Origin of the sequence: Paenibacillus puldeungensis, from assembly GCF_042678945.1 — a bacterium.
GTDB lineage: Bacteria > Bacillota > Bacilli > Paenibacillales > Paenibacillaceae > Fontibacillus > Fontibacillus puldeungensis.
In genome coordinates this window covers 57,300-114,970 of the sequence record NZ_JBHTLM010000002.1, presented here as the reverse complement: position 1 = coordinate 114,970, position 57,671 = coordinate 57,300, and the positions used below count along the sequence as shown (strand labels likewise).

Annotated in this window: 45 protein-coding genes and 1 other RNA gene (2 of these 46 cut by a window edge); 12 read left to right on the top strand and 34 right to left on the bottom strand. The window is 46.5% G+C overall.

Annotated elements, in window-relative coordinates; translation table 11 throughout:
* Positions 1-269, top strand: the end of a protein-coding gene (locus ACFQ3W_RS03315; RefSeq protein ID WP_379316592.1) for a response regulator. Its footprint begins 1,330 nt before the window's first position; 269 of the gene's 1,599 nt are visible here — the last part of the coding sequence; its start codon lies beyond the left edge, outside the window; its stop codon occupies positions 267-269.
* Positions 270-329: 60 nt separating this feature from the next.
* Here ACFQ3W_RS03315 and ACFQ3W_RS03310 read toward each other — a convergent pair whose 3' ends face one another.
* The 9 genes from ACFQ3W_RS03310 to ACFQ3W_RS03270 all read right to left on the bottom strand — a co-directional run bounded on the left by ACFQ3W_RS03310 (position 330) and on the right by ACFQ3W_RS03270 (position 7,567).
* Positions 330-488 (bottom strand): hypothetical protein, encoded by a 159-nt coding sequence (locus ACFQ3W_RS03310; RefSeq protein ID WP_379316590.1) that lies wholly within the window; start codon positions 486-488, stop codon positions 330-332.
* Between the two features lie 176 nt (positions 489-664).
* Positions 665-1,405, bottom strand: coding sequence for a YheC/YheD family protein (locus tag ACFQ3W_RS03305; protein ID WP_379316588.1), 741 nt, complete (start codon positions 1,403-1,405; stop codon positions 665-667).
* Between the two features lie 25 nt (positions 1,406-1,430).
* Positions 1,431-2,531, bottom strand: coding sequence for a 2-aminoethylphosphonate aminotransferase (locus ACFQ3W_RS03300; RefSeq protein WP_379316586.1), 1,101 nt, complete (start codon positions 2,529-2,531; stop codon positions 1,431-1,433).
* Positions 2,528-3,688, bottom strand: coding sequence for a phosphonopyruvate decarboxylase (aepY, locus tag ACFQ3W_RS03295; RefSeq protein WP_379316584.1), 1,161 nt, complete (start codon positions 3,686-3,688; stop codon positions 2,528-2,530). The genes ACFQ3W_RS03300 and aepY overlap by 4 nt, the downstream gene beginning before the upstream one ends.
* On the bottom strand, positions 3,688-4,587 hold the full coding sequence (gene aepX, locus ACFQ3W_RS03290; protein WP_379316582.1) for a phosphoenolpyruvate mutase: 900 nt from the start codon (positions 4,585-4,587) through the stop codon (positions 3,688-3,690). Before aepX ends, aepY begins: the two co-directional genes overlap by 1 nt.
* Before the next feature lie 40 nt (positions 4,588-4,627).
* Entirely contained in the window at positions 4,628-5,356 is a 729-nt protein-coding gene (locus ACFQ3W_RS03285; protein WP_379316580.1) for a YheC/YheD family protein, read from the bottom strand.
* 251 nt (positions 5,357-5,607) lie between these two features.
* Positions 5,608-5,730, bottom strand: a complete 123-nt coding sequence (locus ACFQ3W_RS03280) for a hypothetical protein (protein ID WP_379317197.1) — start codon at positions 5,728-5,730, stop codon at positions 5,608-5,610.
* 18 nt (positions 5,731-5,748) lie between these two features.
* Complete coding sequence (locus ACFQ3W_RS03275) at positions 5,749-7,356, bottom strand: family 43 glycosylhydrolase (protein WP_379316578.1); 1,608 nt, start codon at positions 7,354-7,356, stop codon at positions 5,749-5,751.
* Positions 7,325-7,567, bottom strand: coding sequence for a hypothetical protein (locus tag ACFQ3W_RS03270; protein WP_379316576.1), 243 nt, complete (start codon positions 7,565-7,567; stop codon positions 7,325-7,327). The genes ACFQ3W_RS03275 and ACFQ3W_RS03270 overlap by 32 nt, the downstream gene beginning before the upstream one ends.
* A 101-nt stretch (positions 7,568-7,668) precedes the next feature.
* Between ACFQ3W_RS03270 and ACFQ3W_RS03265 the strand changes: the two genes are divergently transcribed.
* The gene (locus ACFQ3W_RS03265) at positions 7,669-8,481 is read left to right on the top strand and encodes a helix-turn-helix transcriptional regulator (RefSeq protein ID WP_379316574.1); all 813 of its coding nucleotides are present in this window, start codon (positions 7,669-7,671) and stop codon (positions 8,479-8,481) included.
* A gap of 31 nt (positions 8,482-8,512) precedes the next feature.
* Here ACFQ3W_RS03265 and ACFQ3W_RS03260 read toward each other — a convergent pair whose 3' ends face one another.
* From ACFQ3W_RS03260 to ACFQ3W_RS03210, 11 genes are all read right to left on the bottom strand, one after another.
* Entirely contained in the window at positions 8,513-9,295 is a 783-nt protein-coding gene (locus ACFQ3W_RS03260; protein WP_379316572.1) for a carbohydrate ABC transporter permease, read from the bottom strand.
* A 90-nt stretch (positions 9,296-9,385) separates the two neighbouring features.
* Entirely contained in the window at positions 9,386-10,282 is an 897-nt protein-coding gene (locus ACFQ3W_RS03255; protein WP_379316570.1) for a carbohydrate ABC transporter permease, read from the bottom strand.
* 21 nt (positions 10,283-10,303) lie between these two features.
* A complete protein-coding gene (locus tag ACFQ3W_RS03250; RefSeq protein WP_379316568.1) occupies positions 10,304-11,623 on the bottom strand; it encodes an ABC transporter substrate-binding protein in 1,320 nt (439 codons plus the stop codon).
* A gap of 230 nt (positions 11,624-11,853) precedes the next feature.
* On the bottom strand, positions 11,854-13,692 hold the full coding sequence (locus tag ACFQ3W_RS03245; protein ID WP_379316566.1) for a sugar-binding protein: 1,839 nt from the start codon (positions 13,690-13,692) through the stop codon (positions 11,854-11,856).
* Between the two features lie 322 nt (positions 13,693-14,014).
* The gene (locus ACFQ3W_RS03240) at positions 14,015-14,380 is read right to left on the bottom strand and encodes a response regulator (protein WP_379317195.1); all 366 of its coding nucleotides are present in this window, start codon (positions 14,378-14,380) and stop codon (positions 14,015-14,017) included.
* Between the two features lie 116 nt (positions 14,381-14,496).
* A complete protein-coding gene (locus ACFQ3W_RS03235; protein WP_379316564.1) occupies positions 14,497-20,061 on the bottom strand; it encodes an RCC1 domain-containing protein in 5,565 nt (1,854 codons plus the stop codon).
* A gap of 242 nt (positions 20,062-20,303) precedes the next feature.
* Positions 20,304-21,440, bottom strand: coding sequence for a response regulator (locus tag ACFQ3W_RS03230; protein ID WP_379316562.1), 1,137 nt, complete (start codon positions 21,438-21,440; stop codon positions 20,304-20,306).
* Positions 21,434-24,382, bottom strand: a complete 2,949-nt coding sequence (locus ACFQ3W_RS03225; RefSeq protein ID WP_379316560.1) for a hybrid sensor histidine kinase/response regulator — start codon at positions 24,380-24,382, stop codon at positions 21,434-21,436. The genes ACFQ3W_RS03230 and ACFQ3W_RS03225 overlap by 7 nt, the downstream gene beginning before the upstream one ends.
* A 563-nt stretch (positions 24,383-24,945) precedes the next feature.
* Complete coding sequence (locus ACFQ3W_RS03220) at positions 24,946-25,242, bottom strand: Fic family protein (protein WP_379316558.1); 297 nt, start codon at positions 25,240-25,242, stop codon at positions 24,946-24,948.
* A gap of 104 nt (positions 25,243-25,346) precedes the next feature.
* Positions 25,347-25,769, bottom strand: a complete 423-nt coding sequence (locus ACFQ3W_RS03215; RefSeq protein WP_379316556.1) for an HNH endonuclease — start codon at positions 25,767-25,769, stop codon at positions 25,347-25,349.
* A 214-nt stretch (positions 25,770-25,983) separates the two neighbouring features.
* The gene (locus ACFQ3W_RS03210) at positions 25,984-26,421 is read right to left on the bottom strand and encodes a hypothetical protein (protein WP_379316554.1); all 438 of its coding nucleotides are present in this window, start codon (positions 26,419-26,421) and stop codon (positions 25,984-25,986) included.
* Between the two features lie 245 nt (positions 26,422-26,666).
* On the opposite strand from ACFQ3W_RS03210, the gene ACFQ3W_RS03205 reads away from it, so the two are divergent.
* Together ACFQ3W_RS03205 and ACFQ3W_RS03200 are read left to right on the top strand one after the other, a co-directional pair.
* Positions 26,667-26,978, top strand: coding sequence for a hypothetical protein (locus ACFQ3W_RS03205; protein ID WP_379316552.1), 312 nt, complete (start codon positions 26,667-26,669; stop codon positions 26,976-26,978).
* Positions 26,979-27,316: 338 nt separating this feature from the next.
* On the top strand, positions 27,317-28,237 hold the full coding sequence (locus ACFQ3W_RS03200) for an AraC family transcriptional regulator (RefSeq protein WP_379316550.1): 921 nt from the start codon (positions 27,317-27,319) through the stop codon (positions 28,235-28,237).
* Between the two features lie 153 nt (positions 28,238-28,390).
* Here ACFQ3W_RS03200 and ACFQ3W_RS03195 read toward each other — a convergent pair whose 3' ends face one another.
* From ACFQ3W_RS03195 to rnr, 5 genes are all read right to left on the bottom strand, one after another.
* Entirely contained in the window at positions 28,391-28,783 is a 393-nt protein-coding gene (locus ACFQ3W_RS03195) for a type II toxin-antitoxin system death-on-curing family toxin (RefSeq protein ID WP_379316548.1), read from the bottom strand.
* Between the two features lies 1 nt (position 28,784).
* Complete coding sequence (locus ACFQ3W_RS03190; RefSeq protein ID WP_379316546.1) at positions 28,785-29,078, bottom strand: AbrB/MazE/SpoVT family DNA-binding domain-containing protein; 294 nt, start codon at positions 29,076-29,078, stop codon at positions 28,785-28,787.
* A gap of 212 nt (positions 29,079-29,290) precedes the next feature.
* Positions 29,291-29,654: a transfer-messenger RNA gene (gene ssrA, locus ACFQ3W_RS03185) on the bottom strand.
* Positions 29,655-29,897: 243 nt separating this feature from the next.
* Positions 29,898-30,377 (bottom strand): SsrA-binding protein SmpB, encoded by a 480-nt coding sequence (gene smpB / locus ACFQ3W_RS03180; RefSeq protein WP_379316544.1) that lies wholly within the window; start codon positions 30,375-30,377, stop codon positions 29,898-29,900.
* A gap of 1,052 nt (positions 30,378-31,429) precedes the next feature.
* On the bottom strand, positions 31,430-34,165 hold the full coding sequence (gene rnr, locus ACFQ3W_RS03175) for a ribonuclease R (RefSeq protein WP_379316542.1): 2,736 nt from the start codon (positions 34,163-34,165) through the stop codon (positions 31,430-31,432).
* A 301-nt stretch (positions 34,166-34,466) separates the two neighbouring features.
* Between rnr and ACFQ3W_RS03170 the strand changes: the two genes are divergently transcribed.
* Complete coding sequence (locus ACFQ3W_RS03170; protein WP_379316540.1) at positions 34,467-36,008, top strand: methyl-accepting chemotaxis protein; 1,542 nt, start codon at positions 34,467-34,469, stop codon at positions 36,006-36,008.
* 118 nt (positions 36,009-36,126) lie between these two features.
* On the opposite strand, the gene ACFQ3W_RS03165 is transcribed toward ACFQ3W_RS03170, so the two are convergent.
* Both ACFQ3W_RS03165 and secG read right to left on the bottom strand, forming a co-directional pair.
* Positions 36,127-36,693 (bottom strand): hypothetical protein, encoded by a 567-nt coding sequence (locus ACFQ3W_RS03165; RefSeq protein WP_379316538.1) that lies wholly within the window; start codon positions 36,691-36,693, stop codon positions 36,127-36,129.
* A gap of 254 nt (positions 36,694-36,947) precedes the next feature.
* The gene (secG, locus tag ACFQ3W_RS03160; protein WP_379316536.1) at positions 36,948-37,178 is read right to left on the bottom strand and encodes a preprotein translocase subunit SecG; all 231 of its coding nucleotides are present in this window, start codon (positions 37,176-37,178) and stop codon (positions 36,948-36,950) included.
* A 303-nt stretch (positions 37,179-37,481) separates the two neighbouring features.
* On the opposite strand from secG, the gene ACFQ3W_RS03155 reads away from it, so the two are divergent.
* The 7 genes from ACFQ3W_RS03155 (at position 37,482) to ACFQ3W_RS03125 (ending at position 48,546) form a co-directional block, all read left to right on the top strand.
* A complete protein-coding gene (locus ACFQ3W_RS03155; RefSeq protein WP_379316534.1) occupies positions 37,482-39,494 on the top strand; it encodes a methyl-accepting chemotaxis protein in 2,013 nt (670 codons plus the stop codon).
* A gap of 307 nt (positions 39,495-39,801) precedes the next feature.
* Positions 39,802-41,577, top strand: coding sequence for a sensor histidine kinase (locus tag ACFQ3W_RS03150; protein ID WP_379316532.1), 1,776 nt, complete (start codon positions 39,802-39,804; stop codon positions 41,575-41,577).
* Positions 41,552-43,183, top strand: a complete 1,632-nt coding sequence (locus tag ACFQ3W_RS03145) for a response regulator transcription factor (RefSeq protein ID WP_379316531.1) — start codon at positions 41,552-41,554, stop codon at positions 43,181-43,183. Before ACFQ3W_RS03150 ends, ACFQ3W_RS03145 begins: the two co-directional genes overlap by 26 nt.
* A gap of 74 nt (positions 43,184-43,257) precedes the next feature.
* A complete protein-coding gene (locus ACFQ3W_RS03140) occupies positions 43,258-44,220 on the top strand; it encodes an ABC transporter permease (RefSeq protein WP_379317193.1) in 963 nt (320 codons plus the stop codon).
* Between the two features lie 9 nt (positions 44,221-44,229).
* Entirely contained in the window at positions 44,230-45,111 is an 882-nt protein-coding gene (locus ACFQ3W_RS03135; RefSeq protein ID WP_379316529.1) for a carbohydrate ABC transporter permease, read from the top strand.
* Between the two features lie 59 nt (positions 45,112-45,170).
* On the top strand, positions 45,171-46,739 hold the full coding sequence (locus ACFQ3W_RS03130; protein ID WP_379316527.1) for an ABC transporter substrate-binding protein: 1,569 nt from the start codon (positions 45,171-45,173) through the stop codon (positions 46,737-46,739).
* An 88-nt stretch (positions 46,740-46,827) separates the two neighbouring features.
* Entirely contained in the window at positions 46,828-48,546 is a 1,719-nt protein-coding gene (locus tag ACFQ3W_RS03125) for a glycoside hydrolase family 66 protein (RefSeq protein ID WP_379316525.1), read from the top strand.
* Positions 48,547-48,633: 87 nt separating this feature from the next.
* Here the strand turns inward: ACFQ3W_RS03125 and ACFQ3W_RS03120 are convergent, their stop codons facing one another.
* From ACFQ3W_RS03120 to gap, 7 genes are all read right to left on the bottom strand, one after another.
* On the bottom strand, positions 48,634-50,328 hold the full coding sequence (locus ACFQ3W_RS03120) for a glycoside hydrolase family 13 protein (protein ID WP_379316523.1): 1,695 nt from the start codon (positions 50,326-50,328) through the stop codon (positions 48,634-48,636).
* A gap of 130 nt (positions 50,329-50,458) precedes the next feature.
* Positions 50,459-51,463 (bottom strand): LacI family DNA-binding transcriptional regulator, encoded by a 1,005-nt coding sequence (locus ACFQ3W_RS03115; RefSeq protein ID WP_379316521.1) that lies wholly within the window; start codon positions 51,461-51,463, stop codon positions 50,459-50,461.
* Between the two features lie 510 nt (positions 51,464-51,973).
* Complete coding sequence (gene eno / locus ACFQ3W_RS03110) at positions 51,974-53,260, bottom strand: phosphopyruvate hydratase (protein WP_379316519.1); 1,287 nt, start codon at positions 53,258-53,260, stop codon at positions 51,974-51,976.
* 56 nt (positions 53,261-53,316) lie between these two features.
* Positions 53,317-54,867 (bottom strand): 2,3-bisphosphoglycerate-independent phosphoglycerate mutase, encoded by a 1,551-nt coding sequence (gpmI, locus tag ACFQ3W_RS03105; protein ID WP_379316517.1) that lies wholly within the window; start codon positions 54,865-54,867, stop codon positions 53,317-53,319.
* Positions 54,868-55,620 carry a triose-phosphate isomerase gene (tpiA, locus tag ACFQ3W_RS03100; RefSeq protein WP_379316516.1) on the bottom strand — a complete coding sequence of 251 codons (753 nt, stop codon included), beginning with the start codon at positions 55,618-55,620 and terminating at the stop codon, positions 54,868-54,870.
* A gap of 48 nt (positions 55,621-55,668) precedes the next feature.
* Positions 55,669-56,850: a phosphoglycerate kinase gene (locus ACFQ3W_RS03095; RefSeq protein WP_379316514.1), complete on the bottom strand. Its 1,182-nt coding sequence runs from the start codon at positions 56,848-56,850 to the stop codon at positions 55,669-55,671.
* A 217-nt stretch (positions 56,851-57,067) separates the two neighbouring features.
* A protein-coding gene (gene gap / locus ACFQ3W_RS03090; RefSeq protein WP_379316512.1) for a type I glyceraldehyde-3-phosphate dehydrogenase crosses the window boundary here: on the bottom strand, positions 57,068-57,671 show its 3' portion. The gene runs 407 nt beyond the window's last position; only the last 604 of its 1,011 coding nucleotides appear in the window; its start codon lies beyond the right edge, outside the window; the stop codon is at positions 57,068-57,070.

Genomic DNA, 57,671 nt, shown 5'->3' with positions numbered 1-57,671 from the left:
TATCCCTCAATTATTCCTATTTCAGCGAAGCGTTCAAGGCTTATACTGGTGAGAGCTTCGTAACCTACCTGAAAAAAGTGAGAATTCGCAAGGCAAAGGAATTGATCGGAAAAGGAACGCTCAAATTGTCGGAAATTAGCGCCGCGGTCGGATTTGAGAATACCCGTCATTTTTCCCGGGTGTTCAAAGAGCTGGAAGGCGTGTCTCCGCAGGAGTATCGAGATAAGCTGTTTGCTGGTAGCAGACGGTCTGCAGGCTCCGATAATTAGACTTAATTATTAAGAAAGGAATAGACCGTCCTTGATAATAAAGGTAACGGTCTATTCCGTTTATAAAAGGAAGATGGCTTCAAATCTAGCTTCCTCGCGAAGTGTCGACATGATGAAGCTAAGTTGAGATAGATTCCCGAGAAGCACCCGCTCCAAATATGGTACTCTTCCGAAACGCCATTCTTCTACCAACTTAGGAGTGATTTTTCCAAACGTCAAGAATACACTATCGGACTGACAAAACCTTCTCAAATGGAACTCATCAAAAATAAATTCTATCACAACAACGCCATCCCACGCTGGTAAACGACTCCGTCGGTCTCGAGGGGAGTCGAACCCCTGTCCGAAGGCAAAACTAGATAGCGTATCCCACTGTACTTGAGGCCCTCCCGGCATCAACCTCTCTTATATGAAAGTATTCGCTGATACATCGCACTATCCTTCAGCTTAAGGAAATGGGACATTGCCGGATAAAGGTTGGCTTCAATAATGGAGACATGCCCTTGCTGATCTGTTGCAATGTCCAGGCCATAAATACGGTGCTCGGGAAAAAAAGCCATTAATCTCTTAGCCGAAAGAATTGAAACTCGATTAATTTTGGATTCCAAAGCGGAAACAGACAGGTGCTTAATGGATGACCTCTGAATACCCGACTCAAACCTAAGCAATTGACCCTTACTTCGGGTATTATTGGAAACGATGTAACCCTTGCCCGCAACCTTGACCACCTTTCCCGTGACTACCCACCCGGCTGATTTTCTTTTCCGCTGAACGATGACTCTCATATCAAAGGGACATTCGTTTATGGTCGGGCGCGTAATTCTCCGTTGAACCATATAATCGGCAGACCCGATTTTGTTTCTAATATAACGATAGATATTCTTTCTGCCCCGTATCACTGTTTTTACGTTCTCGTAGTGTATGGCATACTTGTCACTATCCAAATGTGAGACTTGAATGACACCCCGGCCGCGGCTCCCCCACACCGGTTTAACAATGACATGCCGGTATTTTCTCAAAAGAGTCCAGAAGGCTTGCGGGCTCATCCTCTGCGTTTCAGGTAAGTAAGGAGCTAGAGGAGCATATTTTTTCAAAAATAAATATTTTAACCATTTATTTTTTGTCACCGATCCCATGGGACTCCGCCTTTCTCATGTTCACTTAAATGCTGCTCAGATAGTTTTCAAGCAATTCCAAAAACACCTCGATATCCTTGGACGTGATGTCCCCGATATTGGCAATCCGGAACGTCTTTAGCCCCTCCAGTTTGCCAGGATAAATCATAATGCCTTTGCTGTAGAAATAATCATGCATGGATTGGAAATCATAACCACCATGGGGTTCATGAATGGAAGTAATGATCTTGGAGTGATGCTCTTCGGGGACGAGATAGGTTAATCCCAGCCTTTTTAGACCGCTGATCAAAGTTTTCCAGGATGCCTTGTATCTTTCGTAACGTTGTGCCATACCTTCCTGCTTTAATTCCTGGATGGCTTGCCTAAGCGCGTACAAAGTCTGTACTGGCGGTGTAAACCGCATTTGCGCATTTTCAGCAAAATACTGATATTGGGCGTACAAATTCAAATAATAATTCCTTGGTTTCTTGTCCTTCAAATGGTCCAATTTGCTTTTTTCTGCGATCACGAACGAAACCCCAGGCATTCCCTGCAAATTCTTATTGGAACTCGATGCCAGAAACGAAATGTTCATTTCTTTCATTTGAACCGGAATGGCGGCAAATGAACTCATCGCATCCACCATCATGTCGATATGATATTTTTTGCATAATAAGCCAATATCCTTCACCCTGTTCAGAAGACCGGTTGTTGTCTCATGATGTACCACAGCAAGATGAGAAATCATACGGTCGGAGGATTGGATGCACTTCTCTAACGCATCCATATTAATAGCATCATCAAGGGGACTCCTGAATTCCAAATAATCGATTCCGTAAACCTCGGCGATCTCGCACATCCGTTTTCCATAAGCGCCATTATTGACAATGATCATGGCTTCGTTGCCCGGGACGGAACTAATCATGGATTCAACGGCTGCAGTGCCAGATCCGCCAAACAATACGGTCTGATAATGGTCCGGTTCCGCAACCAATCGGGTGAGCTCCGTGGAAATATGCTCCATGATTTCGCCAAACTCGGCTTCGCGGGGGCATATATCCGGAACGACCTGGGACCATTTCACACTTTCTGTAGTCGTTACCGGACCTGGAGTCAGCAAAATGTTTCTCTTTACGGCAGAACTCATGAGCCATCCACTTCCTTGATCTTTATAGGACCGTTCTGGATAAACCGCTTTAGACGTTCTTTTACTTCGTGAGGTTTTATGCGCGGGCGGGCGAGCTGCGCCTTGGACTGCTTGGATATTTTTATATACAGGAAAGTAAGCCCTTTAGTCTCTTTCCATTCATGCAAACAGGCTCTCAGTTCTTCGAGGTTGTGGACATGGATCGACTTCGTATAACCACAGGAAGCGGCGATGTTCACGAAATCAACATTATGGGATACCGTGCTTTGTCCGCCTGTCGATTCGTGAGCGTTATTATCGAGAAGAATATGAATCATATTGCCCGGACTGTAATATCCATTTGTCGCCAGGCTTCCCATGCGCATCAATAAAGAACCGTCTCCGTCGATCACGACAATATTCTTGCCAGGCTGACTCAAGGCGAGCCCAAGCCCGAAAGAACCGATGCACCCCATAGAGCCAACCATATACAGATTGTTGCTGGCATCTTCAATTTCATATAATTCCCGTCCTGTTTTGCCTGTGGTGGCAAGCTGTACCGTATCCCTGTCTTTCACCGAATTGATTACAGCTAATGCCTCATACCGCGTAGGTGTCTGATTGTTTTTATGGGCATGCCGTATGGTCTGGTTTGAATGAATGGAGTTTTGTTGCTTTTTCAAAGGCTCCGTGTCAAAGGTCCCTTTCTTGACAACAAAGAAGAATGGTCGATTCCGGGCAATTTGCTCATTGGCCTGAATCAGTTGCACTTTGGCCTCCTCCAAATCTTTGGAGAGATACTGCCACTCCACGTCCATCAATTCCAGCAGCTGCGTCGTGACCTTGCCCATAAGCTCATGTTGAGGCTCGTCAGGAACACCCGGCTCTCCGCGAAGGCTGACAAATCCAAGCAGCGGAATACGAAAGGGGTAGATAAGGGATGATAGCGGCGAAACAGCGTTGGTTAGCCCTGAATTTTGCATAAGTACAACCGATTTCCGCCCTCCTATATAAGCAGCGGAGGCGATAGCAACCGCATCCCCTTCGTTGGCCGCGGCAACGTAATCGTATTCGTTGATGGCATAATTGATTAAATTTTTCAGGTAGGAGCACGGTACACCGCTGAAAAAGGTAAATCCTAATTTCCGGAGCTCTTCTCCGAACATCCTCGTGTCCATTATATCCCCTGATTCGTGCCGGAGTGCGACGCCGGAAGATATTGTTGTTCCGCAGCTTCCAGCTCTTCTGCCCCTTGGAGCCTGAAAACTTCTTCCATTGTTGCAACATTCTTTTCGATATGGATAAGGCTCTCCTCCTGATAAATTCTGCGGGATACTTGTTTCATGACTTCAATGGATGATCTCAAGTTATGGTTGGCCCAAATCACAAGGCTAACCCCCAACTCCCGAAACTTGACGGTTGGAGTCAAATAATACTTCGTCGGCACGATGACTACGGGCAATCTTCCCGCCCATTCCTTCATGAAAGCCTCAATCTCCATAATATCCGGCCGTTTGCTGTGTATGAGCACCGCATCGGCACCTGCCTTCCGGTATGCCTCCGCCCGCCGTAGCGCCTCGTCGAGCCCTCTCCCCGTAATAAATGCCTCTACTCTGGCTACAATCAAAAAATCATCGTCGGTTTGCGTATCTTTCATCGCCTTGATTTTGCCGCAAAATTCTTCGATATCAGCCATCGGCTGTAATTGGCCGTTTATGAAAGAGTTCATTTTCGGAAATTGCTTATCCTCAATACATACCCCTGCAATATCCCGCTGCTCCAGCTTTTTGACCAGGCGTCTTGCATTATTGAAGTTGCCGTATCCTGTATCCCCATCCAGCAGAATCGGGATGGACGTTGCGTCGCTCATGAATTCCAGGACATCCAGGACCTGGGTCCATGAGGCTTCGTTACTATCCCTTACTCCCATCGCTGCAGAGATCGATAACCCGCTGGCCCAAATCCCCTTAAAACCTGCCTCCTCAACAATTTTGGCAGACAGTCCATTATGGGCTTCCATAATAAACCCAAGCTTTTCGGAGTTGATGAGGTTTCTAAGCTCCTTTGTTTTTTTCATTGAAACTCTCTCCTTCCCATTAAAATAATCAATATGGAGCTTATATCCCAATGGATCGTTTGTTTGCCATAATGGTCCTGATCATTGTGCGATCGGAGAGTTGAGTAAACAACATATGACCCGGATGTGAATTCGCTTCAATGATCCAAATATGGCCGTCCTTGCCTATGGCAAGATCAACCCCTAATTCATGAATCGAATGCCAGTGATTAACCGTTTTGGCGATGTTAATGGATAATTTTTCTATCTTTTGATAATAGGCGTTCACTTTGGCTTGGTTGTTCTGGAAAAGACTTAAGAGGACCCTTCGCAAAGGTTCTGCATGCCCCCCTTTATGATAATTGGTCACAAACTTATGAGGTGCGGCAACACGGGCGGCCATACCCGCAATCATCCAATCATTTTTTGGCTTCTGCAGGTATACACGTATATCAAAGATCACCCCATGATACTTCTCTAATTGCAGGCCTTTCTGCACCAAATAGCGATGCTTTGATTTCCGGTATGAATGAATCGCTTTTAGGACTGAAGCAGGTCCAGCAGTTTTCCGACTTGAGCCGCACTGAACCTCATATCCCCTTCTTAGTCTCCTGACACGGATGATTCCATTACCACCGCTCCCATGATTAGGTTTTATAAAGAGGGACGAATGGGTTTTCAGCATCCTTAAGGTCCTTGAATTCGTCATCCAGTGAGTTTCAGGCAAATGTGGGCGTAAGACAGGGTTCTGCAACATTTCCTCGTACTTTTTCATTTTCCCAATTGTCATTGATATCTCCCTCTCCCGCTGGGTTTCAGATATACAGAGCATATTCACCAAACTTCCTTGCGGTATAGACTAAATACCAATGAACGAAAAATTAAAATGAGTGCTGGCAGAGGTGAACACTATCTCAATCACATATACGCATTTGAGGAATTGGCCGAAATGATTACGGAACATTGCGTACCTATTTGATCATCTGAAGATGCAAAAAAGCGACCAGTCACGGTCGCTTTGAACAGACAGTACTGCATCACCTATTTGATTGGAATATATATATCCAGCCCACTGGTGGAATGGCCCATTTTAAACTCGTAGCTCTCAATGGAATCCAGTTCAGCGACCTCATAGCCTGATTCAGGCAACCAAACTCCATATATATATTGATAGATGTCTTTTTAGCTTATCATAACCTGGGTCGTGACTTTCGCTAAATTCGGGTTCAGATCCTTGTCCTCCGTCAAATCCAGTCGGGGATATCCGTCGATATCGAAATGGACCCGCCGAAATCCTGAAGAGCGGGAGCCTTCCAAGCCCGGTCTTGCATGATAGGCGTTCCAAATCAAACTGTCATCGTCGATCACATAGGAATTGTGTCCGGGGCCGAATTCACCCGGCACGCTGCGGGAAGTTAATAGCGGATAGTTCAATTTATTCCAGTTAGCTGGATTCAACAAATCCGCGCCTCGTTCCGCCGTGAGCAATCCCACCACATACGTGGCGTCGATCAAGGCACTGGCGAAGGTTAAGTACAGCTTGTCGTCCCGTATCAGGGCATATGGCCCTTCATCCACGAAGGTATGGTTATTGGCCCATCCATATTCCGGCTTGGAGATCACGACCGGATCCGTAACCAGCCTCCAGGGCTCCATAGGATCGATCTTGGCGATGTAAAGCCAGGCACCCAGATCCTCAGGCAGAAACTCCCGTTGCGACCAAACCGCATAGTAGACTCCATCGTCCCACTCGATTACTGTCATGTCGAGCGAAATGGTTTTTCCTGCTTCGCATAAATCCGAGCCGTCTTTTTTTACGACGCGCATGGGTTCTGACCAATCGGCCGCTGCCATGGGATTCCCGCCTTCCCGCAGTTTCATGACATGGGATTCTTCATAGTAAAACTCACTGGATGTCGCTCCATGAAACAGATAGAGAGAGCCTTCAATAACGTGAAATTCCGGGGCCCACAGTAATCCCTTGATATGGACATATGTATCCGAATCCAGGATCAAGGCTTCCTCCGCATCAACCAAGGCGGGGATGTTGTCCGCTTCCCTCATGTACAAGGTATGATTGTTATCCGCATCATTTGTAGCGATAAAATAATATTTTCCGCTCCACTTCGTCACACAAGGATCCGCGCGGTGGATCGCAATCGGGAACGCATAATGGTTTTGGCGAACGGTACCGTCGATGGGATAGGTACCCGGTTTGTTCCAGTTGACCCCCTCCGTATCCCAATCCACCGGCTTTAAAACCGTTGTCCCATCGCTGTACACCGCCGTGGCTTTAACCGACCTCAGATCGTCTACCGATGCGGCACGGATCTGGGCAGGAACTTTATTTTCAACGTTGACGGGCACCGTGAGCTTGAGGATCAGCCGACGCGCCACATTTGGCGTCAAGCGAATGATATTCCGCGGTACGATTCCTTCGATGTCCGCACTAACCGGCTCCAGCATGAACGGCTCCGATTTCTCGGGCACCGGAGTCCCGGCTGGGTGGAATAGATCCACGACCCGATTTTGATAATAGCTTCCTTCCTCGTCGCACCAGACGATGACATAAGCTTGCTCCTGCTCGTCATACCGGCACATAACGTCGTCTACATACGCATCAGGGTTAAGTTTAATAAGCCCGATTTCCTTATAATCCAATAGATCGGATGAGACAAACAGCAGAACGCAACCTTTGCTTTGTTCGTCCCGACTGCCGTCATGTTCGGTTCGTATCGCAACAACCCCGAAGGTGCCATCAGCCAAAGCGAAAAGAAACGGATTTTTCAAGCTCTGCGTTCAACGACCCACTATCGTTTTCAGTCGCCTTTGCGAACAGGACGCCCGAATTATGATTTAGTTCCTGAAAATGGTCCTCGTCATTCCGATAGGCTAGATGCATGCTATAAGCCAGTTTCGGGGCATAAATCAGTTCATCCTGCGGCAATCGTGTATAGCATAGAATATCTATCTCTTCTTTGTGCTCTTTGAACAAACTCACCGTATCCACTCCTCAAAAAAGTTCTATTGATCCATTTCATAAATTGATTTATTCTTCGAATGAATTGATTGATCTATCCCATATAAATAGGGGGCGGAAACATGACGAATATTTTCTATGTCGAATATGATGCGGCGCACAACGGAAACTTTATATTTGATATCCCCGAAGGCCATGATTGTTGGCTCTTGGTCATTACACAGACTCCCGCGCAATTCTGGGTCGACGGGGAACTGAAAGAATACCCGGCTCACAGCGCCGTGTTATATCATCCGCATCAAAAAATTTATTATCGGGCTTGCGGCGAACGATATATCAATGATTGGATCCGTTTTGAAACCGACGAATCCTACGTAACCGAAACCTCGCTTCCATTCGGCGTTCCTTTCTCTTTGGATGACCCGGATTACTGCTATAAGTTATTTCAACTGCTTGTCATAGAGAACTCATTCAATAACGACTACAGGGAGTCTTCCGTTGATTGCCTGCTTAGAACGTTGTTCAACAAACTTCTGGAATCTTACTTCCATGCCGAAATTACGCCCCAACACTATAACCTGTTAAAACTACGGGCAGCCATTCACAACGCCCCCGGCAACCCTTGGACCGTCCCCGGGATGGCGGAAATTGTCCGCATCAGCCCGGGCTATCTGCAGATGATCTACAAAAAAGCGTTCGGCATTTCCTGTATGGACGATGTCATCAACAGTCGAATTCACCTCGCCAAGGAATATCTGATTCATGGGACTCACACCGTTGCGGAAATCGCTTTTCGATGCGGATATCGCAATGTAGAGCATTTCTGCCGACAGTTCAAACAAGTGACAGGTTTTACGCCAAGGACATTTCACAAACATACCGGCAGTTCATTCGACAGTTCAGCCCCAAAACGGCAAGAGGCAAGCAATCGATAGATGAACGTTAGGCAGCGTTAGATTGTGGATCTCATCCCTTGATCCCCGTCATGGTAATTCCCTGAACAAAATATTTTTGCCCCACGAAGAAAAGCAGGAGTACGGGAATCACCGTGATCAAGGAAACGGCCATCAACATCTGAATTTGCGATGAGCCAAAGGAATTTTGAAAAAACTGCAAGCCGATGGCCAGGGTAAAGTTCTGGTCGCTGTTCAGATAGATTAACGGCGACATATAGTCGTTCCAATGAAACGTGACGGACATGAGGGCAACGGTGATCAAAGCGGGTTTGATGGCAGGCAGCAAGATTTTGTAATAGATCTGAAAAGCATTCGCCCCATCCATATATGCGGCCTCATCCAAATCCTTCGGAATCGTTCTGAAGAATTGCCGCAGCAGAAAAATGTTAAACGCACCGCCGCCAAAAAACGAAGGAACAATAAGCGGTTTCAGCGTATCCAGCCAACTCAGCTTTGTAAACAAAAGATATGTGGGAATTAGGGTGACTTGACTCGGAAGCATCATCGTAGCGAGCACGACGGTAAACAACAGGTTATTGTATCGCGACTTGAATCTGGCAAAGCCATACGCTACAAACGATGCGGAAAGTACCGTTCCCAGTGTGGCGAGCAGCGTTACGGTTAACGTATTCCATGTATACTGCGTAAAATCCGCATACTGCCACCCTTGAGTGAAGTTATCCAACGTGTATGTCTTCGGTAGCAGCTTCGGAGGCAAGGTGTAAGCCTCGGACGGGATTTTAAAAGCGGTGGAAAGCATCCATAAAAATGGGAAAACAAAGATGAAGGCCATAATACTCAATATGACATAACTCAGGCCGTGCCTGATCAAATCACCGGTTTGTTTACTCTTATAGTATGTGTTAATGGTTACACCCCCCAATTAATTGTCGTAATAAACCCAGAATTTGGAGGTGCGATTAATCATTTGGGTGATCAGCATGATGACAATGAATAATAACCAGGCCAATGTCGAGGCAAAGCCCATCTCATTGTACTTAAATCCACTGTTATAAATATGCATCATGTACGTGTACGTGGCGTAGTTCGGTCCGCCCTCCGTCAGGATGTAAGGCTGCATAAAGATTTGAAAACCACCAATGATCCCCATTACCAAATTGAAATAAAGCGTAGGCGTTACCAAAGGTAGGGTAATGCGCGTAACCTGAACCAAGCGGCTCGCTCCATCGATCTCAGCACTTTCATATAATTGCGCCGGGATGTCCTGCAGCCCGGCAAGCGTAATGATAATGGAATTACCGATCGTCCAGATTCCCATGATAATGATCGCAGGCATCGCCCATTTCATGTCGCTTAACCAATTCGGCCCCGAAATGCCGAACAGAGAAAGAGAGTAATTCACAAGGCCGAATTGTGCGTTAAAGATCCACCCCCACAATAAAGTGACCGCGACGCCAGAAGTGATGTAGGGGATATAAAAACTGGTTCTGAAAAATCCTACCCCTTTGATCCTTTGATTGAGCAAAAGCGCAATCAGGAACGCCAAAGCCAAGCTCACCGGCACGGAAACCAACACAAAATAAAGCGTATTCAGCAGAGACTTATAAAACAGCGGATCTTGCGCAAGGGCCCTGACGATATTGGCAAAGCCGATAAATTGGCCTGAGCCCGTCATATCCATATTCGTAAAGACCAATACGACGGAAAAAACCATAGGATATAAGGTGAAGATCAAAAATCCCAAAAGCCATGGCGAGATAAAGAAAAAGAATTGCCGTTCTTCTCTTTTTTCGATGTTGTTTTTTCGCGCCTTCATCATTTCGCCTCCGGCTACTCGAATTTATTTCTTGCCCTGATGAATGGAGTCCAGAGCGGCTTGGATTTGGGAAGCATGCGCTTTGGCCGCCTCTTCAGCCGATTTGCCCTGAACCGTTACCTGCTGCCACGTTTGCTCGTATAAGTCTCCCGCTTTAGCAATGGCTCCTCCCCAAGGGAACGTAATGGCGTCTTGCAGTCCTGTCACAAAATCCGCCATGGAGATCTCCGTATTTTCGATTTTTAAGTTGGCAAATGTCTTCTCGGAAGATTCCTTCGTTGCCGGAAGATTTACTTTACTATACAAATCGCCTACTTCTTTATTCAGGGATACCGTTTTGATGTAAGCCCAAGCCGCCTCCTTGTTTTTGGATTCCTTGTTCATAGCGAAGCCGGTCTGGAACTTAATGTTGACGGTTTTCCCGGATGGATCCTTCGGAGGCATCACGATGCCCCATTGAAAGTTGTTCCCGATGTTTTTGGCGATCGTTGACGCTTCAAACAAGCCCATCGGGTACATGGCCGCTTTTCCGGCCGCGAACATCTGATCCATGGGCATGCTCTTTGCAGCCGCATCGTCCGGCATCGCTCCCGCTTTCACGAGGTCCCCGAACAACTGATAGCCCTTCACGGTATTCGGGTCATCCAACGTTTGCTTAGTCCAATCTTCATTATATGGACTTCCACCGTATACAAACGGCGCGAAGCTTTGCAGAATCCAGTGCGAAACGATCCCGTAAATCCGGCTCGCCCCCTCGCCTGAGGAAACCTGCTTTGCGATACCTGCAAACTCATCCCAAGTCCATTCATTCGTCGGATACGGTACGCCAGCTTTATCAAAGATGTCCTTGTTGTATGCAATCATGAAGTCTGAAGCTGTGGTCGGCATTCCCTCCCGTTTCCCGTCGGAATCCACGTATCCCCCGTCAACTCCCGGTGTGAATAAGGACTCCAGCGCCAGGTTATCTTTCTCGATATAAGGCTTCAGATCTTCAAACCATTTGGAGCGAAGGCCTTTCCAATCGGGTGACATCATGATCACATCGCCAGCATTCCCTGCCGCTAAGGCCGCATCCAATTTCACGTCAATATTGTCGGCCGGCAGCCAAATCTCATGGACTTTCACTTTTGGATAGAGTTTCTTGAATATTTGAGTGGTCTTTTTTCGGGTCTGAAGCTCTTCTCCGCCCCCCCAACCAAATACAGTGATTTCGCCGGAAACCTCTTGCCCTTTCTCTGTATTACCTGTACCTGACTGGCTGTTCGACGGCTTGCCGTCCCCACTGCAAGCCGTTAGTGTCATCATTAATACGCCGACCAGCAGAAACACCACGAATTTCCTCATTTTCTTCCCCCTTTGTATTTGCACTAATGATTTGTGCTGTTTTTGTTAGCGTTTACAATTTTGATTATTACTTTAAAATTAAAACTTTAATGAACTGTATTCAATGACACATCCTAATGAGTTATTGATATATTGTAATATTTCATATTTCTCCTGGGCTAAACTAAAAAGAATAGCCTAACCCCCTGTATGCGGAAGGTTAGGCTATCCTTTTTACTACCCGGGTTGACCTATTTAAATAGATCCGGCAATATGTCATAAATGTACTGGTTAACCCAGTTCCAAGCATGCGTGCCGCCATCGCTTACGATGAAATAGAAATTCCCTTTTTTCGTATCCGATGAATAAATGAAGGTATCCGTTAATTGCTTCATGGCATCTACTTGAGGCTTCAAGTTAGGATAAGCGATATCCAGACGGCCTGTGGCACAGAACAAGTAGAAATCTTGCGGCTTATAACCAGATTTTTTCACAACATCAGAAAGGTATTTCGCGGTTTCCTTTGCCTTGGTGCTTCCTGCACCCTGACCTAATACCCAGCTGTCACCGCTCAATGGCATATAATATTTGAAGTAGTCAAGGCAATGGATAAAGGTATACCACGTCGTGACCGAACCCATGGAGAAGCCGCCGAATGCCCGATGCGCTCTGGATGCTTTCAAATCGTCCAAACTTGCGGATTTCGCATAGGTATGATACTTGGTTTCCACCAGTGGAAGAACGTTATTGATCAATTCCTCATGGAACAAGGCCGCATCATTCTTTCCGCCATAGACTGTAGGCGTCACCACAATAAGCGGTTCAATATCACCGTTGGCAATCATATTGTCCAGAATTTTCTTCAGTTCTTTGCTCTGACCGGGTCCGCCGAAAATAAGATTCTCATTTTCCCCGCCGCCATGCATCAGATATAGAATATTATATTTCTTATTCGCATCGGATGGGTCATAGCCGTACGGAAGATAAACATTCAGTTTCTTATCGTCTGTCCCATTTTTCAAATTAGGTGCTTTGTACGTCAGGCTTTCAATGGTTCCCGGCTTAGTGCTCTCCGTCCGATATTGATCCGGAACCGCCTTGAAATATTTCTCATTGGCGGCTTCTTCCGTCAGTTCCAACTTACTAACCGCCTCTTTTATAGCCGCATATTGAGCATCCATTTGGGCTTGGGTGGCTTTTTTGTCGTTGAGGAGGTTTTCATTAAAGACATTCATCACCGCGTCCGTTACGACACTTGCATTTTTATACATTGTGGGATCAAGCTTCAGCGTGCTCTTGACTAAATTCATGAGATCATAGGGGTTGAGTCCACTTTCTGCACCCTTGGTCTTGCCGGTAAGTACGACTTCGCCAAATTTTCCCGTATCGTTCCATGCGCCGCCTGTTGAATCGAAAACATTGAGGGTCCCGACTCGTTCCGTTTCTTTCGCATCATTAATCTGCAATTCGATGCCAAGCATCTTGCCATTTTCCGGCTTTGTCTTGAGTGCAATTCTGGTTTCGAGGACATATCCGTCTTGCACCTTTTTCGCTGAGGTGTTAATCCGCTCGGCATTTCCGTTGTCCACAGACAGCGCATTTTCATAGTTTACACGGATATGCATATCGTCTGTGCCATAGTCTTGTGTCTTGTCATGGTTCTCGTCAAAAAACAACTCCATCGAATCCTGCATATATGGCGCTGTGGCTTTTACAGATAGGTTCTTATCTTTGACTACCGCAAGAATGTACAAAGCATGATCATCCCATAAAGCTTTAAAAGTAGCCGAAGCCTCAGCCTTGCTTGATACATTTTTAGGAGAAACCGCTGGTGCGTTGCTCCATACTTTATCTATGTTTCCGTCAAGCACGGGCGATCCGAAATAGGCGACCATTCTGCCTTTGGAATCCAATCCATTCTTATCTACAGATACTTTTGCTGGTTCCGATGACGGTTTGACCCCAGGCTTATCTTTCGCTGCAGCGGCAGACACACCCGCCATCGAGCCGGGAACACTCGCAAACACCATGGATACAACAGCTAACATAGTCACCGTAGTCTTCATGAATAGCTTTGTTCTTTTCTTCAAAAATATCTCCTCCTTCTGTTTTCACACGACTTTTCCGCCAGCGTCGCACCATTTCAACCACTCCCACTCGAGTGCGTCGCTCCCGAAAACGGGGACGTGCTTGCGGCTATGCGGCTTGCGTGGCCGAGAGTTGGCACAACCTCCATCGTTTTTAGAAGCGCTTTCATCTTTATGCCTCCCTAAGAGAATTGTTGTCACCTCTCTTATTGTAGGAAGCAATTGCCAATTACTACATTCAAAATCCGTGCATGCGCTTTCAAAATTTGAACATTTCACTGCGCTTGCTCAGGGTTCCCAATATTTGGGGAAGAAAGAAACTAAATTATTCCTGGAGCATATTTACAATGGACCGGATTACCGCTTCCCGATCAAATGGCTTTACTAGGAACCCCCTTGCTCCAGCCTTAATTGCATCCACGACCATCGCTTGCTGCCCCATTGCCGAGCATATAATTATTCTTGCTTGAGGATCAACAGCTTTTATGTTCCTCACTGCTGTAATTCCGTCCATTTCCGGCATGGTAATATCCATTGTAACCAATACAGGTTTATGTTGCTGGTATGCTGTAATAGCTTCCATACCGTTTTTGGCTTCCACAACCTCAAATTCCCCGATCTCTTCAATAATTCCTTTCATTACGAAACGCATGAAAGCTGTATCATCAACAATCAAGATTTTTCTCATTATTTTGACTACCCCTTGTTTCAAAAATGTTTCAAAGCAGCCTATTCCATCTCTTCTAAAAAAATTGAATAGAGGTCCCTTCCAATTACAAGGACCTCCATCCATTTCATTTTCTGATGTTAAATCAATTTGGATTTCTGCAGCAGTCGTTTTACAATAGCCGCTACTTCGGCTCTGGTGATGTTCTCCTTCGGAGCAATCCGATAGTCTTCTCTCCCGGTAACAAGACCCGCTTGCACGCAAGATGCGATGCTGCCTGCTGCATATTGCGCAGATTTATCCGCATCCGCAAATTCGCTAAGAAGCTTCCCAATCTCTCCGTCGGCAAAAGAAACATGCAGTCCGGTAATATTCATGACCCTTGCAATCATCGTCATCGCCTGTTCACGGGTAATCGTGTCCATCGGTCCAAAAGCATTGGCCGTATAGCCGGCAATAATTTTGTAATCAATAGCCGTTTTGATATAGTCACTGTACCAAGCGTCAGTTTTTACATCGGTAAAGGGATTGGTGCCAACTCCCGGTTTCAGACCCAAGGCCCTTACAACGATAGCTGTGAATTCTGCGCGGGTGATTGCCCGGTTTGGTTCAAATCTGTCGTCGCCTACACCGGTAATGATCATCCGGGAACCCATATCGTTGATTGCATCCTTGGCCCAATGGTTGGCTGCATCCTTAAACTCCAGCGGATGCCACACCACGGTGTACAAACTGTTGGTCAAACTGTTGATCGTTGCGTAATACTTGCCGTCAACGACAGTTACTTTTGTCGGAACATGTCTGCTTGTTCCATCGGGGTCCACCACGATGCCGGTTGTAATTTTGTTTGGATCCACTCCGTCCGGGATGGCAATGGTTCTCTCCACATAAGCGTTGAATTTTTCCACGCCTACGGTTTTGCTTCCGTACGTGCAGGTAATGTTAAATTCTACGGGAGACGTAACGATCATGAATTCGCCTTGCTTTGCAGAGCTTTCCACTGCACGAATTTGAGCTTCTTTGGGTTTTGCAACTTCAATGCTTACTTTGATGTCTTTCAGCTCCACATTGCTGCCGACTTGTTTCGATATCGCACTGATATTGATCTGGTTTGCAGGCAGTGTATAGGCAAATGTATCTGTCTTAAGCTGAAGAACTGCATTTTTGCTTTCCATGTTCTTAATCATTTGCCCATCCAATATTCCGATTTGAACATCGGAGTTTGTTTTGACAGGGATGGTCACGACCGCATGGTCGCCTTCGCTTTGCAGCTTTTGCTCAAGCTTTTGCGAATCGACAGCAATGGTCATAACCGTCTGATTATCCCGTGTGGTTGTCGTTGCCTTACCCGCATTCTCTGTTTTTCCGTTTACCAAAACGTCCACGCCCGTTTCGGTCGGAGCAGGCGATGCAGGTCCAGAGCCACCTTGATTCGATGGAACATAAGGAGCTGTCGCATTTGATGGTGCAGATGGAGCGTAAGGAACTACCGCGTTTGACGGTGCAGATGGAACACCGGTTCCTGCCGCGTTGGTTGCCGTTACGTTAAAGGTATATGTCGTACCGTTGGTCAATCCGGTAACCGTGATCGGGCTGCCTGAACCGGTAGCGGTGACATGGCCCGGTACGGAAGTGACTGTGTAGCCTGTGACGGTGCTGCCGCCTTGTTCTGCCGGCGGAGTAAAGCTCACTGTTGCTTGTCCGTTACCCGCAACCGCCTTTATCCCCGTCGGTGCTCCCGGTGCGGCTTGCGGAATGGCGGAGACTTCAGACGAGCTTGGGCTGTCTCCACCTTCGTTTGTTGCCTTTATGACAAAGTAATAGGTTGTACCGTTGGTGAGGCCCGTTGCTTCATAGCTGTATTCGGAACCAGCCACCGTTACAGGTTCTGCCCCATATGATCCGGAGGTGGTGGATTGATAGATTTTGTAGCCAGTGGCCCCCGGTACAGCATCCCATTTTATAGTCGCCTTTCCATTTCCGGCTGCTGCTGTTACATGAACAGGCGAGCTAGGGGCTTTACCCAAATCTTCAAGAGCTTCATCCAGCTTGGGATTCAAACTGCTGTTCATTTGAACGGTCTTTGTTTCTCCGGCCGCCAAATCACCTATTTTAAACGTCAGATGAATTCCTGTATCATCTACTGTTTCCGCCTTCAGCAGTTTACTGCCATCTTCCTGCCACAATGCAGCACTATAGGGATCCAATAATGTTGGCCCGGCAATGGCAGCCCTTGCAGAAGAATCAGGCGACATGAATATGAATGGCTCCTCAGTTACTGCACCTTTGGCTATGACGATTGCACTGCTGTCTGCCAGAGGGTTGCTGGTTACTGAATTTTTCGTGTCATATGAGCCTTTTTTATCTAAATCCTGATCAGGATCTACCGAGCGTGTATATCTCACATCGTATAACGCTGCATCACCCAAGTTTCTTGCTGATATTTTGGTTTTGAACACCTTGTCATTGACCCCAAACCAGATTTCCTGTGTTAATTCCAATCTTCCATCCGGAGTCGTTCCTTTAATGATTGCTTTTAAAGTACTTCCCGAGCTTGCATCCTCTGTGGTTATATTTGTTAACCCCTGAGAACCCCCGTTGTAGTTTGCCAACACGGTGGGCGCTCCTTCTACTGTTAGCTTAAAGCCCAGTCCAAATCCCTCCGTCGGGGATCCTGGCAGGAAGAAATCCCCTGTTGTCGGAGCCTCTCCCATGCCAAAACCGTCGCCGTCGACTCTCATACCCAGCTTGTTTCCATACATTCCTGCGGTATGAAATCCCTTCGGATCAGCAGGTGCAAGCTTAGGCGCCGCCACAGTTGTGCCGAAGTAGCCTGCGGGTGAAATACCCAGCTCTAAGTACTTTCCTCCCAGAAATACATTTCCTTCTTTTGTCATATGTCTGACATCTGGATCACCAGGATTTGCTCCTTCGACTGTAATCGCATAGACCTTCAGTGTTGTCCCGTCCTCAGCCAGCACCGCCAGCTTGTCTCCTCCAGCAAGCGTATCTTCGTCGGCTTTTGCTTCTGCAGTCTTAAAGTCTTCCGGCGCATCCATTTTCGTGCCTGCTTGTACAACCTTCCAGTCTGCTCCTGCAACCTTGATCAGATTGTCTAGAAAGGTCTCTACAGTTACACTGTCAGTAATCTGCGTCTGATCGGTACTGATGGTATTCGCACCATCATTCACAAGATAATGTGTTCCTGCTGTTTTTACTGTTGCATCAGAAGATGCCGGTATATCGATAACCCCTACTGATTTCGAGTTCGCCATCATCCTTGAATCGCCCGAAAGCAAATATGCTTTGATCGTATAATGACCTTTTCGAACATTCTCAAAACCAAGACGATCAACTCTTACTGTTTCATTCTCCTGTGCAGTAGTAAATTCATACTCTGCCACACCTGCATTACTACCGTATTCATCTATCAAATTCAGTTGGAGAACAAACGTTTCGTTACTATGAACTCCAAGAATTTCGAACTCTGTTCCCAATCTATGCTGTGCTTGGTCAAAGGCCGCTTTCCCCGATACAATTTTACCGAGACTGTCGGAACCACCATCAATAACGAGTTGGCCCCAATCTACAGTTAAAGAATAACCTTCCGCAATGGTGACTTTCACCGTGTTATTCCCTTGATGAACATCCGCAATGGGGATATTGAAGCTGGAGGTGCTCCATACATCGTCTGCTCCACTTAAGTAGCCTATAGAAACGCCATTAAAAAACACTTCATCAGCTTCGCCCAATTCCTCGTCTACATCAAAAGCACTAATCAGCAATTCTGCTGAAGTCTGAGGAGCACTACCATCCACATTAATATTGAATTCTATGTTTTGAGCCGGATTTTCTGGATCTTTGTTCGATATCTTGGTATCCAAATCGTGATCCGGAATAGGGGTTACGCCGTCTTCATCCAAATTATCCTCGGTAGTGATATATGTTTTCCCCACATTCGCTGCTCCGGGATCGGTAACCGTAACACTACCCGGCCCTGTTACTTTAAACTTGACATGACCTTCAACGTGATTCTCAAAGCTGGTCATCACTACATAATATTCTGTTCCTTGGGTCAGAGTTTGATTAAGTATCGCTGAAGTATAATCTCCGCTAAGAGGCGTATCATCATTAGCTGAAAGTACATTTGCCAATGGATTCTCTGGATCAAAGCTATCTTTATAGATCAGCAAATATGTGTCACCGTAACCATCAGATAATTGTGCGTCCGTAACTTCAACACTATATTGACCGGTAATGCTTGGAACTAACTTCCTAATAAAATAATTTCTTAGGGTAGATTCATCTCCAGTACTAATTTGCTCTCCTGTATATACCGCTCGAGATTCTTCAGGAGTACTATGGGGAGCGACAGGTCTTATAAACGTTTGGTTAGTAGTTAAGTCGCCTTCAAAGTTTGTTACTACAGATAAATCTATTTTCAGCAGCTCGGCGTAATTTTTGGAAGAGCCTCCTTCTATGCCGCTGGTGCCATTCCCCAATTGACCGAACCAATTGCCTCCCCAGGAAATAAGCTTTCCTTCCTTTAGTGCTAATGAGTGGGTCTCTCCTGCTGCAATGGTATCATTAGCGCCCAGCACAAACTGACTTCCGTCACTATTTTTCACTGGCAATGGGCGGTTGGATTGCGGAATTTCCTCGTTTGTTGTTAAATTTCCCAGTTGCCCATATTCATTGATTCCCCATGCCCAGACCGTTCCATTATCGGCCACAGCAACGGTAAAATCGCTGCCGCCATAAATTTGTCTTGCTTTAAATGGAGAACCGTCCTTATTCAATACCCGCTGAGGGAGATACTGCTTGTCAGCATCGGTGCCATCACCTAACTTTCCGCTGTAATTCGACCCCCAAGCCCAAACCGTATCATCTTCCGCGATCGCCAAAGTATGACCAATTCCTACAGAAATAGCTTTTGCTTTGAAATCCCCGCCATCAGCACTCAGCACCTTACGGGGAAATGGCTCATAACTTGTCTCGGTGGTATATCCTAATTGGCCATCATAGTTTGCGCCCCAAGTCCAGACGGTTCCATCGTTCTTCAAAGCGACAGCGTATTCCCATCCAGCCGCAATCGCTTTTACATCTCCGAAAGGCAAGCCCTCTGGTTCTTCTAATACTCGAACGGGGATATTGCTATAATCAACGCTAGTTCCATTACCTAATTGATATTTACTGTTTTGACCCCAGGACAGGACATTACCGCTATTAGTCAGCGCAATAGTGAAGTTATCACCTGCTGCAATAGCTTTAATATCTGCCAGTTGGTTTTCTCCCTCCGGACCATAAACCTGTTCAGGTACCGAAATCGCACCCGTACCGTTCTGCCCATTTCCAAGCTGTCCAGAAGCATTATATCCCCATGACCACACCCTGTCGCTTGCATCGATTGCTACGGTGTGATCTCTTCCCAGAGAGACAGCTTTTACTCCGGTAAAATCGTTACCCTCTGCGTCTTTGACTTTTACAGGAATACTCCGGTTTGTGTTGGTGCCATCACCTAATTGACCAAATTCATTTCTTCCCCAGGTCCACAATTGGTTATTCTCATCGATCGCAGCGCTTTTATATCCTCCTGCAGCAATGCTTTTGAATGAACTCGGAGGTATTGCTTCAGAGGCATAACTCGTAGCTATACCGATGCCCATGTCCGGAATCATTCCCGTGAACAAAGTGAAAATAATCAAATATGCTGCTAATTTCTTGAATAGCCTTTTCCTATACATACATCTCCGTCCTTACCATTGATTGAATTGGATTTGAATTTTATTTCCCAGCGAATCATCAATATTCTACATGACCACCTGTTGCAAAAATGTTGCAAAATTCGACAAAAGCATAGTGTGAACTAATGTTAATTTAAAAAATAGAAAAAACCCGTCGTCATATTCAATGACACGGGTTCTCCGACAGCAAATTTGATAAGCTTTCATGACTTGACAAGACTGGCAAATACCTTTTGGATGGATTCGCCCGGCTCGATTCCGAGCTCCTTGTTAAGCATTTCTCTGTATTGAACATAGTACTTCTCAGCGTTTCGCTTGCCCTCAAGCATGTAATGAAGCTTAAGCGCCATTTCTCTGGCCTCTTCGTCATAAGGCTCATATTTAATCAGTAATTCAATAATCTGTAACACCTTGAGAGGTTCCGAATTAACCCTCTCGAAATATTGCACCAGCTTCTTAGCTGCGCTGTAAAAAAATCTGTGATAGCATGCCCTCAAGGGCTCGCACCATTCGCTGTCGATGGCTTCAAGCAGCATGCCGCGATAACCGGAGATGGCCCGATTGAACTCGTCCGCATTTCCGGGCTCAATCTCAACGGAGCCCATCGCCAGCTTTTCCAGTTCAAAAGCATCCACCATAAGCTCCCTGTCAATACAGCATAGTTTGTAACCGTTTCCTGTCGAGAAGATAGATACTCCCGTATGATGTTCTCTTAGGGTTTTATTCAATCGGCTTATGGTGCTTCGCAAATTGATATCTGCTTTTTCCTTCGTTTTCTCTGGCCAAATGGCTTCCATGAGCTTCCACTTGGATATTTCACTCTCTTCTCTATGCAGCAGGATGAAAGCCAACACTTCGGTGCACTTCGCAGTCATCCAATGAATTGGATCTTTATCATCTCCGACATACATGGACAGCTTCCCGAACAAGGACACTCTAATTGTCCGGCTGCCTTGCTTCGGTTGATCCCCCCTAGTCCCCTTCCTTCGTTTCTCTACCCTCGCTACCGCCCGCATAATATCCTCATTCATAACCGGCTTTAAGAGGTAATCCAGGGCATTCACCGAGAACGCTTCGATGGCGTATTGATTATAGGCGGTAATAAACACGATTTCACAATCATGTCCTTGTGAATGTACCCTTTCTGCCAGCTCAAGACCGCTGACTTCCGGCATGTCAATATCCAGAAACAATACGTCAGGCTTTAGCAGTTCTATCTGTCCTAGAACCTCATAGGGGTTGGAGAAATAACCCAAAACCTCAACACCCGCTTGGCTCAGCAGTCTACAGATCAGTTCTGCGGTTAATATTTCGTCATCTACGACTATTGCTTTCAACATCGCTTGTCCTCACCTGTTTCCATAGGCAATCCTTGTGCCGGAATCCTCATGACAACCACTGTTCCCCGTCCTGTAATACTATCAATCCATAAGCCTTGACCATAATGGTTGATCAGCCTTTTATTTACGTTTTTCAAACCGACGCTTCCTGTGGAAATCCTCGGCTCCAGCAGGGTTTGAAGTTTTTCCCGAGGTATCCCCAACCCATTGTCGTTTACTGTAATGATTAAATCGTTGTTTTGAATCTCCGCAGCTATGTTGACCTGTCCCCCGGAAATCCGTTTCATTAGCCCGTGACGTATAGCATTTTCGACGATCGGTTGGATAATAAGAGCAGGAATTCTTAATCCCAGAGCCCGCTCCTCAATACTGAATTCAACCTTCAGCCTGTCTTCGAATCGGGCTTTTTCCAGCTCCACATAAGATTTCACCAGAGAAATTTCCTTTTTTAGGCTGAAAAATGACTGATGGGGATCCACATCAAAGGTGGTACGCAAGTAGTGGCTCAACTCCGACAAAAGTATCCCAGCCCGTTCCCCGTCACTATAGCACAAAGAAATAATAATGCTTAATGCATTATATAAAAAGTGCGGTTTGATTTGGGATTGCAGAAACGCCGTTTCCATTTTGATGGTATCTTCGACGGCTTCCTTCATCTTCCGGAGCGTTCCGACTCTTGCTTTCAGTTCCTTTGAATCAAAGGGCTTTACCAAAAAATCATTGGCTCCCGATTGGAATCCGATGGTTATGTCCTCCGGGGTGTTCCTCACAGTTAATAGCAGGATTGGAAGCTCATAGATCGAATACTCCTGACGGATTCTCCTGCATACCTCATAGCCGGACATCCCGGGCATCATTACATCTAGCAGAACGATGGATATATCTCTATGTATCTTTAGGATCTCCAACGCCTTGTCGCCATGATAAGCGAACAGGATATGATACGGCTCCATAGCGAATATTTCCTGCAATACCTTGATATTCGCAGGCTCATCATCAACAATCAGGATCTTCAGTTTCTCCGTACCGTTCTGTCCAATAAAGCCTCCCGGCTGGCCAGCAACTGTTGGTTTATCAAAAACGAGGTTCATGTCAGGAATATCATCCGCAGGAGCTATGTTTCCGTTACGCTCCATCTGATGAGCTATCATTTGACCTTTAGCAGCTATGGGAAGCTTTACGGCAAAGCTCGAGCCCTTTTGTGGCTCCGACCAATTCAAATACACATCTCCGCCCATCCGGTCTGCAAGCATTTTGGAGATGGAAAGGCCTAGCCCCGATGAATTGCTATCCGTAAAATTAACTTCCCCGGTATGCATATTGCCCTTAAAGAGCGCTTGTTGGGCCTGCTCATCCATTCCGATTCCCGTATCCTCAACATGAATAATGATATAACCGTTCACAGCCTCCGCTTTGATCTCCACAGATCCGTTTTCCGTGAATTTCAGCGAATTGCCTAACAGATTTACGATAATCTGCTTAAACCGGTTTTCATCGGCAAAAACAAAATATTCACCTGCAGGCACGCGGTTCAACAGCTTTACTTCTTCACCTTTTCTCAGGTACTTGAGAATCTCGATAACCGCCTGAATGGCCGCATTGATGTCAAAACATTGTGGATACAACCGAAGACTTTGATTCCGTAAGCTTTGAAAATCGATGATGTCGTTTACTAGACTGGATAACCCTTTTGCAATGGATATGATGTACGACAGGTTCTCTTCCTGATTCTTGGAATAATGTCCTGAATTTTGATTGAGAACGGCTTGGGCTAGATTGATAATTCCGTGCAAAGGTGTCTTAAACTCGTGGGAGGTGTTGATCAGAAACTCATCCTTCAATTTGTCCGCTTTGATCAGCTGCTGACTCATATGCTCGAGATCCTTGTAGGCCATCGAATACTGACGGACGAACAAAGCAGAAATGCCCGCCAATATGTATACCAGCACCAGCATAGGAATAAGGTATCTGTTAATTGCCGAAAAGTAAAATAGAAATGCACTGATGAGCGAAAGAATCACAAGCAATATCCCGCATAGTAGAAAAATCGATGATGTCTTGTTCAAGTTGCCGTATTTTTTATTCTTGATTGCGATGAAAACCAGTATCGCCATGAATGCGTAAGCGATGACGTACGTTGGGCCCGTGATCATTTCCACGATTGAGATTTGCTTGGTTGGTGCTATCGTAATCAGGACCACATTGACAGACATGACCCCTGCAATGATTCTCATAAACTTGCTTGGAACGAAATCCTCCCCCAATTCCCGCAGCAGCAAGCCCGCGAAGATGACGCTTAAGCATAACGTCACGATCCTTAACCTCAGAACTAGCATGAATGGAAGGAAGTCGAATAGCTGGTTGAATATTTTTTCGTTCCCCGTCGCAGTAATTAAGGCATAAGCAAAACAGAAAAAGCTAAAATAGAGAAACCCTCTATCTCTCTTTTTCCTAAGGTATAGGGCAAAAAAATAAATCCCGGGTATAATAAGACACGATATTTCCAGCACATCAAAACCAATTGATTTTACATATGAATCCAATATGGTATCTTTACTTCCCAGATAAATATTCTGAATAATTCCCCCATTATAGTAATCTAAATTGGCTACCTGGATGACAATATCCATTGAACCGACATCGTTAGGGAAAAATACAACCGTTGGAACAACGTTGCTTTTATATCCATCCTTAAAGCTAGCAGCTGGGTTCCCGCTTTTCCCCACTTCTTTCCCGTTGACAAAAATCCTGCTTGAAGACCTAATGTTTAAGGTCTTTAATCCATACATATAAGTGCTTTGATTTGCTTTAACCGTTAATCGGTATGTTCCGATTCCCCGATCCTTAATGACATTTCGGGTCTCCTTGGTGCTCCAGTGATTTGGAACCTTAACATTCAGTTTCTGCAGCGATGGATTGCTATTGATTTCCTCAGGGGTCAAAAGGATATTAGGATAAAACTCCCAATACCCATCCAATCTAACATTCCCATCTTTACTAAAATTCCAATCAGAAAGATCTATAAGGCCATTTATACATTCAGGTTCTTTTACCTTGGAATATTCGTGGAATAATGAATTAACAAGGAGGATGAAAAAAAATATAGTCACCATGACTAAAACAACTATTTTAGCAGGATTCTTCAACTTCATACCTCCAAGTAACATTTGAACACAATCACCTTAGTCTACAACTAATTGTGGTTGAAATCTAGACATGCTGATTTGTAGATATATAGACAATTTGTATATTGTTTTTATGAAAAATGATAGAAAGCGTATTGCTAATCATCCATATTAAGGATTGTTGACCACAGACGAATTATAGATTCGTAGTTATGATTCAAACTTGCTGCTTAAAATTCTTTTGTCTACAATTTTTCTACATAAAAGGCAAAAACCCGCTGACAAAGCGGGTTCTGAATATGGAATCAGGGGGGCAACGCTATATAAGTTTCAGCGGGTGTAGCCTGATAGTTTTAACGTCACCCTATAGGCGTCCTCAACTATAGTAAACGTAAATATAAATCAAATGTTCTATGCAAAGTTTTTGTAACCAGTTGTAGGAATAATTCGGGGTCGCCAGTAGTACGGGCAATATCCAATGCAGAGTAATAATCAGCTCGATCCTCTTTTTCTATAACAATTGGAGGGTAACCGTTCTTCATTAATGCAAAATTCAACAGTAACCGAGCCGTTCGGCCATTGCCATCAATAAACGGGTGTATTTTCACAAACTCAATATGCAAGAAAGCGGACCGTTCAAGGGGATACAATGCTTTTTTGTGTGGCATTTCGTGCATGTCAAGCAATCATCAGTCACCTCTTTTAATATCAACAGAATAATAGATTGGTATACAAAAAAGGCCCAGCATTCGCTTAATGAATGGCTGGGCCTTGATACTCCTTAACTGATAATCTTCAATTTTGTCGTTGAACGGTATGTTGCTTTGATGATGCGATAACAGAGCTTAATCCGATGGGGTGCAGCATCTACCTTTTCCTTAAGATAACTGAACGCCGAGCGGTTACCGCGTTTTGAGTTGCATTCGCTGCATGAAGCAAGCAAATTTCGAGGAAGATCCGAGCCGCCTTTGCTCGAAGGAACAATATGATCTACCGTCGTTGCAGGACACCCGCACCACAAACATTGGTAACGGTCCCTTTTTAAAGCCACATTCCGATATTCTCGAAATAAAAATGGGTTATATAGCAATTGGATGGTCTGCTCGTCAATCCAGACGGCACGCGCCCGGTTCACTTCCCGCCAAGCCCGGTGCAGCAAGCATGGGGTCAGTTCCTGGCCATCCGCATTAAGAACGGTGATCATGATTTAATACCTCCTATGTCTCATCGTTGTATAACCACTGAACTTGGGTTCGTGGTTATGTATGGCGGAGGTAATGAGTTAAGAATGTTCAGAATGTTGTCCGGAACGGCGCCAAACTTGATTTTACCGAACACACCCGAAGCATACAACCGGAAATTTTCCCCGTTAGTGGCAAAATACCGACAAGCAAGCATGGTAGCCAAGTTCCCCATTATTATTTTATTGGTATCTGAAGTTCGGTAATAAAGTCTTCCTCCTTGGCTGAAGCATAATTATTGGGGAGTGAAAATTCGTAAACACTATTTCCAGTTGAAAATCCCGAATCATCGTAAGCTTTTTTTAGCTTGCAGAAATAATCATAGTATTCAGTTTTAGACCATTTAAAAGCAATACACAAAAACGTACCTTCTGGAATGGAATCGACATACACATCTGATGGTAACGAAGTTAAGTCAGTTTTAGTAATAGCAGTATATAGGCTGCTGTAATGAATTTCTTCCGTAGAATTATAGTTTTTTAGAGGATAAACGCACCCACATAAAGGAGTCATAATGGTTCCTTCTTCTTCTAAAGCAAAGGAAATCCCCCTAAAATTTTTATTTGAATGAAAAATATGCTGGAGATACAGCCTTATTGTGGGTTGAATGCCCACCCCGATGTCTCCATTCCGGAAGAATTTCCAAATCATCACGCTATGGTCCTTGCGAATTTGTTGGGAGTCGGTGATCAGAAATTTGTTGCTGAGATCCCTCGTATTTTCAATCCTGATCAAGTAATCTTTGTAGGATTAAATGATATGTTCGAACCATTAAACTCCGAACCATTCCGTCATATGAAATTAGTCCATATTGGCCCGGATGAGATCAAACCAAATAGCACTAAGGTGTAATCCAATGGTTGGACGAGCGAAAACCTTCAAAGGTTATTATTCACTTCGACCTGGATGTTTTAGATATGAAAGAATTCCGTTCTCTCCTAGTGGCATACCCAGGCACATACGAGGAAAATAAGAAACGGTTTCCCTCTGGTTCAAGTATGGAAACCATTATTCGAGTATTACAAGATGTAGCCAAATCCTATGAAGTGGTCGGATTAGGTATTACCGAACATTTCCCTTGGGATGCTTTATTTTTACAAAACATGCTGTCCCGCCTCCCCCTTATTGGCGACATTAATAAGAATGAACATCCTTCATTTCACATTCTCTAATGGGATCTGCATAGGACACATTCCATGGTACCTATAAATGAACTGTGACCCGTAAGATGGACACTTTGAAAACAGTGACCCGCTTGCGGGTCATTGTTCGTAGAGCAAAGTAAGAATCACGGGAATCCAGAAAGCTTTAATTGAACTTAGTGCTAATCTACAATCGGTATGCAATTTCCTACAGGAAAGAAGAACCCCCGCTCCAGGAGCGGGGGGTTCAGTATGGAAGCGAACCATTAGGTTGGTATGTACATTAGAAAGAGCAAGGTTGGAACAGTCATAGCCCTCGGTTGTTGCTATACTAAAGTCAACCGTACGGGGAAGGAAATGATGAAACATTGAACTATAGTACAGATCTCAAACGCTGTATTGAGTTTATCGAAGCCAATATTAAAGAAAGGTTGACTGCCGAAACGATCTCTCAGCATGTTGGATACTCCTTGTATCACTTCTGTAGGGTTTTTCAGTTATGCATGGGAGTGCCTGTTATGGAATATGTCCGAAAAAGACGGTTGTCCATTGCATCAACAGAGCTATATAAAGGTAAACGAATTCTCGATATCGCGCTAGATTATGGTTTTGAAACCCAGAGTGGATTTACAAAAGCATTTCGTAAGGAATTTGGATACAGTCCCACGCAGTATGCCGTAAGAAGGACTGAATTCCAAGAGTACATGTCTGAAACAAAGAAGACTTTTGAACATGGAGGCTGTTATATGGTTCCACAAATTATTACAAAACCATCCTTCAAAATTGCGGGCTTTGGAATAACGACGAATATTTCAGATGGGAGCTTTACTAAAGATGTTGCCGCATTCTGGAACAATTACGATATTAATGGTTGGGAGTGTAAGTTGTATGACCAACTTAATCCTCCAAAACACGGGGAAGTTGGAATATGTGTGCCGGAGTCCAGGGACAGCGATAGTTTGATCTATTTACTTGGAGTAATCGTTGAAGACTTTGAAAAAGTGACTCCAGACATGATAACACTTGAAGTACCTGGAGCTACTTATGCTGTCTTTACCACACCTCCTGTAGATGTAACGGTCGGTGGCAAGAACGGCGAAGCTAATCAGGAAGACTTTCCAAATGCAATAAGACAAACATGGCAGTATATCTTCCAGGAATGGTTCCAAGATAGCGGTTATGAATATGATGACACGAAGCTGGACTTCGAATATTATGATGAGCGGTGTCATTTCCGCCCCGACACAGTGATGGACATCTATGTACCCGTAACTCAGAAGGCACAATAACTGAGCACGAGATATGGAGGCTGTTTCCCTATATGGGATACAGCCTTCTTGTTCTTTAATATAGGTTTTTGCCCATCTAAGTTATCCAAAGCAACGCCGCACAAGTTTTACAGGTGTAGCCACGGTTCTGATGCATCCAGCGGAGCCTACATATTATCTTTCTTCAGAGTATTTTTCCAAAATAGGAGCGATCTTCTCTAACGAATACAATCCTTTTGCAATATCTACTATGAACTCCACTGCATATTGACGTTCCATTCTTAGATGGTATCCATTCAACATTAAGAATGACTTTGTAACCAGATAGGCTGTACGCTTATTACCATTGTGAAAGCAATGGTTTTTGACCAGAGATTCCAGTAAAGCGGCGGCCTTGTCAAATAAAGTTGGATAAGCGTCCTCTCCAAAAACACTTTGCTGCGGCCTATGTACCACAGAATCCAGCAGGCCGTGATCCTTAACACCCGCTTGTTCTGCGTCGTTCATTCTTTTTATTAGAAAATAGTGCGCTGAAATAACCTCTTCTATGGTAAGAAAGTTAATCATATCATCGATCCCTTAAGTCCTCAAGAATGCCTGTATCTTCTTCAAATACATCGAAGAACGCCTCAAGCACTTCTGGCCGAACATGATCAGGCAGATGTCCTTGCCGCACTTTTCTCAACACCACTTCACCGCGATCATTTTCGATGAACTCGATTTCATCCCCTTGCGAAACATCCAGCTTTTCAGCCAGTCTTTTAGGCAAGCTTACTCCCAGGCTATTGCCCATCCGTCCTATTTTACGGGAATAACGGGTCACATTCGGTTTATCATTCGTCACTTTGACCACACCATTCATTTGATCTTTTCCTCCTATAGTATGATCTACACTCAACAAGTTATACCTTATAACAGTTATAACTTTTATAACATATGTACATTTTATCAAAACCATTTACAAATTAAAAGCTAAGCTCACACCTGACATTTTGATATGTCGAAGGCACTGTGCAACTGTAGGCCCCAAGAATGCAGAAAGACCACCTTTTCAGGTGGTCTCACTGATACTGAGTATGGAGGCGAGGGGAGTCGAACCCCTGTCCGAAGGCAACGCCACATAGGTTTCTACGGGTGTAGTTACAGTTTTGATGTCACCCGAGCGCCGCCCCGTAACCGGCTACGCTTTGGGTCAGCCTGATTGTCTTCTTCAGCACACCGCAGGCGGAGATGTGACAGCGTATCCCACTAAAGTTGGGCCCTATTCCCGGCACATGGGCGATGCAGAGATAGAGCTAGCTCACAGGTTATTAAGCTGCGAAAGCTAAGTTGTTGTTTTGTTTGCCGTTTAATTGGCTTTAGCGTTGATGAAGCGGACGCGTCCCCACTACCCGCTACCCATGCTCGATCTACCCCCGTCGAATCCAAAAACGCCCCCGTAATAAAAAGGGGTCTGGATTAAGGTTGCAGCCGGCAAAGGCAACTGCTCACGTCACGTTCCTCCTGCTTTCAAGGATTGTGATCGTGCTCTTTCTTACATTCATAGTATAGCATGTTTGAACGAACTAATGTTTATGGACTTCATGGAAAAAGAGGCAATTTCGTTTTCAGTAACCAAACCGCCACGACTCCAAAAGATGGCGCCCGGACTTACCCGGTTCCTAAGCTCCGATAATGCTAACTACCTCGCCACTTTCTGCTTCTCGCGAAGCGCGCGCTGGATATCGCGTTGAGCGTCCTTTTTGGCAGCAGAATCACGCTTGTCGTATTGCTTCTTCCCTTTGCCGAGGCCCAGGAGCAGCTTGGCGTAGCCGTTTCGGATGTAAATCTTCAGCGGCACGATCGAGTAGCCTTCTTGCTTAGACAAGCCGAGAAGCTTGTTGATCTGGACTTTGTGCATCAGCAGCTTGCGTGTCCGCGTCGGATCAAGCGGGTTATACCGATTACCTTGCTCAAACGGGCTAATATGCATGTTGTGAATGTGAATCTCGCCATTTCGAATCGTTGCGAAGGCATCGCCAATGTTCACTCGGGCATTACGAATCGATTTGATCTCGGTCCCGGTGAGCACCATGCCCGCTTCGTAGGTGTCCTCGATGAAATAATCATGGGAAGCTTTTTTGTTCTGAGCCAGTACCTTGCCATCATTTTTCTTCGCCATGTTTCATCCTCCTCGTCTCAATTCATAGCTTCAAGCTATCACAAATGCTAATTACACCAGACATTAATTGTAGCAACTCCACCGATCAAAATCAAGATTGGCACCCCTACATCGTATGTTTTAGCACGAAACCCTGCACCCAGAAGCTGTACTCCAAAAAACACACGAGATCAGAAGGATAACATCTGCAAATGACCGGAAGGTGCGATGTTGTACTAATAATGATACTAGTCGGAATTAGATAATTGGAATATGTTCTTTGTACTCTCCACCATTAAGTAGCACCTGTTTCGGTTTCGGTTTGGTTTCTGATGCTGTGGATGTTGTTGCCACTGTTGCTGCTGTGGATGTAACGAACTGAATAAGCGCTATTTGTGCATTTTAGGCCCTTTCAAAAATCTAACGAACTCAGGACACCTTATTTGGCTACTTGGCATGCAGATAGGGCTGATTTTGTGAAAATAGCGATTCCTGAGTTCGTTAGATCTGATTTTGACCTGGTTTTCGCAAAATAAGCGCTATTCAGTTCGTTAAAACGTTGATAGGACTAGTCGGGTGGGTGCTCGACGGTGTTGGCACTGATGTTACTGGTGGTATCGATGTTACTGGTGTTACTAGCGTTGCTGTGATCTGCTGGTGCGGCTGGAATACTAGTGTTACTAGTGTTACTAGTGTAACTGGTGCTTATGGTGCTTATGGTGCTTATGGTGCTTATGGTGCTTATGGTGCTTATGATGGTACTGGTGTAACTAGGTGCTTATGATGGTACTGGTGTAACTAGGTGCTTATGGTATTGGTGGACAGGTGCTGCTGGTGTTGCCGGTGTTGCTGGTGGAAATGATGCTACTGGTGCGCTAATGTTACTGATGGTGTTGTGATATTACTGGTGTTATTGGTTTACTCATGCTGCTAATTACTTAAACTACGGCTGCTGGGTAGAAGCGGTTATTTGAACCGTTGAGCGACCATGACCAGTACAGCGCCAGTACAGCACTACACATATTATGAAAAAAGAGTACGGCCCTACTCAAAGCAGGGTCGTACTCTCCACATCATTTTTTCTTCTTGCGGACAAACGCGGCGGTGGCGTTGCCGCCGCCGCTCTTGCCCTTGCCGCCGCCCCGCTTCTTGCGCGGCGGCTCGTCCCCACCGGCGCTGCCGCCTGCGGCGCCGGTGAAAATCCCGCTCGCGGAAGTCTTCTTCCGCCGCGAGCGTTTGCCCTCGCCGGTGGCGTATCCGCCACCACCGGCATCGCGGGCGACGGCGACCGACCCGGAGGCATAGCCTCCCTTGCCGGAGCCGAAGCCAAAGCTCGCCGCGGGCGCTCTGCCCGCCGGCTCGCCCGCACCTGCGGCTGCGCCGCCTGCACCGCCGCGGCGCCCGCTGCGCTTGCCTCCGGCCGCGCCGTTCCCGGCGGCCGGAGCCTCAGCCGCGGCCCATAGCGCCGCGGCTTTGCCCTTGCCTTTGGCGCCACCGTTCCCTTTGGCGCCACCCTTGCCATACTTGCTACCGCTCTTACCGCCGTGCTTGCCGCCATTTTTGCCATGACCGCCGCCGCCATTCTTACCGTTGCCGCCACGGCCGCCCTCAAATCCGCCGCTGTGCCCGCCGCGGCCACCGCCGAGTAGCTCGCCGCCGCGCTGGCGGGGTTTCATGTCGACCATCTCGAAATCGATGGTATGGTCGTCCATGTTGACGCGAGCGACACGTATTTTCACCTCGTCGCCGATCCGGTAAATCTTCGATGTTCGCTCTCCGATCAGCGCCATATGCTGCTCGTGGAAATGATAATAATCGTCCGTCATCGCGCTAAGCCGGATAAGCCCTTCCACCGTGTTGTCGAGCTCGATAAACATGCCGAAGCTCGTCACGCTGCTGATAATACCCGGGAATTCTTCCCCAACCTTGTCCAGCATAAATTCCGCCTTCTTGAGCTGCTCTGTGTCTCGCTCGGCCTCTACGGCAATACGCTCCCGCTCGGAGGATTGCTGCGCCATATCCTGAACCCGGCTGGCTAGGTATTCCTGTCTTGCTTCACTCAACGTTCCGCCGCCTTCGATCACCTCCCGGATGATCCGATGAATGACGAGGTCCGGGTACCGACGGATCGGCGAAGTGAAGTGAGTGTAGTACTCGGCCGCAAGCCCGAAATGGCCGGTGCTTTCCGCATCATATTTCGCCTGCTTCATTGAGCGCAGCATCATCGTACTGATGACCGTTTGCTCCTTCGTCCCTTGGATATCTTCAAGCAGCGTCTGAAGTGCCCGTGGGTGTATCTTGTTGCCTTTCCCGCCCTTGACCGCGTAGCCGAAGTTCGCGACAAATGCCATAAAGTTCATCAGCTTTTCCTGATCCGGGTCCTCATGAATCCGGTAAATGAACGGCACCTTCAGCCAGTGGAAATGCTCCGCCACCGTCTCGTTAGCTGCGAGCATAAATTCCTCGATGATTTGCTCAGCTATGGAGCGCTCTCTTTTGATAATGTCGACAGGCTTTCCGTTTTCGTCCACGATCACCTTCGATTCCTCAAAATCAAAATCGACCGCGCCCCGCCGCATTCGGTTCGCCCGTAGCTGCAAAGCAAGCTCCTCCATCAGCTTGAACGTATCAACCAAATCGCTGTACCGCTCGGTAACTTCGGGGTCCTCGCCCTTTAGAATTTTGCGCACGTTCGTATAGGTCATTCGCTCCTTGGTACGAATAACACTAGTGAAAATATCGTGCTTCACGACCTTCATCTGCTCGTTGAACTCCATTTCGCAGGAGAGCGTAAACCGGTCCACCTTCGGATTCAGGGAGCAAATCCCGTTTGACAGCCGGTGCGGCAGCATCGGAATGACCCGATCGACCAGATACACGCTGCAGCCACGATTGTAAGCCTCCTGATCAAGCTTCGAATTCTCACGCACATAATAGCCGACGTCGGCGATGTGCACACCGAGCCGAATGTTCCCGTTTGGCAGCCGCTCGACATTGACCGCATCATCCAGGTCCTTGGCGTCCTCGCCGTCAATCGTTACGATCACTTTATCGCGAAGGTCCCGCCGCCCTTGGCGCGTAATATCCGCTTCATCGATCACATCCGGAGCAGCTTGTGCTTCCGCCATCACGTCCTCGGGAAAAGCCTCCGGCAGCTGATGCTTACGGATGATCGACAAAATGTCGACGCCCGGGTCATCCTTATGCCCAAGAATTTCTGTGATCTCACCAACCGCGGCAGCCCGGCCTTCGGGATACTCCACGATTTTCGCGACGACCTTCTCCCCGTCTACTGCCCCGCCAAACGCTTCCTTCGGTATAAAAAGATCCCGGTTGATCCGTTTATCATCCGGAATGACAAAGCCATAGGTTTCGTTGTTCTGGAAAACGCCGACAACCTGAGTGACCGCTCGGTGCACGATACGCACCACCTCGCCCTCCAGCTTGCCGCCTCCGGCGCTTTTGGAGCTGACGCGAACCAGCACCGTGTCTCCGTTCATTGCGCTTTTCAAATCATTTGCATGAATATAGACATCCGGGTGATCCCGATCCTCCGGAATCAAAAATGCAAACCCCTTGGCATGCGCCTGCAAACGGCCGCGTACGAGATCCATCCGTTCAGGAACTCCGTATCGGTTCGTTCGGGTTAATATAATTTGTCCTTCCTGCTCCAAGCGATTCAGCAGCGTCAAGAACGTCTTGAAATCGGCGGCATCCGCAATGGCAAAATGCTCCTCAAGCTCTTGATACGTCATCGGTTTATAGGCGGTTTCCCGCATAAAAGCAAGCAGCTCAGCTTCTGTTATCAAATGATTTCACCTCAGACCCGGCTTGTCCTTAACTCACCGGTATGTTTTTTCAAAATGGATTAAAGCAGACTTCCATGAACTTCCTTTCACATTATATAACCTAGTATACACGAAATTGGTGCTCGGCATCCGTTTTGCCTGGACTTAGGTCAAAATCAGTGTAGAATGTATCTTTCCACTGCACCATAAGACCTGTAAGGGTTTACATCTTTCGGAAGTGCTCCCAGCCCTTCAATTTACAGCAAATTCTGCCGAAAACAATATAAGATATGCATTCCACAAATTAGGAGAAGGGGAAAGTATGGAGAACAATAGTATTTTGCAACGCCGCAACAAAATGTTTGTCAAAATTATTTGGGCCATGGTTGTTCTGGGGGTGCTCACCGATGTTATGATCGGCGCAGATAGCTCCGTGTTGATTACACTTCTGGTCGTTGGGGGAGTGTGCTGCTCGATCGCTACCTATATGACCTATGCCAACAAAGGCTCCAATTACGTTATGTTCGTCATTCCAATCATTATCTCCCTGCTAACTTTTCTGCTGATTTACTCCGACCCCGACCCACTGGTTAGCACTTACTTACTCGTATACGTGAATGTCGGACTCATGACGTTGTATGCCAACTACAAGCCCATTGTGTTTTCCGGGATTCTCGGCTTAGTCCTTACTACATACTTTTTCAGCGTTCCATTCTATCACGATAAACTATTTCCCAGAGAGCCGCTGAGTTACTTGCTGCTGTACCTTTGCTTTATGACTGTGGCTTTGGCCTTTTCAGCTCGTTTCAGCGAGCGGCTGCAGAAGGAAGTGCTTGAAAAGCAGCAAAGCACAGAAGCAGCAAAACGTAGAGGGGACGAGCTGCTGGCGCATTTGCAGAGCTCGCTGGAGGTGCTGGGGCGCCTTAGTACGCAGCTACGGGATAACGTAAACATCACCGGGAGGATCTCCAAAGAAATTACCGTTACCTTCGGCAGTGTATCCGCTACGATGGAGAAACAGACGGAAGGGCTGCAGGAAACGACCAAGTCTGTACATGAAGTGAACCACGTAGTTGGGGAAACTGCCTCAATTTCAGCGCAGCTCCAGCAATTGTCCGATGAAATGCTGCAGAACACGGAAGCCGCCGGTCAAAGAATGGTTTCCTTATCCGCTCACATTGACAACTTGCAGCAGATCATCTCCCAGACCGTTGAACAAATGCAGCGGCTTCGCGATCAGAATGAGCAAGTCGGTCAAATCGTTGAAACTATTCACGGCATTTCCACCCAAACGAACCTGCTGGCTATGAATGCGGCGATTGAAGCAGCTCACGCCGGAGAACACGGTCGGGGATTTGCGGTCGTCTCCTCCGAAATTCGCAAGCTTGCTGAAACGTCTCAGCAGTCTACCGATCAGATTAATCGAATTCTTGCCGACGTGATCGGGCAAATCAACAGCGTCGCCGAGCAAATCTCGCTCGGATCTACAGCTATCGGCACCGGCAAAGTAGAAGCCACACAGGCCCAGGGCTTTGTCGAAAAAGTGGCGAACAGCGCTCAGGTTGTAAACCAGCAATCCACTCAAGTGGATCGTTCAGTCCAGCAAATGCAGGAAAAATACTCTAGCATTATGGAGGAAATTTTGGCTTTAGCCGAAGGCACTGAGCACAACATGAGCTCCGCAGAGGAAATTTTAGCAGGAATTGAAGCGCAGGATAGCAAAATTCACGAGATCGTGCAGCACTACAAGGATCTTGATCATCTGATTCTGACGCTGTCGAGCAGTTCATCCCAAGGTCAGGACGGGCCAAAAGAGCAGGAACAAGCAGAACAAATGCGCAAACAACTTTCGCCTGGCCTCTAAGCTGCTAAAAACGCATTAACAAAAAAGAAAAAACAAGCAGCGGTTGTGGTCAAGCCTACCACGATCAACACAAAAGGCTTGCCTAGTGGCAAGCCTTTTATCTTGTTAAATGAAACGGTTATGTAGATAAAGCTGATAATTTCGAGTGCTTCAGGTTTTCCATGACCCAATCAAATTGTTCCTTATGTTCATAAATTTCAGCCACATGAATAATAGCCGGGACGACATCAGCCCCTTTGTAGAAAAACTTGGTGCCTACTTTCGACATCGGTACATGGAAGGAAATCCTTAGAGCGCGTGACAATAGAGGGTCTAGGAGTGCCACAAGATGACGTATCTCATGCTCTTCGGAAAAAAAGACGATCGTCGCTAGCAGTCGGTCGAGATTTTTGCCTCGATGCTCCTTAAGCAGTGCGACCTTATCAACTTCCGAGACTTGCCCCGGTTCCGCAATCACAGCCGGATGCTCGGCAAACGGAGCAAGCTGGTTCAAGGGGAAATCTTTATTCGGCGAATAGGGCTTTATTTCCGCCGTAGCTACCGATTCCTGCTCGTCATCATATACGATGCACCTGCCTAACACCTCTGTCGAAAACTCCAACTCGAAGCCTTTTTCAAGCCAGGCTTGTGTCCAAATCCCGTTAAACAGCTGTTCCTCTTCCGGCGTTTCTACTACCTTATACAAGTTTCTCCCTCCTTTTTTTATGTATACCAAAATTGTAATATTTTAACGTAATTGTGGCAACGCAAAATGCTACATATTATGACATTATCTGCAATTATGTCCTGGTATCGCCTAATAAAAAAACGCCTTTCGGCGTTGGAGTATAACTTTTAGCTGCAAAAAGCGCATCTAAATGAGCTGATCATCCCTAATCATTCCAAAAAAGCCCCCGCTCCCGAAGGAACGAAGGCTTCCGCTTTGTGTGAATGATGCGCTTATTGTACGACCGCGACAACAATGGAAAGGACAAAGAATCCTACTGCTAATCCAACAGTTACCCGTTCCAAGACTAGCTCCATACCGCGAGCTTTCGTTTTACCAAAAAGATGTTCTGCACCCCCGGAGATGGCACCGGAGAGACCCGCGCTCTTCCCTTTCTGAAGCAATACTACCGTAATCAAACCGACCGAGAAAATAACGAGTAATACCTTCAAGAAAATATCCATTCTTACCACCTCCTAGGCGAATACTAGCTAATCTATTCCATATCATCATAAATTTACGATACAAAAACAGCATTATTATTGTAACATAGCGTTCTCTGAATAACAACCGTTTTCGATGTACTCTACACATTCACATATGATGGCATTTTGTAACGAAACGTCAACGCATTTTGTCATAATTTGTATTGGCAAATCCCGCTAAATCCATCCCAATATTACTGATATTGTACCAGATACCTCCTTTCATACATGTTACATTGTAATTAACTCATATTTCACACAGTCAGTCATTGGAGGGTAATTATGTCCAGGAAAAACAATCTTAAGCCAAAGGAAAAGTCGGGATCTTTTCAGAGAAAGCTGCTGGTGATTATTCTTGCAACTTCCCTCATTCCTCTCCTCGCCGCGAATCTGTTCCTCGTCCGCTATTTCGGCGGAGTAACGACAGATGATAGCAAGGAACTCACCCAAACCACGCTCGATATCAACATTTCCAGAATCGATCAATGGTTGTCCACAAGAATTTTTACGGTTGAACAGCTCGTTCAACATAACGAACAGTTCCAAACCGTAGACACCCAGCATGCCTTTCCGGTTCTGACTATTCTGCAACAAACCAGTGATCAGGATGAAGGGTATAGCATCATCGACAAGAATGGGCAATTAACGAACATGCTTAATATGCATGCCGATATGTCCAAAGGAGACTACTTCGTCAAAGCGAAGGAAACCCTTAAGCCAGCCTTCTCGGAAATGAGCTATCTCAAGCCCCTTAAAAAATGGATTATTCCGATCATTGTACCTATTACGAGCAAGGATAAGGAGTTTATTGGCGGCGTAGCGTTCTCCCTTACGCCAACGTTAATCACCGAAATGTGTAACAGCATTCATGTCGCAGATACCGGCTTTGGATACGTTGTATCGGATAAAGGGGTTTACTACAGCTATCCGGATCCGAAGCGCTTCGGCAAGAACATGAACGACTTCGCAAAAACCGACAGTGTGAAAAACGCCAACAAAACGATTCTCAGCAATAAGAGCGGATCCATCACTTATAAAGATGAAACAGGAAAAGAAGTGATTACATACTACGGAACTATTCCAAGCTCCGGATGGAAAATGGTCATCACCGTGCCGACCAGCGAAGTTTTTGCTAAGGTGAATGAAGCTCGGAACCTGGCTATTGCCATTGCCGTGGCTACAGTGATCATTGTCTCCATCATCGCCGTCCTGCTCGCCAGAATGACCGTTAAGCCAATTTTAGCGATGTCCCATGTCGTGAAGAAGGTAGCTGGCGGACATTTGAACGAGCGTGTTGAAGTCAAGTCGAAGGACGAAATTGGACAGATGAGCGAAAATATCAACATTATGATCGATTCTTTATCCGGCATGGTGAAACAAATCGATCAGACCATAGAGCGGGTCGCCGTCGCTTCGAATGAATTGCTTGATTCCACTCAAAAATCTTCAAAGGCTACGGAGCATATTACATTGGCGATTCAGGAAGTGGCCGGAGGCACCGAAACCCAACTGCAAGGTGCGGAGCAATCGGCTAGAGCGACCGAGGAAATGGCGGTTGGTGTACAGCGGATTGCTGAAGCTTCGGGTACTGTGGCTGGCCATGCAGAAACAGCTACCAACGAAGTAGAAAACGGATTTTTGGAAATTACATCAGCGATCAAGCAGATGAGCCAAATCCAAACCTCCGCCAACCAAACGGCAGAGCGGATCCAGAAATTGACCGAGCATTCCAATGAAATCGGTCAAATCGTTGGCGTTATTTCGGAAATCTCCAATCAAACGGCGCTGTTATCTCTGAACGCATCCATTGAAGCGGCCCGGGCTGGAGAGGAAGGGCGCGGCTTTGCCGTCGTCGCCGGCGAAGTCAAGAAGCTGGCTGAGCAAACGAAGGACTCTATTTCTCATATCGTTGAGCTCATTCAGTTTATTCAGCAGTCTACGATTCAAGCTTCGGATTCCATGAAGGACAATATTAATGATATTCTGGCCGGCATCGAGAAAATGGAAAAGGTTGGCGGCGCCTTCGATCATATCCGTCAATCGATTCATCACGTATCCTCTCAAATGCAGGATGTATCCGCGACGACCGAAGAAATCTCGGCGGGCACCGAGGAAATCGCCGCATCCGTCAATGGCATGTTGACAACAGCCCAAGGCTCGGCGCAAAGTGCCCAATCGGTTGCAAGTTCATCTACCCAGCAATCGGATATCATTAAGGGGATCGAATCGTCAGCGCAATCGCTCCATGAAATGATGAACGAGCTGCAAGAGCAAATCAAAGTCTTTAAAGCCTAATACCCATCACAAAAATACTCATGCAAACTAGCTTTACCACACTACGACTTGTGAAAATATGACCTGCAAAAAAACAGGACGTCCTCTCAGGGCGTCCTCAATTTATATTGATTAGTTATGAAATGATGATCGCCACACCATGAGCAGCGTTGACAGTATACATAGAAGGAACTATACTTCGAAGCAGTCGGCCCTCGTTTAAGGGACGTCTATATTTTTAAAACTTACGTAAACGTTTTCTCACTGAAAAAAGCAGCAGATTCCTGTGCAAGGAATCCATGTTGGTCGATATCAGGAGGTAACAATCATGAAGATTAATAAAAACACGTTGGGGTTTCGTCTTACCGTGCTCTTTTCAACAATTATGGTTCCCCTACTGCTAGTTCTCTTTGCGGCGGGCTATTACGCCAAGAGTGTCGTTCTTACCCAGGTGTCGAGCTCCTACCACAATTTGGTTAACTCCAATCTTCAAATGATTGAAAAGAGCTTGGAGGATATAACTACAAATCTGGTGGATATCGTTGATCACGATGATAACTTCCAGAAATTCGCACGGCCGGGTCTGACCGATTCCGAGTATTATTTTGCCCGGCTGGGATTGATACAGCGCAGTCAATCTTACCAGGCATATTACCATACTGTGGATATGTTCTACCTTTTTTCGAGGCCTAATAACTCTCTGACTGTCTCTAATGTTCTGGGGAATTCGGAAGCTTATATGGATGATGTCAAAGGGTGGATAACCTCCTCCATTCTTGACCCGAAATCTGACGAGAAGCTGCTATACAAATGGACAATTATTCAAATTCATGGAGATTATTATTTAAACAGAATCGTCAGCGACGGTCTGAGCAATAAAGCCTATATTGGTGCTTTGATTAAAATCGATTCGCTGAAGTCACCGTTGAACAGCTTGAAATTACAGGGCGGAGGAAATGTTCTGCTGGTTGGAAACAACGGAACCGTGTTAACTTCTCCTACTGAGTTTCTAGGCCCGGAATTTCGTTTGCCCGCCGAGAAAATGAACAGGAATTCCTCGTTTTCTTTTACCAACGGCAAAAGGAAGCTGTTTGTCATTGCCAGTCATTCGCCTGAGCTTGGGATTAGTATGGCCGTGGTCCTTCCTGATTCCGAGCTGCTTCAAGGGCTGAATTATTTTCAGGCTTTGGCCAATATACTGCCCCTATTCGCCTTTATCGTTCTCCTGCTATATCTCTATGTCTTTCGCAGAACAGTGATCCGTCCCATCCTCAATCTGCTATACGCTATCCATAGAATTCGGGATGGATCTATGGAGACGAAGCTGCCCGATTCGAACCTCATTGAATTTAAGAGCCTAAATCATGCCTTTAACAGCATGGTAAATGAAATCCAGCATTTGAAAATTGATGTGTACGAGGAACGATTGAACGCGCAAAATGCAGAGCTCAAGCACCTGCAAACGCAAATTAACCCCCACTTTTTTCTAAATACACTTAATATTATCTACCAGCTTGCCGACTTAAATCGAAATGAACTTGTGAAGAAGACCGTCCGCCATTTGGTCCAATATTTTCGATTTATGCTGCAGGTGAAGGAGAATCCTATTACGCTAGGCCAGGAATTAGATCATCTCCTGAATTATTTGGAAATTCAGAAAATGCGCTACCAGGATTTCTTTGAGTTCGACATCGATATTTCAGAGGAATTGAAGGAGGCAAGTATTCCTTCACTCATTGTGCAGCCCTTTGTGGAAAATGCCATGATCCATGGCATCAGTATGAGAAACGAAAAATTCCGTTTGCGTCTTTCGGCAAAATATGCTGAAGATCAGACAGATACGATGTGCATCGAAATTACAGATAATGGGAAAGGCACCACCGATGAAAAACTAGCTGAGCTGAATTCTTCTGACTATGCTCCCGGTTCTGAAGACAGACATATCGGGATCTGGAATGTAAAAAAGCGAGTCACGATGAACTATGGAGCAGAAGGCAGGATTTGTTTCAGTCATAACGAACCATCAGGGCTTCGGGTGCAGCTGTTTCTGCCGGTCCAGCATATAAAGGAGAGAGATTATGATTCGGATGCTGATTGTAGATGATGAGCAATTCGCGGTGGAGGGCATCCTCCGCAGCAACAATTGGAAGGAGCTTGGCATAGATGAGGTGCTTACAGCGTACCATGCAACCGTGGCAAGACAGATTATGCAGGACTTCCAAATCGATATTCTCATCTGCGATATTGAGATGCCGGATGAGGACGGATTGTCTCTAGTACGATGGGTCAAAGAGTTTTCAAATTCTACGCAATCCCTCTTTTTGACTTGCCATTCCGAATTTGATTATGCCAAACAGGCGATCAGTCTGGGGAGCAATGATTACTTGCTAAAGCCGGTAGACGGAGAAGAACTGGCCAAAGCCGTTGTCCGCATGCTGGATGCCATCAAGGAAAAAGAGGAGCATATCCGTTATAGCCAAATGTACCGAAAATACGCTTCACTGTGGGACAAGCAAAAACCGCGAATCTTGGAACACTTTTGGCAGGATTTACTGTCCCGAAAAATTCTTTCCTTTGGAGATTCCCTGGAGCGTGCAATTCAGGACGCCGGAATAGATCTCCACGCTGAGGACCAGATACTACCTATTCTCATCAGTATTGAAGAATGGCACAAGCCGCTTGATACTCGGGACCAGGAAATTATGGAATACGCGATAAAAAAGGCGGCGGAAGAAATTTGGGTGAACAATCATGATGGCGAAGTCATCACAGATAAAACAGGGGTGATATTCGTCCTCATACGGGCTTCCGAATTCATGGCCGGTACGGCAAAAAAGAAGCCAGATTGGGTGGAATGGAACAGCATAGGCGAGCATTTTATCCGTGTGTGTAGGGATTTATTTTATTGTTCGGTTACTTGTTATGTGGGCCATTATGTGCCGATTCAGGAATTGCCCGGACTATGCGAAAGTCTCAAAAATATGGAACGCGATAATGTTACCGAAACCCAGTCTGTTCTACGATATATTCGTAAATCCGTATCCCAGGTTGAATCAGCTGAGATCCCGGATGAAACCAGCATATCGGAATGGGCCGCATCTATGTTGAACGGTAATAAAGAGCTGACGATCCGTTTAATTCATCGGATGGTAGACAGATTGGAAGCGACGCCGAATATCCGGGGCAAGCACCTTAGCTGCCTTCACCAGGATACACTGCAAATCATTTATTATTTTCTTCAAGTTCAAGGCATCAGTTCAAATAATATCCCCGAGTTTTCCGTATGGACTTCAGCCAAAGTCCAGGGCTTAAAGCAGTATAAGCATTGGGCGGAGAATCTGGTGTCTGCCGTAATGGAAGCGGCTTTTGAGACTGGTGAACGGGACAGTGTGATCCAAAAATCGATTCGCTACATTCAACAAAATATAGAGGAGGAGCTGTCACGGGAGCATGTGGCTGCTTATGTCGGTCTTAATCCCGCGTATTTATCGCGCCTGTTCAAGAAGGAAACCGGACAAAACCTGATCGACTTTTTAATTGAAGCCAAAATGAATCGGGCTAAGGAACTGTTGGATACGACAGGGATGACAGTCAGTGCCATCGCCCAGCAGGTAGGGTACAGCAATTTTTCCCACTTTAGCAAAACGTTCCGAAAGCAGTTTGATGTGAATCCCCATGAATACCGGAATGTCACAAAAGGAGCGGAATGAGGTTACAAAAACGGTGGGGCCGACAATCCGCCGTTTGTATAATGAAGCCATATCAAATCAAAGAAGGTGGAGATATGGCTTCTGTAGAGGTATTGGAAGCGAAAAAGTACGTGTCGCAAAGGAAAAAAAGGACAAAGAAGCTATGGAAATACCGGTCACTGATCATTTTGGCGCTCCCCGGGGCCCTGCTGCTCTTCATCAATAATTATTTGCCTATGTTCGGTATCTTTCTGGCGTTCAAAAATTTGAACTATACCGACGGGATTTTGGGAAGCAAATGGGTCGGCCTGGATAATTTCAAATTTCTGTTCATTTCAAACGACGCCTGGATGATCATCAGGCACACGCTGCTGTACAATGTATCTTTTCTGATTATTAACACGGTACTGGCGATCTTGCTGGCTCTATTGCTGAACGAAGTCAAAAATCGCTTTTTATCGAAGTTTTTTCAAAGCACAGTGATTTTGCCGAATTTCATTTCCATGGTCATTGTAGGTTTCATTGTATACAGCTTTCTAAATCCTGAATTGGGTTTTGTAAACAAATTTATCCTTGAGCCTATGGGACGCGAGCCGATCAACTGGTATTCGACCCCTGAACCTTGGCCTTACATTCTAACTCTGGTTAACGCCTGGAAAAATGTTGGTTATTCGGCCATCGTCTATCTTGCGGCGATCATCGGTATTGACCCTGAGTACTATGAAGCCGCTGTCATTGATGGCGCAAGCAGATGGAAGCAGATGACCAAAATTACGGTACCTTTGATCGCTCCCGTCATTATTGTCTTAACCCTGCTCGCGATCGGAAAGATTTTTAATGCGGATTTCGGCTTGTTTTACCAGGCTACCATGGCCTCCGGCATGCTGAAAGAAACGACCGATGTGATCGATACTTACGTGTATAACGCATTGATGGTGACAGGAGATACCGGGCTCGCCTCCTCAGCGGGACTGCTTCAGTCGGTAGTCGGCTTTGTACTGGTTATATCGGTGAATCTGGTCATACGTAAATTCAGTAAAGAAAACGCTTTATTCTAGGAGGAGAATATGACGACAAAAAAACGGACCAATCCGGTCATTATTGCGGTGCTGTCGTTTTTTAGCCTCGCTTGCCTGATCCCGTTTTGGTTGGTGATGATGGTATCCTTCTCCGATGAGAACGAGGTGTTAAGAAGCGGATACGCTTTTTGGCCTCGGAAGTTCAGCCTTGTTGCCTACCAATACCTGCTGCAGGATTCTGAGAAAATTGTTCGCGCCTACGGAGTGTCGATTTTTGTCACTATTGTGGGGGTATTCATTAGCTTGTTTGTCACCTCAGCGATGGCTTATACGATGTCCCGCCAAGATTTCCCGCTCAAAGGATCGCTCAGCATCTACATTCTGGTTACTATGCTGTTCTCAGGCGGGCTGCTTCCCTGGTACTTAGTTTACACACGTCTCCTTCATGTTCAGGATACGCTGCTGGCACTCATAATCCCCGGCTTAATCGGGGGCTTCAATGTCATCATTATGCGAACCTTTTTTACGACGAGCATCCCTCCTTCTTTGATTGATTCAGCTCAAATGGATGGAGCCGGAGAATTCAGAACCTATTTCAGTATTATTTTGCCGCTGTCACTGCCCGTGATGGCCACGATTGGGCTATTTACTACGGTGTCATATTGGAATGATTGGTTTACAAGTCTCGTGTTTATTCAAAACGAAAAGCTGTACTCTTTGCAATACCTGTTGAACAAAACACTGATGAACGCTTCGTTTCTCCAATCCATTGCAAGCAAGTCTTATAGCTCCACAGCGCAGGTCACCCAGCCGCTGGAATCGATCCGTATGGCTATGGCCATGGTGGCGATCGCTCCCTTGGTACTTGTGTTTCCCTTCCTGCAAAAGTATTTTGTCAAAGGGCTTACCGTCGGGGCGGTAAAGGGCTAGCGAACGATTTTCGATCAGCAATAAACACATTTAATGATCATTAAGGGAGGTTAAGTTTTATGAAGAGATTCAAGAAAGGTACGATACTTCTCACTTCGATTCTACTGATGATATTCATGACAATGACAGGCTGTTCCGGAAACTCCAGCAGTAATTCCACCTCTTCTAACGGCGGCGACAATGCATCTGGAGGACTTAAGCCTTATGAAGTAGTCATGGTTTATCCCAATGCTCCGCAGAAGGATACGGCACTGGTTCAAGACGCCATGAACGAATATTTGAAAAAGACCTATCCAGAGCTAAACGTTTCGGTCAAGCTTAATCCCATTGACTGGGGGGCATGGACCGATAAGACAAATCTGATGATGGCATCCGGCGAAAAATTTGATCTGATCTTTACGGCCAACTGGCTCAATTTTCAACAACAGGTAACCAAGGGAGCCTTGCTTCCACTGGATGATTTGCTTGCCAAATATGGACCTGACATCGAAGCGGTGGAGAAAGATTATCACGATGCGGCAAAACGGGGCGGTAAACTGTACGGTATCCATACCCACCAAGAGCTTGGCAATCCTCAAGGCCTGGCCTTCAGTAAAGAACTGGTGGATAAATACCACTTCGACCTTAGTGTATTTAAATCCGGGGATATTAAAGATCTGGAGCCCATGCTGAAGGTAATTAAGGAAAATGAACCCGACGTAACCCCCTTTGTGATACCGGCTTATCCGCTTGACGCTTATTACGGCAACGGCAGCAATGACGGGGTAGCTAATGTAGCCGTTCTGCCGCTGGATGCTGCTCCTGGCAACGAATATAAGGTGGTTGATTCTTACGAAACCCCCAAATATATGGAATTGGCCAAGCTGATGAACTCATGGTTCAAGAATGGTTACATCAATAAAGATGCTACTACAGCGGGATTGGACAACTGGAAGAAATTTCAGGCTAAACGGGCGTTCGCGACGATGGCCGATATGGATATCATCGCCGATCTGGAGATCGGAAAAGCTGCTCCAATGCCGAGTAAAAGTACAAGTACCGGAACGGATATTATTCAGGTTCCACTCAAAATTGACCGATTGCAGACTGATAAAATGGCTGCGGCCATGCAGGGCATTTCCAAGACCTCAAAAGATCCGGAGCGTGCAATGATGCTGTTGAATTTATTTTATAAAGATAAGAATCTGCTTACATTGTTCAACTTTGGCGTTGAGGGAAAGCACTATGTATTGAAAAACGGTCAAATCGCACTTCCTGATGGAAAAACGTCCGACTCCGTAGGTTATTATCCTGGGACGGAATATCAAATTGGTAATCAGCTGTTGAATTATACTCGTGTAGGCGAAGATCCGAACAAATATAAGAATTACGAGCAGTTTAACAAGAAGGTTGCCGAGAAGAAGTCACGAGTCTTTGGATTTGTTTTTGATCCGGAGCCGGTCAAGGATATTATGATTTCGCTGGACAACGCCAAGAAGCAATATGACGAAGGCTTGAAGTCGGGACAGTTGAACCCGGAGGAAAACTTGCCAAAACTAGTGGATAAAATGAAAGCGGCCGGGCTGGATAAATTCATGGCGGAAGCACAACGACAACTGGACGAATGGCGAAAGGCAAACAACAACTAACAATAACAGTTATGCGTGGAAGGGTGTAAACCTTGCGTTTATGCCCTTTTGCTGTATGAATCTTTTGGATGAAAAAGGAGTTAAACCTATGAATAAAACATCGATCACACATTTTGATATATATCCGGATCAGGCTCAATACAGACCTGGACAGCAGGGAAACGCCATTATTGAACTGGAGGCTGCAACCGATGGCCTATTTCAAGTTGATGTAGAGATCTACCGAATCGAACAGCTTCTATCTGCCGTTAAACTCGAAGTCATATGCAAGGCAGGAGAAAGAACTATACTGTCTGTGCCTTTGGTGCTCGATGGAGAGGAGTGGGAGAGTTACGGGATACAAGCGCGCTTGTCCCAGGATAATCAGATACTTCTAACGAAGGCAACCGCTTATGATATAGCAGATCATTGGAGACGGGCACCGCGTTATGGATTCCTTAGCGATTTCCGCGCGGAAGAGAAAGGCAAGCTTCAAGATGTGGAGAGCCTGAATAAGTTCCATTTAAACGTAGTTCAGTTCTACGACTGGATGTACCGACACGATGAGCTTATCCCCCCTCATGATGAATTTCTCGATCCTATGGGGCGGGAGCTGTCGTATAAGGTTGTGCGTGAGAAAATTGCCGCTGTCCAGCAAAAGGGAATGGCTGCCATGGCCTATGGTGCTGTTTATGCGGGACTTAAGGATTTTCTTGAAGAGCATAAAGACTGGGGATTGTACAAAAGAAACGGCGAGCCTTTCCATTTAATCGATATTTTTTATATCATGGACATTATGCCAGGATCCCCTTGGTCCGATCATATTGTGGAGCAATTCCGTCAAGTAGTTGAGGCTGGCTTTGATGGTATCCATATGGATCAATACGGATTTCCGAAAAAGGCATTCCGGCACATCGGGGATAAAGAGGAGCTTGTAGATTTGGCTGAATGCTATCCTCTGCTTATTGACAGGACAAAGGAGGAGGTACTCAAGATCAACTCTGAGGCCGGCTTGATTTTTAATAACGTAGGCAATTACCCAATTCACAAAACAGCTATGAGTAACCAAGATGCGCTATATATTGAGGTTTGGCCGCCTGTGATCCATTTGAGGGAGCTTAAGGGCCTGATTGACAACGCCAAGGCGCTTGGCAGCCAGAAACAGGTTATTCTATCCGCTTATCTTCCATCATTTCATCCCAAAGCGGGTCATGATCCTGAGTGGGCGGAGAACGGGGCCGTGCTGACTATGGCCACCATATTTGCCAGCGGGGGGTATCATTTGCTGCTGGGCGAAAATATGAAAATGCTGACCACGGCTTATTATCCGGATTACGCCGCCATGAGGCCTTCTTTTATAGGGGAAGTCCGACGGTATTACGACTTTATTGTTCGTTTCGGTAAGCTGTTGTACGACCACCACCTGGACGATATTTCTTTTACCTATACGGGTGGCGTGAATACGGAAATCACCTTTGCTGGCGATAGTGAATTTGCTCCAAATGGCGATATCGGAAAAGTCTGGACCTTGATTAAGCGATTGCCGGGATATCAGATTCTTCACTTGATCAATCTGGTTGGTTTGGAAGATGATTACTGGGAGCATGGCAAGAAACAGCGACCTATCCGGCAAAACAACATCCGCTGCACGGTTTTGATGGAACATCTCGTTGAAGGCGTATATGCGGCTAGTCCAGACTTTCCTTCCGGAGAGGTTCTTTCCCTTTGCTATGAGATCGTAGAACATGAGCAGGGGCAAGCCCTTCAATTTGAAATTCCAAGCCTTGATGTATGGACGATGGTCTATATCAAATGGGCCGATCAATAAAGTCAGGAGCAGGCACCAAAAACCAAGGAGCTAAGCGAGAACAGATCGCTTAGCTCCATCAATTATTTGAGAATATTCCATAACTCACTATTTAGACAGTTTATATACCCGGGCCTCATATGGTCGTAAATCGACTTGGCGCACGTCTTCGGAGGCAGGGATGTCATAGTTGCTAATCAGCAGCTCAGCGGTTCTTTCCCCCGAGATCGCTTCTACCTTGGACCAGTTCCATTCAAACCGGGCCGGCTTATCATAAAAATTCAAAATAATAAGGAGTCGTTCCTCCCCGAATGTCCGGGTATAAGCAAACACCTGCTCATCGTCGGCGTTCAGCAGCTCGAATGCACCGTATACTATGACGTCATGCTGCTTCCGCAGCCGGATCAGCTTTTGATAGTAATGGAATATCGAGTCTTCGTCGGCCAATGCGCGCTCCACATTGATTTCCGGGTAATTCGGATTGACAGTGAGCCATGGCGTTCCTGTCGTAAACCCGGCATGAGGATGGTTCCCGGTCCACTGCATCGGTGTGCGGGCATTGTCTCTACCTTTTGCATAAATCGACTCCATGACCTCGGAAGGCTCCTGTCCCTGATCTATGCACTCCTGATATCTGTTCAGTGTCTCGATGTCGCGGTATTCTTCAATCGTATCGAACCGGACATTGGTCATCCCGATTTCTTCACCCTGATAAATGTACGTTGTCCCCTGCAGCGTATGCAGCATAGTCGCCAGCATTTTTGCCGATTTGTTGTGATATTCCTTGTCGTTACCGAATCGCGAAAGCAGCCGCGGCTGATCGTGATTGTTTAAGTAAATGCTGTTCCACGCCTTGCCTTCAAGCGATGTTTGCCACTTGGAGATGATCTTTTTGAAATCGGTCAGCTTCCAAGGGGTTACCTCCCATTTGCCGCTCGGCCCGGAGTCTATTCCCATCAGCTCAAACTGAAACACCATATTCAGCTCGTGACGGTCCGTACCGGCATACTTAATGACATCCTCAGGCGTAACATCTAGCGTCTCACCCACAGTCATAATATCGTATTTGGATAAAACCTCACGGTTCATTTCCTGAATAAATTCATGGACCCGGGGGCCATTAATAAAACGCGGACCATCGCCGCCATCCTTCATGCTTGGCAGTCCCGGCGCCTTGGAGATCAGGTTGATCACATCCATCCGGAATCCGTCGATCCCTTTATCCAGCCACCAGGTCATCATATCGTACACCTCCCGGCGGACTTTGGGATTTTCCCAATTCAGGTCGGGCTGCTTTTTGGAGAAAATATGCAGGTAATATTCGTCCGTCGTCGCATCATACTGCCAGGCCGGTCCGCTGAAGAACGAACCCCAGTCATTCGGCGCTTCCCCGTTCTTGCCAGGACGCCAAACATAGTAATCTCTGTACGGGTTGTCCTTGGATTTGCGCGATTCCACAAACCAGTGATGCTCGTCCGAGCTATGGTTGACCACCAGGTCCATGATGAGCTTCATGCCCCGCTGATGCAGCCCTTCTAGCAGCTCCTCCCAATCCGTCATCGTGCCGAATTCATGCATGATCCCTTGATAGTTGCTGATATCGTACCCGTTATCATCATTCGGAGATTCGTATACCGGGCACAGCCAGACGACATCTATGCCCAGGGTTTTCAAGTAATCCAGCTTGGAGATGATCCCTTGCAAATCTCCGATACCGTCGCCGTTGCTATCCATAAAGCTCCGCGGGTAAATTTGATAGACGACGCTCTCTTTCCACCATTTCTTGTCTACACTTTTCGTCATTTGTACGCCTCCTGTATTTAGTACTCGTTTTGCTTCCAAATTTATAGTAAACGTTTACGTTGCAGCGACACGAATTTCATATGTCTGCTCACCGCTATTGATAAGCAGCAGCGGTGACGCTGTACCCGCCTTAACTTGGCGGGCATACCGTCCTCCGCTTAATCAGTTCGTGTGGAACGATCTCGCTGTCCGCAGGAGCACCACTTTCCATCATCGCAATCAGCTTGCGCGAGGCGAGCCGTCCCATCTCTTGAAGCGGCTGAGACACCGTGGTCAGCGGCGGATTGCTCATCTCGGCCAGTTTTAAGTTATCGAATCCGATGACCGATAACTGCTCCGGTACGGAGATGCCAAGTCGCGACGCAGCCGAAATGGCCCCGATCGCCATCTCGTCCCCGGCGGCGAACACCGCAGTCACATCAGACACTGAAGCTAGCAGCCGTTCTGTTGCTGCCACGCCCCCTTCAAAGGAAAAGCCGCCGTCCAAAATAAGATCGTCGCGAGTCTCAACTCCATGATCTTTCAGAGCCTGGCGGAAGCCTTCTATTCTCGGGCGACCGGCGATCGGATCGAGCCATGATCCACCAATCATAGCAACTCGGCGATGTCCCTGGCGAATCAGATAATCCGCCGCATCATATGAAGCCTGATAGTCATCTACTTTGACATATGGAACCTGGTCATAGTCCGACTTCGTCGCCACCAGTACGACCGGGGTTCCCATCGTCTGCATCGCTTTATAGTAATCCTCCTTCAGCACGCCGCTCGAAAAAATAATTCCATCTACTTGCTTCTCCCGCAGCACCTGCAAGTATTTCATCGTCCGCTTGCCGTCTTCCGCCGTGTTACAAACGATGACACTGTAATTGTGCTTGTGAGCTTCTTCCTCCACGCCATGCAAGATCTCAGAGGAGAACGAGCTGGACACGTTGGGAAACAGCACTCCGATCGTTTGCGTCCGCTTGTTGATTAGCCCCCTGGCTATCGCGTTTGGCTGATAGCCCAGCTCTTTTATCGCTTGCATAACTTTTTGCTTCGTATCCTCGGAATAGCCTGGCAGATTGTTTAACACACGAGATACTGTCGCCACCGACACCTCAGCTCTCTGAGCCACATCTTTAATCGTAGCACTCATGACATCCCCCCCTTCGTTTTACTGCTAGTTTCTATATACGTAAACGTTTACGTTACCTGTTTGATTTCACTATATAGTATTTCCGTAAAGACTGTCAATAAGACTTTCTCATTCACCATTAATGTGGGCTAGAGAACTGTTTCCTCTTACCCTTGGGAAAAAATAAGGGACTTTTATGAACCTATTGGAGCAAAATGTCGACCTATTGACCAAATAAGGGTTATTTATGTACCTATTTTCGTATCAAGATGCGGAAAAACGCTCTTTTGGCATCACTTTTAGAAAATAAGGCCAAAAAATTCCCCTATTTTCATCAAAGCCCTGGAAAAAGCGCAAATAGGGTCATTTTTTACCCCTATTAGGGTGGCCGGTGTCTGCTATTCAGAGCACGAGCAGAGAAATTGCCCGCAAAAAAGCTCCCAACCCGCATAATTCTCACGGGTAAGGAGCCTGCATCAAACAAAAAGGAGAGAGGACGATTAGTCCTCTCTCCGATTACATCGCTACGGCTTAGTGTTTCAGGTTGTAGAAGGATTTCAAGCCGTTGTATTGAGCCAGTTCGCCCAATTGATCTTCGATGCGAAGCAATTGGTTGTATTTCGCGATACGGTCTGTACGGGAAGGAGCACCGGTTTTGATTTGGCCGGCATTCGTTGCCACGGCGATATCAGCGATGGTGCTGTCTTCGGATTCACCGGAACGGTGCGATACAACTGCAGTGTATCCAGCACGTTTTGCCATTTCGATCGCGTCGAACGTTTCTGTCAAAGTACCGATTTGGTTAACTTTGATCAAGATGGAGTTCGCGATGCCTTCTTTAATACCTCTTTCCAGACGTTCGGTGTTGGTTACGTACAGGTCGTCGCCGACGAGTTGGATTTTGCTGCCCAGTTTGTCGGTGAGCAATTTCCAGCCTTCCCAGTCGTCTTCAGAGCAGCCGTCTTCGATGGTGATGATCGGATATTTGTCAACCCAAGATGCGAGCAGGTCAACGAATTCAGCGGAAGTAAAGGATTTTCCTTCACCTTCCAGATGGTATTTGCCGTCTTTGTAGAATTCAGTCGAAGCAACGTCCATACCCAGGAATACGTCTTTACCAGGAGTATAGCCGGCTTTCGTAATAGCTTCCATGATCGAGGACAAAGCGTCTTCGTTGGAAGTGAAGTTAGGAGCAAAACCGCCTTCGTCGCCAACAGCTGTGTTCAAGCCTTTAGCTTTCAGAACGGATTTCAGGTTGTGGAAGATTTCTGCGCCAGTACGAAGAGCTTCTTTGAAGCTAGGTGCGCCAACTGGCAGAATCATAAATTCTTGTACGTCTACGTTGTTGTCGGCATGTGCGCCGCCGTTCACGATGTTCATCATCGGAACTGGAAGTTGTTTTGCGTTGAATCCGCCGAGGTAAACATACAGAGGCAGATCCAAAGCGTCAGCTGCTGCGCGAGCTACAGCCATGGAAACAGCAAGAATCGCATTTGCGCCGAGTTTGCCTTTGTTTGGAGTTCCGTCCAAAGCGATCATCAATTTATCGATGCCGAGTTGGTCAAGAGCGTCCATACCGATAACTTCTGGAGCGATAATTTCGTTTACGTTCTCAACGGCTTTCAGAACGCCTTTGCCGAGGTAACGGGATTTGTCGTCATCGCGAAGCTCAACAGCTTCGTGGATACCCGTGGATGCACCGGATGGAACGATAGCGCGGCCAATTGCGCCGGACTCCAGATATACTTCAACTTCTACAGTTGGGTTACCGCGGGAGTCGAGGACTTCGCGTGCGTATACGTCAGAAATAATAGTCATTTGTACAGTCTCCTTTTTGTTGGTTAATGTTCAAATTTATTTTAAATTTGACTTACTTATGCTTTGCGGCTGGCGATCATCGATACGCCTGTCATTTCAGCTGGCTTTGGCAGACCCATCAGGTCGAGCAGCGTCGGTGCTACATCGGCGAGGACGCCGCTGTCGCGTAATACGACGTTTTCGGCAGTCACGATAAACGGAACCGGGTTTGTGGTATGGGAGGTAATCGTATTACCTTTCTCATCAAACACCATGTCCGCATTCCCGTGGTCAGCCAGGATGACGACAACTCCGCCTTTGGCAGTCACGGCGTCAACCACTTTGCCTACGCATTCGTCGGTTACTTCGACTGCTTTTTTCGTCGGCTCAAGCAGACCGGAGTGACCAACCATGTCCGGGTTGGCGAAGTTAAGAATAATCGCGTCGAATTCATCCGATTCGATTTCTTTTACGCAAGCCGCAGCCACTTCATAAGCACTCATTTCTGGTTGCAGATCATAGGTTGCTACCTTCGGCGAATTGATCAGCACGCGCTTTTCACCTGGAAGCTGAACATCGCGGCCGCCGCTGAAGAAGAACGTTACGTGCGGATATTTCTCGGTTTCTGCGATACGAAGCTGTTTCTTGCCGTTTTGGACAAGCACTTCACCGAACGTATTATCAAGGTTCTTCGGCTTGTACGCTACGTAACCGTCCACCGTTTCAGCGAACAATGTCAAGCAGACGAAGTACAGGTCGGTCGGGAACCCTGGTCCACGATCAAAGCCTTGGAAATCCTTGTTCGTAAACACGTTGGACAATTGGATCGCACGGTCCGGACGGAAGTTGAGGAATATGACGGAATCGCCGGACTCAACAAGTCCAACCGGTTGGTCCTGATCGTCTACGATGACAGTCGGCATAACGAATTCGTCAAATACCGATTTTTCATAGGATTCTTTAACCGCTTTGATGGGGTCGGTATATTTCGGACCATCGCCATAAACCATGGCACGGTACGATTTTTCCACACGTTCCCAACGTTTGTCGCGGTCCATCGCATAGTAACGACCTTGAACCGTAGCGATTTTGCCTACACCGAGTTCGTTGATTTTAGCGATCAGGCTATCAAGGAAACCTACGGCACTGTCCGGCGCAACGTCGCGTCCGTCCAGGAACGCATGAATATAAACTTCATGCATACCTTCCTTCTTAGCCAGTTCCAGCATCGCATAAAGGTGATTAATGTGGCTGTGTACGCCGCCGTCGGACAAAAGGCCGTACAGATGAAGCTTCTTCCCTTTCGACTTCGCGCTGCGAACTGCACCCACCAGCGATTCGTTCTCGAAGAAATCTCCTTCGCGAATCGATTTGGTAATCCGGGTAAGGTCTTGATATACAACCCGGCCGGCGCCGATGTTCAAATGGCCAACTTCAGAGTTGCCCATTTGCCCTTCTGGCAGACCGACAGCTTCTCCGGAAGCACGCAGGGTAGTATTTGGATATTGCTTCAGATAACGGTCATAGTTCGGCTTGTGGGCTTGGGCAACAGCGTTGCCTTCCACCGTGTCGCGAAGACCGAATCCGTCCATGATAATTAAAGCTACTGGTCTTGGAGTTGTTGCCAATTATTTCGCCCCCTCAACCAGTTGAATATACGATGCTGGCTGCAGGCTGGCACCACCAACGAGCGCTCCGTCGATGTCGCTTTGGCCCATATATTCTTTTACGTTTTCCGGTTTTACACTGCCGCCGTATTGGATACGGATTTTTGCAGCAACATCGTCGCCGTACAAGCCTTTCACCAGGCTGCGGATGTAGGAAATCACTTCATTCGCGTCCTGTGAAGTCGAGGATTTGCCAGTACCGATCGCCCAGATTGGTTCATAAGCGATAACAACTTCAGCGGCTTGCTCAGCAGTTAAGCCTTTCAAAGCAGCTTCCGTTTGTACTTTAACTACGTCCTTCGTCTTGCCAGCTTCGCGTTCTTCCAGCTTCTCGCCTACGCAAGGAATTGGAGTCAAGCCATGTTTAAAGGCTGCATGGATTTTCTTGTTAACGATTTCGTCGGTTTCGCCAAAATAAGCACGGCGTTCGGAGTGTCCAATGATCACATAGTCGACACCGAGTGCCTTCAGCATTCCTCCGCTAATTTCGCCGGTGAATGCACCTTCATCCTCGAAGTGCATATTTTGAGCACCGATTTTGATGGAAGTTCCTTTTGCCGCTTCCACCAAAGCCGGAAGGTTCGTGAACGGAGCGCAAATGACGCTTTCGACGCCTGCTACTTCCGCCTTGCCTTTTACGGCTTCGAAGAAAGCTTTCGCTTCAGGAACGGTTTTGAACATTTTCCAGTTCCCTGCAATGATAGGTGTTCTCATGGAACCCCCTCCTTTTATTCATTCCTAGCTGTAAAATTTAAGTATGTCTTACTTGTCGTTCAATGCCACAACACCTGGAAGTGCTTTGCCTTCCATGAATTCCAGGGAAGCGCCACCGCCTGTGGAGATGTGGTCCATTTGCGACGCAAGATTGAATTTCTCTGCTGCTGCTGCGGAATCGCCGCCGCCGATAATGGTGTAGCCTTCGGTTGTTGCGCAAGCCTGAGCTACTTCACGGGTACCGTCAGCAAATGCGTCCATTTCAAATACGCCCATCGGTCCGTTCCAAACGACCAATTTGGAGTTTTTGATGATGTCGGCATACAAAGCGCGAGTTTTTGGTCCGATGTCCAGACCTTCCCACTCGGCCGGAATGCCGTCGATATCAACCTCTTTACGGTTAGCGTCCTCAGCGAATTTGTCGGCGACAACAACGTCAACCGGCAGGACAAAATTCTTGCCAAGCTTTTTCGCTTTCTCAATAAAGCCGAGGGATGCGTCCAGTTTTGTATCATCCAACAGAGATTTACCGATTTCATGGCCTTGGGCCTTGAAGAAGGTGTAAGCCAAGCCGCCGCCGATCAGCACGTTGTCAGCAATGTTCAGCAGGTTGTCGATAACGTCGATCTTGTCTTTTACCTTCGATCCGCCGATGATGGCTGTGAAAGGACGATCTGGGTTCGACAAGGCTTTGCCGAGAACAGACAATTCTTTCTCCATCAAAAGGCCGGATACTGCAGGCAGGTAATGAGCGATGCCTTCTGTCGAAGCATGTGCACGATGCGCCGCACCGAAAGCGTCGTTGACGAACAGATCAGCGAGCTCAGCAAATTGTTTTGCCAGTTCAGGATCGTTCTTCTCTTCACCTGGGTAAAAACGTACGTTTTCCAGAACGAGTACGTCGCCATTGTTAAGAGCCGCTACTTTTGCTTTAGCTTCTTCACCAATCGCTTCGTTCGCTTTAGCTACCGGTTTGCCGAGCAATTCGGACAAACGTTCAGCAGCTTGGGTCAAACGCATGGATTCATTGACTTGACCTTTCGGACGTCCCAAGTGGGAAGCCAAAATCACTTTTGCTCCGTTTTCGATCAAATATTTGATCGTTGGCAGTGTTTCACGGATCCGAGTGTCATCAGTAATTTTGCCGTCTTGCATCGGCACGTTGAAATCTACGCGAACAAATACGCGTTTTCCGGTTACTTCCACATCACGTACACTTTTTTTGTTCATCTCCACGTTCCTCCTAAAGGTATGCGCGGCGTATCTCCATGGCCTGGAAAAACAGCGCTTGATACGAGTCGATCTTATTAACTCCTGATTTCTCTCCTAAGCGTCTATATCTATATATGGGTGTGTGTGTGAATGCCGTTTATTTCTTCAAGAACCAAAGAGGAGTCCTTTGCACAGGTCGCTCCTCTTTGGTATTCATATCTGATTGGGCAATAAATTACTTAACTTTTTTTGCGAAGTATTCCAAAGTACGAACAAGTTGAGCGGTGTAGGACATTTCGTTGTCATACCAAGCAACGGTTTTAACCAGTTGTTTGTCGCCAACAGTCAGTACTTTAGTTTGTGTTGCATCGAACAGGGAACCGAAAGTCATACCTTTGATATCGGAAGATACGATTTGGTCTTCGGTGTATCCGTAAGTTTCTGGATCGGAAGCAGCTTTCATAGCTTCGTTAACTTCAGCAGCGGTTACTTTTTTGTCCAGAACAGTAACGAGTTCAGTCAAGGAACCAGTTGGTACAGGCACACGTTGTGCAGCGCCGTCGAGTTTTCCTTGCAAATCAGGGATAACGAGGCCGATTGCTTTAGCTGCGCCAGTTGTGTTAGGAATGATGTTTTCAGCTGCTGCGCGAGCACGACGGAAGTCGCCTTTCGCATGCGGAGCGTCCAAAGTGTTTTGGTCGCCAGTGTAAGCATGGATTGTAGTCATCAAGCCTTCAACAACACCAAATTTGTCATTCAATACTTTAGCCATAGGAGCCAAGCAGTTCGTGGTGCAAGATGCGCCAGAGATAACAGTTTCAGAACCGTCAAGGATTTCA

Excerpts from the sequence above, each read along its gene's own strand:
- ACFQ3W_RS03220 (WP_379316558.1), bottom strand. The coding sequence starts at position 25,242 with ATGCACGAAATGCCACACAAAAAAGCATTGTATCCCCTTGAACGGTCC.
- ACFQ3W_RS03095 (WP_379316514.1), bottom strand. The coding sequence starts at position 56,850 with ATGAACAAAAAAAGTGTACGTGATGTGGAAGTAACCGGAAAACGCGTA.
- ACFQ3W_RS03305 (WP_379316588.1), bottom strand. The coding sequence starts at position 1,405 with ATGGGATCGGTGACAAAAAATAAATGGTTAAAATATTTATTTTTGAAA.
- ACFQ3W_RS03215 (WP_379316556.1), bottom strand. The coding sequence starts at position 25,769 with ATGATCACCGTTCTTAATGCGGATGGCCAGGAACTGACCCCATGCTTG.
- tpiA (WP_379316516.1), bottom strand. The coding sequence starts at position 55,620 with ATGAGAACACCTATCATTGCAGGGAACTGGAAAATGTTCAAAACCGTT.
- ACFQ3W_RS03195 (WP_379316548.1), bottom strand. The coding sequence starts at position 28,783 with ATGATTAACTTTCTTACCATAGAAGAGGTTATTTCAGCGCACTATTTT.
- ACFQ3W_RS03285 (WP_379316580.1), bottom strand. The coding sequence starts at position 5,356 with ATGACAATTGGGAAAATGAAAAAGTACGAGGAAATGTTGCAGAACCCT.
- eno (WP_379316519.1), bottom strand. The coding sequence starts at position 53,260 with ATGACTATTATTTCTGACGTATACGCACGCGAAGTCCTCGACTCCCGC.
- smpB (WP_379316544.1), bottom strand. The coding sequence starts at position 30,377 with ATGGCGAAGAAAAATGATGGCAAGGTACTGGCTCAGAACAAAAAAGCT.
- ACFQ3W_RS03190 (WP_379316546.1), bottom strand. The coding sequence starts at position 29,078 with ATGAATGGTGTGGTCAAAGTGACGAATGATAAACCGAATGTGACCCGT.
- ACFQ3W_RS03255 (WP_379316570.1), bottom strand. The coding sequence starts at position 10,282 with ATGATGAAGGCGCGAAAAAACAACATCGAAAAAAGAGAAGAACGGCAA.
- ACFQ3W_RS03150 (WP_379316532.1), top strand. The coding sequence starts at position 39,802 with ATGAAGATTAATAAAAACACGTTGGGGTTTCGTCTTACCGTGCTCTTT.
- ACFQ3W_RS03135 (WP_379316529.1), top strand. The coding sequence starts at position 44,230 with ATGACGACAAAAAAACGGACCAATCCGGTCATTATTGCGGTGCTGTCG.
- ACFQ3W_RS03300 (WP_379316586.1), bottom strand. The coding sequence starts at position 2,531 with ATGAGTTCTGCCGTAAAGAGAAACATTTTGCTGACTCCAGGTCCGGTA.
- aepX (WP_379316582.1), bottom strand. The coding sequence starts at position 4,587 with ATGAAAAAAACAAAGGAGCTTAGAAACCTCATCAACTCCGAAAAGCTT.
- ACFQ3W_RS03125 (WP_379316525.1), top strand. The coding sequence starts at position 46,828 with ATGAATAAAACATCGATCACACATTTTGATATATATCCGGATCAGGCT.
- ACFQ3W_RS03130 (WP_379316527.1), top strand. The coding sequence starts at position 45,171 with ATGAAGAGATTCAAGAAAGGTACGATACTTCTCACTTCGATTCTACTG.
- secG (WP_379316536.1), bottom strand. The coding sequence starts at position 37,178 with ATGGATATTTTCTTGAAGGTATTACTCGTTATTTTCTCGGTCGGTTTG.
- ACFQ3W_RS03265 (WP_379316574.1), top strand. The coding sequence starts at position 7,669 with ATGACGAATATTTTCTATGTCGAATATGATGCGGCGCACAACGGAAAC.
- ACFQ3W_RS03155 (WP_379316534.1), top strand. The coding sequence starts at position 37,482 with ATGTCCAGGAAAAACAATCTTAAGCCAAAGGAAAAGTCGGGATCTTTT.
- ACFQ3W_RS03140 (WP_379317193.1), top strand. The coding sequence starts at position 43,258 with ATGGCTTCTGTAGAGGTATTGGAAGCGAAAAAGTACGTGTCGCAAAGG.
- aepY (WP_379316584.1), bottom strand. The coding sequence starts at position 3,688 with ATGGACACGAGGATGTTCGGAGAAGAGCTCCGGAAATTAGGATTTACC.
- ACFQ3W_RS03250 (WP_379316568.1), bottom strand. The coding sequence starts at position 11,623 with ATGAGGAAATTCGTGGTGTTTCTGCTGGTCGGCGTATTAATGATGACA.
- ACFQ3W_RS03145 (WP_379316531.1), top strand. The coding sequence starts at position 41,552 with ATGATTCGGATGCTGATTGTAGATGATGAGCAATTCGCGGTGGAGGGC.
- ACFQ3W_RS03260 (WP_379316572.1), bottom strand. The coding sequence starts at position 9,295 with ATGGCCTTCATCTTTGTTTTCCCATTTTTATGGATGCTTTCCACCGCT.
- ACFQ3W_RS03230 (WP_379316562.1), bottom strand. The coding sequence starts at position 21,440 with ATGTTGAAAGCAATAGTCGTAGATGACGAAATATTAACCGCAGAACTG.
- ACFQ3W_RS03120 (WP_379316523.1), bottom strand. The coding sequence starts at position 50,328 with ATGACGAAAAGTGTAGACAAGAAATGGTGGAAAGAGAGCGTCGTCTAT.
- ACFQ3W_RS03170 (WP_379316540.1), top strand. The coding sequence starts at position 34,467 with ATGGAGAACAATAGTATTTTGCAACGCCGCAACAAAATGTTTGTCAAA.
- ACFQ3W_RS03115 (WP_379316521.1), bottom strand. The coding sequence starts at position 51,463 with ATGAGTGCTACGATTAAAGATGTGGCTCAGAGAGCTGAGGTGTCGGTG.